The sequence below is a fragment of the Actinoplanes siamensis genome, assembly GCF_016862395.1.
Lineage (GTDB): Bacteria > Actinomycetota > Actinomycetes > Mycobacteriales > Micromonosporaceae > Actinoplanes > Actinoplanes siamensis.
The window spans coordinates 1-50,422 of record NZ_BOMW01000066.1; the positions used below are offsets into that span (position 1 = coordinate 1).

At 71.4% G+C, this 50,422-nt stretch carries 88 protein-coding genes and 1 pseudogene (1 of these 89 cut by a window edge); 5 read left to right on the top strand and 84 right to left on the bottom strand.

Annotated elements, in window-relative coordinates; all coding sequences use genetic code 11:
- Positions 1-19: 19 nt before the first annotated feature.
- Positions 20-331, bottom strand: coding sequence for a hypothetical protein (locus Asi03nite_RS30650; protein ID WP_203683984.1), 312 nt, complete (start codon positions 329-331; stop codon positions 20-22).
- A gap of 234 nt (positions 332-565) precedes the next feature.
- Positions 566-1,816, bottom strand: coding sequence for a helix-turn-helix domain-containing protein (locus Asi03nite_RS30655; RefSeq protein WP_203683985.1), 1,251 nt, complete (start codon positions 1,814-1,816; stop codon positions 566-568).
- A 160-nt stretch (positions 1,817-1,976) separates the two neighbouring features.
- Here Asi03nite_RS30655 and Asi03nite_RS30660 point away from each other — a divergent pair, with 160 nt between their 5' ends.
- Both Asi03nite_RS30660 and Asi03nite_RS30665 read left to right on the top strand, forming a co-directional pair.
- Positions 1,977-2,156, top strand: coding sequence for a hypothetical protein (locus Asi03nite_RS30660; protein WP_203683986.1), 180 nt, complete (start codon positions 1,977-1,979; stop codon positions 2,154-2,156).
- A gap of 53 nt (positions 2,157-2,209) precedes the next feature.
- Positions 2,210-2,452, top strand: coding sequence for a hypothetical protein (locus Asi03nite_RS30665; RefSeq protein WP_203683987.1), 243 nt, complete (start codon positions 2,210-2,212; stop codon positions 2,450-2,452).
- An 83-nt stretch (positions 2,453-2,535) separates the two neighbouring features.
- Here the strand turns inward: Asi03nite_RS30665 and Asi03nite_RS30670 are convergent, their stop codons facing one another.
- The gene (locus Asi03nite_RS30670; RefSeq protein ID WP_203683988.1) at positions 2,536-2,919 is read right to left on the bottom strand and encodes a hypothetical protein; all 384 of its coding nucleotides are present in this window, start codon (positions 2,917-2,919) and stop codon (positions 2,536-2,538) included.
- A gap of 8 nt (positions 2,920-2,927) precedes the next feature.
- Positions 2,928-3,191: a hypothetical protein gene (locus tag Asi03nite_RS30675; protein WP_203683989.1), complete on the bottom strand. Its 264-nt coding sequence runs from the start codon at positions 3,189-3,191 to the stop codon at positions 2,928-2,930.
- A 24-nt stretch (positions 3,192-3,215) separates the two neighbouring features.
- Here Asi03nite_RS30675 and Asi03nite_RS30680 point away from each other — a divergent pair, with 24 nt between their 5' ends.
- Positions 3,216-3,533 (top strand): hypothetical protein, encoded by a 318-nt coding sequence (locus Asi03nite_RS30680; protein ID WP_203683990.1) that lies wholly within the window; start codon positions 3,216-3,218, stop codon positions 3,531-3,533.
- Positions 3,534-3,647: 114 nt separating this feature from the next.
- Here Asi03nite_RS30680 and Asi03nite_RS30685 read toward each other — a convergent pair whose 3' ends face one another.
- From Asi03nite_RS30685 to Asi03nite_RS30695, 3 genes are read right to left on the bottom strand one after another with little or no spacing between them, the layout of a single operon-like run.
- A complete protein-coding gene (locus tag Asi03nite_RS30685; RefSeq protein ID WP_203683991.1) occupies positions 3,648-3,920 on the bottom strand; it encodes a hypothetical protein in 273 nt (90 codons plus the stop codon).
- Positions 3,908-4,339, bottom strand: a complete 432-nt coding sequence (locus tag Asi03nite_RS30690) for a hypothetical protein (RefSeq protein ID WP_203683992.1) — start codon at positions 4,337-4,339, stop codon at positions 3,908-3,910. The genes Asi03nite_RS30685 and Asi03nite_RS30690 overlap by 13 nt, the downstream gene beginning before the upstream one ends.
- On the bottom strand, positions 4,336-5,082 hold the full coding sequence (locus tag Asi03nite_RS30695) for a hypothetical protein (protein WP_203683993.1): 747 nt from the start codon (positions 5,080-5,082) through the stop codon (positions 4,336-4,338). Before Asi03nite_RS30695 ends, Asi03nite_RS30690 begins: the two co-directional genes overlap by 4 nt.
- Before the next feature lie 89 nt (positions 5,083-5,171).
- Here Asi03nite_RS30695 and Asi03nite_RS30700 point away from each other — a divergent pair, with 89 nt between their 5' ends.
- Entirely contained in the window at positions 5,172-5,756 is a 585-nt protein-coding gene (locus Asi03nite_RS30700) for a type II toxin-antitoxin system Phd/YefM family antitoxin (RefSeq protein ID WP_203683994.1), read from the top strand.
- Positions 5,757-5,759: 3 nt separating this feature from the next.
- Here Asi03nite_RS30700 and Asi03nite_RS30705 read toward each other — a convergent pair whose 3' ends face one another.
- The 13 genes from Asi03nite_RS30705 to Asi03nite_RS30765 form a co-directional block, all read right to left on the bottom strand.
- A complete protein-coding gene (locus tag Asi03nite_RS30705) occupies positions 5,760-6,884 on the bottom strand; it encodes a hypothetical protein (protein ID WP_203683995.1) in 1,125 nt (374 codons plus the stop codon).
- Complete coding sequence (locus tag Asi03nite_RS30710) at positions 6,881-7,540, bottom strand: hypothetical protein (protein WP_203683996.1); 660 nt, start codon at positions 7,538-7,540, stop codon at positions 6,881-6,883. Before Asi03nite_RS30710 ends, Asi03nite_RS30705 begins: the two co-directional genes overlap by 4 nt.
- Positions 7,541-7,548: 8 nt before the next feature.
- Complete coding sequence (locus tag Asi03nite_RS30715) at positions 7,549-7,824, bottom strand: hypothetical protein (RefSeq protein ID WP_203683997.1); 276 nt, start codon at positions 7,822-7,824, stop codon at positions 7,549-7,551.
- Positions 7,821-8,375, bottom strand: coding sequence for a 3'-5' exoribonuclease domain-containing protein (locus tag Asi03nite_RS30720; protein WP_203683998.1), 555 nt, complete (start codon positions 8,373-8,375; stop codon positions 7,821-7,823). Before Asi03nite_RS30720 ends, Asi03nite_RS30715 begins: the two co-directional genes overlap by 4 nt.
- Before the next feature lie 2 nt (positions 8,376-8,377).
- On the bottom strand, positions 8,378-9,472 hold the full coding sequence (locus Asi03nite_RS30725; protein ID WP_203683999.1) for a DUF5047 domain-containing protein: 1,095 nt from the start codon (positions 9,470-9,472) through the stop codon (positions 8,378-8,380).
- Between the two features lie 10 nt (positions 9,473-9,482).
- The gene (locus tag Asi03nite_RS30730; protein WP_203684000.1) at positions 9,483-10,262 is read right to left on the bottom strand and encodes a hypothetical protein; all 780 of its coding nucleotides are present in this window, start codon (positions 10,260-10,262) and stop codon (positions 9,483-9,485) included.
- A gap of 194 nt (positions 10,263-10,456) precedes the next feature.
- A complete protein-coding gene (locus tag Asi03nite_RS30735) occupies positions 10,457-14,641 on the bottom strand; it encodes a phage tail tape measure protein (protein WP_203684001.1) in 4,185 nt (1,394 codons plus the stop codon).
- A 9-nt stretch (positions 14,642-14,650) separates the two neighbouring features.
- Positions 14,651-14,908: a hypothetical protein gene (locus Asi03nite_RS30740; protein ID WP_203684002.1), complete on the bottom strand. Its 258-nt coding sequence runs from the start codon at positions 14,906-14,908 to the stop codon at positions 14,651-14,653.
- 104 nt (positions 14,909-15,012) lie between these two features.
- Positions 15,013-15,561, bottom strand: a complete 549-nt coding sequence (locus tag Asi03nite_RS30745; RefSeq protein WP_203684003.1) for a hypothetical protein — start codon at positions 15,559-15,561, stop codon at positions 15,013-15,015.
- Positions 15,558-15,836 (bottom strand): hypothetical protein, encoded by a 279-nt coding sequence (locus Asi03nite_RS30750; protein WP_203684004.1) that lies wholly within the window; start codon positions 15,834-15,836, stop codon positions 15,558-15,560. Before Asi03nite_RS30750 ends, Asi03nite_RS30745 begins: the two co-directional genes overlap by 4 nt.
- A 109-nt stretch (positions 15,837-15,945) precedes the next feature.
- On the bottom strand, positions 15,946-16,437 hold the full coding sequence (locus Asi03nite_RS30755) for a phage tail tube protein (RefSeq protein WP_203684005.1): 492 nt from the start codon (positions 16,435-16,437) through the stop codon (positions 15,946-15,948).
- Positions 16,427-16,795: a hypothetical protein gene (locus Asi03nite_RS30760; protein WP_203684006.1), complete on the bottom strand. Its 369-nt coding sequence runs from the start codon at positions 16,793-16,795 to the stop codon at positions 16,427-16,429. Before Asi03nite_RS30760 ends, Asi03nite_RS30755 begins: the two co-directional genes overlap by 11 nt.
- 2 nt (positions 16,796-16,797) lie before the next feature.
- Positions 16,798-17,130, bottom strand: a complete 333-nt coding sequence (locus Asi03nite_RS30765) for a hypothetical protein (protein ID WP_203684007.1) — start codon at positions 17,128-17,130, stop codon at positions 16,798-16,800.
- A gap of 84 nt (positions 17,131-17,214) precedes the next feature.
- Between Asi03nite_RS30765 and Asi03nite_RS30770 the strand changes: the two genes are divergently transcribed.
- Positions 17,215-17,520, top strand: a complete 306-nt coding sequence (locus tag Asi03nite_RS30770) for a hypothetical protein (RefSeq protein WP_203684008.1) — start codon at positions 17,215-17,217, stop codon at positions 17,518-17,520.
- On the opposite strand, the gene Asi03nite_RS30775 is transcribed toward Asi03nite_RS30770, so the two are convergent.
- The 64 genes and pseudogenes from Asi03nite_RS30775 to Asi03nite_RS31080 all read right to left on the bottom strand — a co-directional run.
- Positions 17,517-17,921, bottom strand: coding sequence for a hypothetical protein (locus Asi03nite_RS30775; RefSeq protein WP_203684009.1), 405 nt, complete (start codon positions 17,919-17,921; stop codon positions 17,517-17,519). The two genes, Asi03nite_RS30770 and Asi03nite_RS30775, sit on opposite strands and share 4 nt — an antisense overlap.
- Complete coding sequence (locus Asi03nite_RS30780; protein WP_203684010.1) at positions 17,918-18,337, bottom strand: hypothetical protein; 420 nt, start codon at positions 18,335-18,337, stop codon at positions 17,918-17,920. Before Asi03nite_RS30780 ends, Asi03nite_RS30775 begins: the two co-directional genes overlap by 4 nt.
- 10 nt (positions 18,338-18,347) lie before the next feature.
- Entirely contained in the window at positions 18,348-18,752 is a 405-nt protein-coding gene (locus Asi03nite_RS30785; protein WP_203684011.1) for a DUF6093 family protein, read from the bottom strand.
- Positions 18,737-21,592, bottom strand: a complete 2,856-nt coding sequence (locus tag Asi03nite_RS30790) for a fibronectin type III domain-containing protein (RefSeq protein ID WP_203684012.1) — start codon at positions 21,590-21,592, stop codon at positions 18,737-18,739. The genes Asi03nite_RS30785 and Asi03nite_RS30790 overlap by 16 nt, the downstream gene beginning before the upstream one ends.
- An 87-nt stretch (positions 21,593-21,679) precedes the next feature.
- A complete protein-coding gene (locus Asi03nite_RS30795) occupies positions 21,680-22,126 on the bottom strand; it encodes a hypothetical protein (RefSeq protein ID WP_203684013.1) in 447 nt (148 codons plus the stop codon).
- 2 nt (positions 22,127-22,128) lie between these two features.
- Entirely contained in the window at positions 22,129-23,181 is a 1,053-nt protein-coding gene (locus Asi03nite_RS30800; protein WP_203684014.1) for a major capsid protein, read from the bottom strand.
- 11 nt (positions 23,182-23,192) lie between these two features.
- Positions 23,193-23,915 (bottom strand): hypothetical protein, encoded by a 723-nt coding sequence (locus Asi03nite_RS30805; protein ID WP_203684015.1) that lies wholly within the window; start codon positions 23,913-23,915, stop codon positions 23,193-23,195.
- A 52-nt stretch (positions 23,916-23,967) separates the two neighbouring features.
- The gene (locus Asi03nite_RS30810) at positions 23,968-24,714 is read right to left on the bottom strand and encodes a hypothetical protein (protein WP_203684016.1); all 747 of its coding nucleotides are present in this window, start codon (positions 24,712-24,714) and stop codon (positions 23,968-23,970) included.
- A gap of 49 nt (positions 24,715-24,763) precedes the next feature.
- Positions 24,764-24,967, bottom strand: coding sequence for a hypothetical protein (locus Asi03nite_RS30815; protein ID WP_203684017.1), 204 nt, complete (start codon positions 24,965-24,967; stop codon positions 24,764-24,766).
- Between the two features lie 98 nt (positions 24,968-25,065).
- Positions 25,066-25,842, bottom strand: a complete 777-nt coding sequence (locus Asi03nite_RS30820; RefSeq protein ID WP_203684018.1) for a hypothetical protein — start codon at positions 25,840-25,842, stop codon at positions 25,066-25,068.
- Positions 25,826-27,250 (bottom strand): phage portal protein, encoded by a 1,425-nt coding sequence (locus Asi03nite_RS30825; RefSeq protein WP_203684019.1) that lies wholly within the window; start codon positions 27,248-27,250, stop codon positions 25,826-25,828. The genes Asi03nite_RS30820 and Asi03nite_RS30825 overlap by 17 nt, the downstream gene beginning before the upstream one ends.
- 12 nt (positions 27,251-27,262) lie before the next feature.
- Positions 27,263-28,924 carry a hypothetical protein gene (locus Asi03nite_RS30830; RefSeq protein ID WP_203684020.1) on the bottom strand — a complete coding sequence of 554 codons (1,662 nt, stop codon included), beginning with the start codon at positions 28,922-28,924 and terminating at the stop codon, positions 27,263-27,265.
- Positions 28,914-29,399: a hypothetical protein gene (locus Asi03nite_RS30835; protein WP_203684021.1), complete on the bottom strand. Its 486-nt coding sequence runs from the start codon at positions 29,397-29,399 to the stop codon at positions 28,914-28,916. The genes Asi03nite_RS30830 and Asi03nite_RS30835 overlap by 11 nt, the downstream gene beginning before the upstream one ends.
- Entirely contained in the window at positions 29,399-29,590 is a 192-nt protein-coding gene (locus Asi03nite_RS30840) for a hypothetical protein (protein ID WP_203684022.1), read from the bottom strand. Before Asi03nite_RS30840 ends, Asi03nite_RS30835 begins: the two co-directional genes overlap by 1 nt.
- 152 nt (positions 29,591-29,742) lie before the next feature.
- Positions 29,743-30,072 (bottom strand): HIT family protein, encoded by a 330-nt coding sequence (locus Asi03nite_RS30845; RefSeq protein WP_203684023.1) that lies wholly within the window; start codon positions 30,070-30,072, stop codon positions 29,743-29,745.
- 3 nt (positions 30,073-30,075) lie between these two features.
- A complete protein-coding gene (locus Asi03nite_RS30850) occupies positions 30,076-30,312 on the bottom strand; it encodes a hypothetical protein (protein ID WP_203684024.1) in 237 nt (78 codons plus the stop codon).
- 518 nt (positions 30,313-30,830) lie between these two features.
- Positions 30,831-31,016: a DUF6221 family protein gene (locus tag Asi03nite_RS39010; protein ID WP_373872188.1), complete on the bottom strand. Its 186-nt coding sequence runs from the start codon at positions 31,014-31,016 to the stop codon at positions 30,831-30,833.
- Positions 31,017-31,070: 54 nt separating this feature from the next.
- Positions 31,071-31,298 (bottom strand): hypothetical protein, encoded by a 228-nt coding sequence (locus Asi03nite_RS30855; protein WP_203684025.1) that lies wholly within the window; start codon positions 31,296-31,298, stop codon positions 31,071-31,073.
- A gap of 5 nt (positions 31,299-31,303) precedes the next feature.
- On the bottom strand, positions 31,304-31,465 hold the full coding sequence (locus Asi03nite_RS30860) for a hypothetical protein (protein ID WP_203684026.1): 162 nt from the start codon (positions 31,463-31,465) through the stop codon (positions 31,304-31,306).
- Between the two features lie 27 nt (positions 31,466-31,492).
- On the bottom strand, positions 31,493-31,780 hold the full coding sequence (locus Asi03nite_RS30865; protein ID WP_203684027.1) for a hypothetical protein: 288 nt from the start codon (positions 31,778-31,780) through the stop codon (positions 31,493-31,495).
- 4 nt (positions 31,781-31,784) lie between these two features.
- The gene (locus tag Asi03nite_RS30870) at positions 31,785-32,885 is read right to left on the bottom strand and encodes a hypothetical protein (protein ID WP_203684028.1); all 1,101 of its coding nucleotides are present in this window, start codon (positions 32,883-32,885) and stop codon (positions 31,785-31,787) included.
- The gene (locus Asi03nite_RS30875) at positions 32,882-33,238 is read right to left on the bottom strand and encodes a helix-turn-helix domain-containing protein (protein WP_203684029.1); all 357 of its coding nucleotides are present in this window, start codon (positions 33,236-33,238) and stop codon (positions 32,882-32,884) included. The genes Asi03nite_RS30870 and Asi03nite_RS30875 overlap by 4 nt, the downstream gene beginning before the upstream one ends.
- Positions 33,235-34,152, bottom strand: a complete 918-nt coding sequence (locus tag Asi03nite_RS30880; RefSeq protein ID WP_203684030.1) for a winged helix-turn-helix domain-containing protein — start codon at positions 34,150-34,152, stop codon at positions 33,235-33,237. Before Asi03nite_RS30880 ends, Asi03nite_RS30875 begins: the two co-directional genes overlap by 4 nt.
- A 50-nt stretch (positions 34,153-34,202) precedes the next feature.
- Positions 34,203-34,685 (bottom strand): hypothetical protein, encoded by a 483-nt coding sequence (locus Asi03nite_RS30885; RefSeq protein ID WP_203684031.1) that lies wholly within the window; start codon positions 34,683-34,685, stop codon positions 34,203-34,205.
- Between the two features lie 5 nt (positions 34,686-34,690).
- Positions 34,691-34,987 (bottom strand): hypothetical protein, encoded by a 297-nt coding sequence (locus Asi03nite_RS30890; RefSeq protein WP_203684032.1) that lies wholly within the window; start codon positions 34,985-34,987, stop codon positions 34,691-34,693.
- Positions 34,984-35,253 (bottom strand): hypothetical protein, encoded by a 270-nt coding sequence (locus Asi03nite_RS30895; protein WP_203684033.1) that lies wholly within the window; start codon positions 35,251-35,253, stop codon positions 34,984-34,986. Before Asi03nite_RS30895 ends, Asi03nite_RS30890 begins: the two co-directional genes overlap by 4 nt.
- An 8-nt stretch (positions 35,254-35,261) precedes the next feature.
- Entirely contained in the window at positions 35,262-35,558 is a 297-nt protein-coding gene (locus tag Asi03nite_RS30900) for a hypothetical protein (RefSeq protein WP_203684034.1), read from the bottom strand.
- Positions 35,555-35,710, bottom strand: a complete 156-nt coding sequence (locus Asi03nite_RS30905) for a hypothetical protein (protein WP_203684035.1) — start codon at positions 35,708-35,710, stop codon at positions 35,555-35,557. Before Asi03nite_RS30905 ends, Asi03nite_RS30900 begins: the two co-directional genes overlap by 4 nt.
- 101 nt (positions 35,711-35,811) lie before the next feature.
- Positions 35,812-36,096 (bottom strand): hypothetical protein, encoded by a 285-nt coding sequence (locus Asi03nite_RS30910; protein WP_203684036.1) that lies wholly within the window; start codon positions 36,094-36,096, stop codon positions 35,812-35,814.
- Positions 36,093-36,359 (bottom strand): hypothetical protein, encoded by a 267-nt coding sequence (locus Asi03nite_RS30915; protein WP_203684037.1) that lies wholly within the window; start codon positions 36,357-36,359, stop codon positions 36,093-36,095. The genes Asi03nite_RS30910 and Asi03nite_RS30915 overlap by 4 nt, the downstream gene beginning before the upstream one ends.
- Positions 36,356-36,544: a hypothetical protein gene (locus Asi03nite_RS30920; RefSeq protein WP_203684038.1), complete on the bottom strand. Its 189-nt coding sequence runs from the start codon at positions 36,542-36,544 to the stop codon at positions 36,356-36,358. The genes Asi03nite_RS30915 and Asi03nite_RS30920 overlap by 4 nt, the downstream gene beginning before the upstream one ends.
- Complete coding sequence (locus Asi03nite_RS30925; RefSeq protein WP_203684039.1) at positions 36,541-36,765, bottom strand: hypothetical protein; 225 nt, start codon at positions 36,763-36,765, stop codon at positions 36,541-36,543. The genes Asi03nite_RS30920 and Asi03nite_RS30925 overlap by 4 nt, the downstream gene beginning before the upstream one ends.
- Positions 36,758-37,045, bottom strand: a complete 288-nt coding sequence (locus tag Asi03nite_RS30930; RefSeq protein WP_203684040.1) for a hypothetical protein — start codon at positions 37,043-37,045, stop codon at positions 36,758-36,760. Before Asi03nite_RS30930 ends, Asi03nite_RS30925 begins: the two co-directional genes overlap by 8 nt.
- Complete coding sequence (locus Asi03nite_RS30935) at positions 37,038-37,478, bottom strand: hypothetical protein (RefSeq protein WP_203684041.1); 441 nt, start codon at positions 37,476-37,478, stop codon at positions 37,038-37,040. The genes Asi03nite_RS30930 and Asi03nite_RS30935 overlap by 8 nt, the downstream gene beginning before the upstream one ends.
- On the bottom strand, positions 37,471-37,746 hold the full coding sequence (locus Asi03nite_RS30940; protein ID WP_203684042.1) for a hypothetical protein: 276 nt from the start codon (positions 37,744-37,746) through the stop codon (positions 37,471-37,473). The genes Asi03nite_RS30935 and Asi03nite_RS30940 overlap by 8 nt, the downstream gene beginning before the upstream one ends.
- On the bottom strand, positions 37,739-38,005 hold the full coding sequence (locus Asi03nite_RS30945) for a hypothetical protein (protein ID WP_203684043.1): 267 nt from the start codon (positions 38,003-38,005) through the stop codon (positions 37,739-37,741). Before Asi03nite_RS30945 ends, Asi03nite_RS30940 begins: the two co-directional genes overlap by 8 nt.
- Complete coding sequence (locus Asi03nite_RS30950) at positions 38,002-38,343, bottom strand: hypothetical protein (protein ID WP_203684044.1); 342 nt, start codon at positions 38,341-38,343, stop codon at positions 38,002-38,004. The genes Asi03nite_RS30945 and Asi03nite_RS30950 overlap by 4 nt, the downstream gene beginning before the upstream one ends.
- Positions 38,327-38,608 carry a DUF7352 domain-containing protein gene (locus Asi03nite_RS30955; RefSeq protein WP_203684045.1) on the bottom strand — a complete coding sequence of 94 codons (282 nt, stop codon included), beginning with the start codon at positions 38,606-38,608 and terminating at the stop codon, positions 38,327-38,329. Before Asi03nite_RS30955 ends, Asi03nite_RS30950 begins: the two co-directional genes overlap by 17 nt.
- On the bottom strand, positions 38,601-38,753 hold the full coding sequence (locus Asi03nite_RS30960; RefSeq protein WP_203684046.1) for a hypothetical protein: 153 nt from the start codon (positions 38,751-38,753) through the stop codon (positions 38,601-38,603). Before Asi03nite_RS30960 ends, Asi03nite_RS30955 begins: the two co-directional genes overlap by 8 nt.
- Positions 38,747-39,022 carry a hypothetical protein gene (locus tag Asi03nite_RS30965; RefSeq protein WP_203684047.1) on the bottom strand — a complete coding sequence of 92 codons (276 nt, stop codon included), beginning with the start codon at positions 39,020-39,022 and terminating at the stop codon, positions 38,747-38,749. Before Asi03nite_RS30965 ends, Asi03nite_RS30960 begins: the two co-directional genes overlap by 7 nt.
- A gap of 184 nt (positions 39,023-39,206) precedes the next feature.
- Positions 39,207-39,677 (bottom strand): hypothetical protein, encoded by a 471-nt coding sequence (locus Asi03nite_RS30970; protein ID WP_203684048.1) that lies wholly within the window; start codon positions 39,675-39,677, stop codon positions 39,207-39,209.
- Positions 39,674-39,949 (bottom strand): hypothetical protein, encoded by a 276-nt coding sequence (locus tag Asi03nite_RS30975; protein ID WP_203684049.1) that lies wholly within the window; start codon positions 39,947-39,949, stop codon positions 39,674-39,676. Before Asi03nite_RS30975 ends, Asi03nite_RS30970 begins: the two co-directional genes overlap by 4 nt.
- Positions 39,946-40,497 carry a hypothetical protein gene (locus tag Asi03nite_RS30980; RefSeq protein ID WP_203684050.1) on the bottom strand — a complete coding sequence of 184 codons (552 nt, stop codon included), beginning with the start codon at positions 40,495-40,497 and terminating at the stop codon, positions 39,946-39,948. The genes Asi03nite_RS30975 and Asi03nite_RS30980 overlap by 4 nt, the downstream gene beginning before the upstream one ends.
- 7 nt (positions 40,498-40,504) lie before the next feature.
- Positions 40,505-41,215 carry a hypothetical protein gene (locus tag Asi03nite_RS30985; RefSeq protein ID WP_203684051.1) on the bottom strand — a complete coding sequence of 237 codons (711 nt, stop codon included), beginning with the start codon at positions 41,213-41,215 and terminating at the stop codon, positions 40,505-40,507.
- An 82-nt stretch (positions 41,216-41,297) separates the two neighbouring features.
- Entirely contained in the window at positions 41,298-41,561 is a 264-nt protein-coding gene (locus Asi03nite_RS30990) for a hypothetical protein (protein WP_203684052.1), read from the bottom strand.
- Complete coding sequence (locus tag Asi03nite_RS30995) at positions 41,561-42,127, bottom strand: crossover junction endodeoxyribonuclease RuvC (protein ID WP_203684053.1); 567 nt, start codon at positions 42,125-42,127, stop codon at positions 41,561-41,563. The genes Asi03nite_RS30990 and Asi03nite_RS30995 overlap by 1 nt, the downstream gene beginning before the upstream one ends.
- Positions 42,124-42,444, bottom strand: coding sequence for an ArsR/SmtB family transcription factor (locus Asi03nite_RS38150; RefSeq protein WP_239103048.1), 321 nt, complete (start codon positions 42,442-42,444; stop codon positions 42,124-42,126). The genes Asi03nite_RS30995 and Asi03nite_RS38150 overlap by 4 nt, the downstream gene beginning before the upstream one ends.
- Positions 42,441-42,614, bottom strand: coding sequence for a hypothetical protein (locus tag Asi03nite_RS38155; protein ID WP_239103049.1), 174 nt, complete (start codon positions 42,612-42,614; stop codon positions 42,441-42,443). Before Asi03nite_RS38155 ends, Asi03nite_RS38150 begins: the two co-directional genes overlap by 4 nt.
- Entirely contained in the window at positions 42,611-43,375 is a 765-nt protein-coding gene (locus Asi03nite_RS31005) for an ERF family protein (RefSeq protein ID WP_203684055.1), read from the bottom strand. The genes Asi03nite_RS38155 and Asi03nite_RS31005 overlap by 4 nt, the downstream gene beginning before the upstream one ends.
- Entirely contained in the window at positions 43,372-44,403 is a 1,032-nt protein-coding gene (locus tag Asi03nite_RS31010; RefSeq protein WP_203684056.1) for a YqaJ viral recombinase family nuclease, read from the bottom strand. Before Asi03nite_RS31010 ends, Asi03nite_RS31005 begins: the two co-directional genes overlap by 4 nt.
- Entirely contained in the window at positions 44,400-44,714 is a 315-nt protein-coding gene (locus Asi03nite_RS31015; RefSeq protein ID WP_203684057.1) for a hypothetical protein, read from the bottom strand. The genes Asi03nite_RS31010 and Asi03nite_RS31015 overlap by 4 nt, the downstream gene beginning before the upstream one ends.
- Complete coding sequence (locus tag Asi03nite_RS31020; protein WP_203684058.1) at positions 44,711-45,433, bottom strand: hypothetical protein; 723 nt, start codon at positions 45,431-45,433, stop codon at positions 44,711-44,713. The genes Asi03nite_RS31015 and Asi03nite_RS31020 overlap by 4 nt, the downstream gene beginning before the upstream one ends.
- Complete coding sequence (locus tag Asi03nite_RS31025) at positions 45,430-45,669, bottom strand: hypothetical protein (protein WP_203684059.1); 240 nt, start codon at positions 45,667-45,669, stop codon at positions 45,430-45,432. Before Asi03nite_RS31025 ends, Asi03nite_RS31020 begins: the two co-directional genes overlap by 4 nt.
- Positions 45,653-45,979, bottom strand: a complete 327-nt coding sequence (locus Asi03nite_RS31030; RefSeq protein ID WP_203684060.1) for a hypothetical protein — start codon at positions 45,977-45,979, stop codon at positions 45,653-45,655. The genes Asi03nite_RS31025 and Asi03nite_RS31030 overlap by 17 nt, the downstream gene beginning before the upstream one ends.
- The gene (locus Asi03nite_RS31035) at positions 45,972-46,340 is read right to left on the bottom strand and encodes a hypothetical protein (RefSeq protein ID WP_203684061.1); all 369 of its coding nucleotides are present in this window, start codon (positions 46,338-46,340) and stop codon (positions 45,972-45,974) included. Before Asi03nite_RS31035 ends, Asi03nite_RS31030 begins: the two co-directional genes overlap by 8 nt.
- Positions 46,340-46,750 carry a hypothetical protein gene (locus Asi03nite_RS31040; RefSeq protein ID WP_203684062.1) on the bottom strand — a complete coding sequence of 137 codons (411 nt, stop codon included), beginning with the start codon at positions 46,748-46,750 and terminating at the stop codon, positions 46,340-46,342. The genes Asi03nite_RS31035 and Asi03nite_RS31040 overlap by 1 nt, the downstream gene beginning before the upstream one ends.
- Positions 46,747-47,139: a hypothetical protein gene (locus Asi03nite_RS31045; protein ID WP_203684063.1), complete on the bottom strand. Its 393-nt coding sequence runs from the start codon at positions 47,137-47,139 to the stop codon at positions 46,747-46,749. The genes Asi03nite_RS31040 and Asi03nite_RS31045 overlap by 4 nt, the downstream gene beginning before the upstream one ends.
- The gene (locus Asi03nite_RS31050) at positions 47,136-47,663 is read right to left on the bottom strand and encodes a hypothetical protein (RefSeq protein ID WP_203684064.1); all 528 of its coding nucleotides are present in this window, start codon (positions 47,661-47,663) and stop codon (positions 47,136-47,138) included. The genes Asi03nite_RS31045 and Asi03nite_RS31050 overlap by 4 nt, the downstream gene beginning before the upstream one ends.
- Positions 47,664-47,671: 8 nt before the next feature.
- Positions 47,672-47,836: pseudogene (locus tag Asi03nite_RS31055) on the bottom strand (BldC family transcriptional regulator); the annotation flags it as partial.
- Between the two features lie 8 nt (positions 47,837-47,844).
- Positions 47,845-48,123: a hypothetical protein gene (locus Asi03nite_RS31060; protein ID WP_203684065.1), complete on the bottom strand. Its 279-nt coding sequence runs from the start codon at positions 48,121-48,123 to the stop codon at positions 47,845-47,847.
- Positions 48,120-48,443 (bottom strand): hypothetical protein, encoded by a 324-nt coding sequence (locus tag Asi03nite_RS31065; protein ID WP_203684066.1) that lies wholly within the window; start codon positions 48,441-48,443, stop codon positions 48,120-48,122. Before Asi03nite_RS31065 ends, Asi03nite_RS31060 begins: the two co-directional genes overlap by 4 nt.
- On the bottom strand, positions 48,440-49,003 hold the full coding sequence (locus Asi03nite_RS31070) for a hypothetical protein (protein ID WP_203684067.1): 564 nt from the start codon (positions 49,001-49,003) through the stop codon (positions 48,440-48,442). Before Asi03nite_RS31070 ends, Asi03nite_RS31065 begins: the two co-directional genes overlap by 4 nt.
- A 105-nt stretch (positions 49,004-49,108) precedes the next feature.
- Positions 49,109-49,366: a hypothetical protein gene (locus Asi03nite_RS31075; RefSeq protein ID WP_203684068.1), complete on the bottom strand. Its 258-nt coding sequence runs from the start codon at positions 49,364-49,366 to the stop codon at positions 49,109-49,111.
- Positions 49,366-50,422: the 3' portion of a hypothetical protein gene (locus Asi03nite_RS31080; RefSeq protein WP_203684069.1), read on the bottom strand. It continues 155 nt past the right edge of the window; 1,057 of the gene's 1,212 nt are visible here — the last part of the coding sequence; the start codon falls outside the window, past its right edge — the gene reads right to left on this strand; the stop codon is at positions 49,366-49,368. The genes Asi03nite_RS31075 and Asi03nite_RS31080 overlap by 1 nt, the downstream gene beginning before the upstream one ends.

Sequence of the window (50,422 nt, forward strand, 5' to 3'; positions counted from 1 at the left end):
AAAATGAAGTCGCCCACGGTCACGCCGCCTCGCGGCGCCGGCCGGAGCCGCGGCCCTCATCCAGCCACTGCTGCACCGCGTCGAGCGGTCGGGAGATGACCAGGTCTCGCAGGTGCAGCACGCCAAGGCTCGGGTACAGCCGCGCGGCCTCTTCGAACTGGTCCCAGAGGTGCGCGGCTAGCACCCAGCCGGTGCCGTACTGCTGCACCAGCAGCTCGATCGCCGACGCGCACGGCCACACCGTCGGCGCCGCATGATCCGAGCAGACGCCGGTGGGCAGGATCTGCCTGTGGGTGGCGCTTGCCGCTGTGCCGAGTTCCTGAGTGAGCATGCCCGCTCCTCCGCCGCGTCCAAGGGCTCAGCGCGGCGGGTCCGGGCATTTTCCATGGTTGATCTAGACCGACCGGCCCGCCGCGCTGGGCGACGACGGGCCGGTCGGAAATCTCTCAATCCCGGCTGCCCGCCGTCGCTGCGATCAAGAGTGACGGATGGCACACCAGGAGTGAAGGTAGGCGACGTACCAGCAGAAACCCGCGCCAGGAGGAACTGGTACGCCTGATACCAGTTACCGTTCGGTACCTACCAGCTCGGCCAGCGCGGCCAATTCGGTGCCCAACGCCCGCTTCTTCTCGGCGATGATCGACGAGACCAGATCAGTCGCCAACCGCTGATGCCGGAGCCATGCCGGCGCCGTCTCCTTCAAGGTCAGCAGCACACCCTGGGCATCGTCTGGCTGGCCGACCTGCAAGTGCGCAGCAGCCACATCAAGCTGATGCCGATTCCGGTTGTTGGACGTTGGGCGCTCCGAAACCGGAGCGGTTCTCGCAAGCTCCAGCGCCCGGTCCGGATGCCCAGCGATCAGCTCCGACTCAACTCGCTTCCACGCCACGGTGGTTGGGCAGAAAGCACCGATGGTGGCCGGCCCGGGCGAGAGGAGAGCGGTTGGCACCCGGTCACCGATTCGGACCGCGGCGGCCGCTGCGGCGTTGAGCATCCCGTCGGCGTCGTCGTCCCGGTTGTTCCGCACCGCGGCGGCGCCCGCACGCAGCAACAGCCAGCCCCATACGGCGAGTTGCGCCGGGTTCGGCCGAGCGAAGCTGGGGTTGATCGCGTCCGCAGTTACAACGGCAAGCTGCTCGACCTCGTCGAAGCGGGCCTGGCGGAGCATCAGCCAGCACATTGTTGTGATGACCGATCCGCCGATGACATCGTTGCCGGCCCGGCCCGCAGCGTCCAGGGCATCGTTGAGCGCCTGGTGCGCGAGGTCGAACGCGTGCAGCTGGATCAGCGTTGTACCGGCCAGCTGGTAGGTCTGGGCCATCAGCTCAAGAGCTTGTGCGCGGTCATCGGTCGAGGCCTCGCTGACGGCTGATCGGGCTTCGGTGATCAGCAGGGGCAACCCGGAGAGGGTGGTGGCATAGTCGTCCCGGTGGTAGGCCACGTCGAGGGCCCGAATGGCGTTGCTGACTTCGACGAGGCTTGGTGCATCTACCTCGGGCCCGTTGATCAGCACGCCGCGGAGGCCTCGTGGCGGCTGCAGAGCTTGCCGGAGTTGGATCAGCCCGAGCTGGTCAATGTCGGATACAGCTGCCGCGGTCTCCCTGGAGGCATCGCCAAGCAGTCTTGTGGCCGGGACGCCTAGCGCCCGTGCAAGACGGTTGAGCGTCGACATCCGCGGGTTCCCGCCGGATTTTCCCTGTTCAAGCTTCCGGATCGTCTCGACGCTAACGCCGGCCGCTTCTGCCAGGTCTTCCTGGGTCATCGGACGTGCGCGGCGGAAACGTGCGATGTTCTCACCGATAGTCGGCTGGGCCACTGCTGACTCCCTGGTAGAGGACAGGGTGTGGCGGCCGGCCTCTACCCCGGCCGCCACTGTCGACGGTAGCGCGACAGAGCCTGGAAACGACGAAAGCGCCCCGCCCGTGGGTTATCCACAGGCGGGGCGCGATGTCGGTGGGCCGGTCTACGGTGTCGGCATGGATGAGCTGGCGGCGCGGATCGAGGCCGAGCTGGTGCGGGTGCTGGCCCAGGAACGGGCCGCCGGCCGGGAGGTCGGGGAGGGCCAGGTGGCACTCACCGACGACGACGGGACGCCGGTGCTGCGGTTGGCCAGCGTGGCGGGAATCGCGGCGAGGGTGGCCCGGTCCTGGCTTTAGCTCACCCGATCGAGGGATGCGTCCGCATGGCGGCCGGCTGGGAGGATCGGCCGATGGCTGACCTACCTCATGCACTGCCCGCGGGCGTCCTCGACGCCTTGCGCATCCACCGAGAGCAGAGGACGGCCGCCGTCCGGCGGGTCATCGAGCAGACGACGCCGGAGGACGATCCGGAGCAGGCGCGCAAGGCGCTCTCCGTCGACCTGCGGGCCGCGGTCATCCGCGGCGAGGTCGATGCGGGCGGGCTGGCCGATGTGCTGGCCGAGTACGTGGCCCGCGATCGGGACGGTGCCTGACCCTGGACACGGAGAAGCACCCCACCTCCGCGAAACGGGGGTGGGTGTTCAGTTTCGGGTGCAGGAGTCAGCGTTCCAATCCGTCACGCCGCGAGGTCGTACTGGTCCGGCCCCCAGCCGACCGAGACGCCGGTGGTCGACGCGGCCGGCGCGGCCCACACCCCGAGCGCCGACGCGACCGCGCCCAGGATCAGGAGCAGCTCGTCCGACGTGATCCCTCCGGGCACCACCGCGGTCGCCACGCCCAGCCCGGCCGTCGCCGCAAACAGCAGCGTCTTAAGCCACGGCGCGGACGGCACCAACGGCACCAGGTAGGTGACGAGCACCGCCACCAATGCGGCCGCGAGAGTGATCCCCTCGGCCAGGTCGAGCCGGTGGTTACCGAACAGCTGCGGCCACGCCGCGACGACGAGCGCGACCAGAAGGGCGACGATCGCCTTACCGTTCTTGAGCATGGTGGTCTCCATTTCGGGGATTAGGCGCGGGGCGGCCAGGCCCAGTGGCCCGGGCCCTCGCCCTCGGTGCGAGAGGTGGCCCAGTAGGTGTCCGGGCCGTCGAGCAGGACTTGCAGGTTGGCGGCGTCGCCGCCGAACGTGCGCACCACCACGGCCGGGAGGGTCTGGCCCTCGCCGGTCATGTTGGCGGTGGTGACCGCTTCGGCCCGCCGAGCCTGGATGGCGTCGGCGTCGTGCTGGGTGAGGGTGTAGTGGACGATCCGGCCGACGGTGGGCAGCGGCATGATGACCTCCTGGAGGTGATCGAGATGGTGAAAGAACGTCCACCCGTCGACGGGCTGGACGGGCGTCAGCGGATGGAGCTGGCCGCGGTGAGTGGCCACGCCGAGCGGATGCTGCTCGCGCTCGGCCGGCCAGCCGACGACCAGGCGGTCGCCGAGCTGCGCACGCTCAGCACGGACCCGGTCGTCTACGGGGTCGCGCTGGGCAACGAGCTCGGCGCGATCGATCACGATCCGGATCTGTGGGGCCACCGGCGGCCGATGGCCGACCTGTACCGGGCGTGCGGCGCCGACCTCGATGTAGCCGAGCGCCAGCGGGCATGGCGGGCCGCGCAACGCTGGTGACCCTCGCGCTCAGGCCGGGGGCCGGATGGCCGAACATGGAGAGGCGAGACGCCCGGCCGGCGGAAGCAATGGGTCACTGACGGTCATCACCCACCTGCCAGGCCGGGCGCCTGCTCAGGTGATCAGCCCCTCGGGCCACGCAGGGGGCGGCGGCGGGTTCCCGTCAGCGATGTGTCGACGCAGCTGGCCGATGTAGTCGCCCTGGATCCGCTGCGTGCGGCGCAGGTCGGAGACCTCCTTGCGCAGCGTGGCGATGTCCTCCTGGTGCTGATCGATCATCTGCTGGCCGGCGTCCTGTCGCAGCTTCCGGTCACTGCCCCGCTTGGTCAGCACGGCAGAGAAGACGACCCCGATCAGCGTGAGAAGCGCACCGATCACAGGGTCCATGCGCGCCACCCTCCAGTGCCTCGGCGCACCCCCGGGGGGATGCCGCCGGCAATCAGATGCACGAACGCGGCGAACGCCAGCCAGATCACCGCGCTGACGTAGCCGAGCGGGACGGCGCCGGTCAGCCAGCCGAACGCCGCGTTGATCCCCCACGCGACCTTCAACGCGACCGCCGCCATGAACGCCGGTGTGTCGTACGCCCGGAACGCGTACCACAGGCAGATCGCGCCGACCGCACCCCAGCACGCCGCCCATGCCGGAAGCGGGACCAGTGTGTCCATCCAGGTGTACAGCGGCGACAGTGGCCGGGGGCTGGTGAGCAGGCTCAGGCAGTACACGAAGTCGAGCAGGGTGAAGAAGAGCAGCGCGGCGCCGCGGCGGCCGAGCCGGGTGGCGAGCCGGCTGGCGGCCGCGGTCACGACGCCAGCCGGTCGCGCAGCTCGTTCGCCACGTCCTCGGCCAGCTCGCGCGGCACGGCCTGAGCGACGGCCGCCGCGATCTTCTCCGGCGCCAGGCCGGCCAGGATCGCCGCCACGATACCGGCCTCGTCGATCGGGGAGTCCGGCTGTTCGAACACCTTGGCCAGCACCGCGCGCAGGTTGTTGCGGATCTCGATCAGCGTGGTCCCGGCAGTGGTCTGGCTCTCGCCCCGGCCGAATGTATCGTCCCAGGCGGACGAGGCCTGCTCGAGCTGCGGCTTGAGCTTCGCGGCGGTGGCGGTCGCGATCTTCTCGATGTCCTCGGGCGTCACGTCGTCCTCCTGGATCAGGCCCCATGGGGCGGTCGAGGTGTTGCCGGTGTGGTCGTGCCGTGCGCTGAGGTGCGCGTGGCCGGTGTGCGGGTCGCTGGACCCGGTGTAAGTCCGCCAGGTCCAGCCGCGGCTACGTGAGGCGATCCGGCGGTTCCAGATGATGTACTCCAGCCGGGGGTCGCCTCGCAGGCGCTCAACCAGGGCGCCGAACGGGACCGGCCACGGCCCATCCGAGTCGATGTCAATCGCAAGCACCCGGCCGGCGCCGTCCGGGTTGTGGTCCGAGGTGCGCGAGGCGTGCGCGGTGTCGCCGATCCAGCCGTCGGAACTCTTGTCGCGCCGGGGCGACAGGCGGTTGAACTCGGCTCGCAGGGTCACCAGGCAGGTGACCAGGTAGGGAGTAGCGGCCATGGGGGCTCCTCACTCTTACGTGCAGATGGGGCGGAAGCCCGTCGATTTCCTCTTGTGATCATGCTCGGCAAAAGGTTAACCTTTGGCCTGTGAACAGGAAGTACATCGGAATCAAGGAGGCGCGGCCGCTGCTGGGCGACCTCGTCACCGCCGTCCAGCAGGGCGCCGACATCGTCCTCACCCGCAACGGCAAGCCCGCCGCCCGACTCGTCCGCTACCAGGAGGCACCAATGCCCACCGTCGACACCCTCAAGGCTGCCGCGCACGACCTCGCCCGCCAGATCGACGACGAGGCAGCAGCGATGGCCCGGCGAGAGCGCTACGAGGTGCAGAAGTCGGAGACCAACCGCAGGTGGGTCAGCGGCCAGGCCGTGGCCGAGGCCATGCGGCGCCTGAGCAACGAGCTGCGCACCGTCGACCCGACGGTCCGGTTGAGCGAAGACACTGAGCGCGCCCTCCACAACGAGGATCTGCCCGTGTACGCCGACACCGACCGGACCTGGTTCGACCGGTGGCGCATCTACGCCACCCCGCTCGGTGATCGGCTGCGGCACGCCGCGTGGCACTGGGTAGAGGGCTACTGGCAGGTGCGCGACGGGCGGGACGCCGGGGAGTATCTGGCCACCGCCTCCGCCGCGCTCGCCGCGACAGATGGCGAGTGGGCGGCCCGCTGACCGTCAGGAGCGGCCAGCGCTCCCCGCGGTTGTCGGGTCCGGCCACGGGCTCGGCGGCGTGGTCGGGTCGGATGCCGGCCTGGTCGTCGGAGGAGTGGTGGTCGGCGGCGCCCCGGGGCCGCCGGGTTCGGCGCAGGCGGCCGCGTTGCGGGCGGCGCCCTGGGCGATCGCGGCCAGATCGGTCGCCGATGTCCACGTCTGCGCGGCGTTTTGCGCCTCCGCGATGTACCGGTCCCCCGCCGCGCACCAGGACCCGCCGAAGACCGGCGGGCCGGGCGGGGATGCGGCGATGCGCAGGTGTCCCAGCACGGTGTCGACATCGGTACCCTGCCGACCCACGACGGCGGTCATCGCCTCCCGGCCGATCGGGTACGCCAGGTCCAGCATGAGGAGCGCCGAGTACGAACCATGGTCGAGTTCCTGGGCGACGGTCCGGCCGTCGGCGTACGGCCAGCCGGCCCACGAGACGTTGTAGGCGGAGATCTCGCGGCGGGTCAGCGACGTCACCTGGGCGGCCAGGCCACCCCGGTCGAACCCCGCCGCCTTGGAGCGCAGCAGATAGTGCGCCACGGACGCGTTGACGTTGTGGATGCACGGCCGGTCCGCGCTAGGCACGTCGGCAGCCGCCCGCGAGTAGGCGAAGCAGTCACCGGCCGAGGTGGTCGACTTGGCCGTGGTCATCAGCAGCTTGACCACAGTCTGCAAAGGCTCCGGGTCGGTGAACACGCCCGCCTGGTAGGCGCGCAGCAGGGCCGGTCCGACGTGGCCGGACAGCGTGACCGTGTACGTGGTCGACGCCGGATTCTTCGTGCCGTCCTGCCAGGCGTCCAGCGCGGCGCTGACACCCCAGCCGCCGTCCGGGTTCCGGGCGTCCATGAGCCGATCGATCAGCACCGGGATGTGCGGATCCGACCAGCCGCGCAGGTCCGCGTACGCGAGCATCGCGGCCGACCACACCATCGGCTTGAACGACGTCGGCGGCGTCGCGGCCTCGTACCGGGCGATGGCCGTCTCGCCGATCGCGCGCCACTGTTCCGACCGGGTCAGCGCGGCCGCCGGAGCGGTCGGCAGGCACAAAAAAGCCGCCGTGAGGACGGCGGCAACGAGGACAGCGAGGATGCGTCTCACAGGGCAGGCTCCACGATCAGGGTGCGGTGGATGACGGCCCCGTTGCTGGCGCCGGTCACCCAGTGCATCGTTCGGACGTTGTAGACGGTCCCGGGGGTGAGGTCGACCGGGTAGCGCAGGCTGGCGTTGAGCACCGCGGGCTGAGATGTATTGACGGCGGTCCCGACCGTCAGCGCCCGGGTGAAGTCGGGGCCGAGCGTGACAGTGCCCGAGCCGATGGCGTTGCCCGCGCGGATCTCGAAGCCGAGCCGGGTCTCGTTGCCGCCGCTGCTGCTTTCGATCCGGCCGCCCACGGTGACGTAGACCGCCCCGGACGGTGGCGCGGTGAAGGAAAGTCCACAGACGGGGGTCCCCGCGGTAGGGCTGGTCGAGGAGATGCCGGTGATGTCCGTGGGCTCGTTGACCCGGCCGCTGGTGGACTCGTTGACCATCGAGAGGCGCAGCCAGTTGGTGCCGTCGTAGAGCCGGAACGTCCGGGTGTCGGTCTCGTAGATGACCGCGCCGTGCCGGCCGGTGGGCCGGGTCGCCGAGGTGCAGAGAATGACACCGCCGACCTTGGCGTCCAGGGCGGCGGCCAAATTCTGGATGTCCTGCGGAACGTTCGGCGCGCTAGACAGCGACGGGTACGGCAGCGACAGGTTCGCGGTGTTGGGCACGGTGCTCCTTAGCTGGGCGGGGTGCCGACGATGCGGCCGAGGATCAGCAGCGACCCGCCGGCCTGGTAGAGCACCGCGACGGTGTGCCCGACGGCCGGGGTGTACGGGGACAGGTAGGCGGCCTGGACGATCGTGGCGCGCCAGGAGACCTCCACCAGCGCAGCACCGTCGGCCGCGGCGCCGGGGGTGACGGTGGCGACGACGGCCGGCTCCACCCAGGACGACGGGGCTCCCTGAGGTGGGCGGCTGCGGGTGATCTCCGCGGCCAGCTTGGTGGTGTTCAACGGGGAGATCCCTGCAGGGCCTGGAAGCATGCCCTGAGGTGGCGCGCGTCCTCCAGTGCGTTATGCGTACCGCTCGCCTGCTGGGGCATCGACGGGTTCCCGGCCGCGCGCAGTGCCTGCTGCAGGTCGTGCGTGAACATCGGCATGCCGTCCGGCAGGTCGATCATCCGGCCGAAGAGCTGGCACAGCGCGACGTGGTCGTAGGCCCCGTAGTCAGCCCACAGCTCCAGGTCGGCGTACGTCTCCAGGTCGTTGCCCAGCAGGAACGTCGCCACCCGGTCGGCGATAGCTTCCCGGCTGCGCACGTACGGGCTGTTCAGGTCGATCAGCCACCGCTTCGGCATGTGGTTGCGCCAGTCTCCGTGCGGCTGCGGCAGCTGCGGCACGACGTTGGCCATCAGCCAGCCGTTCTTCTTGATCTTCCCCCAGGGGGCGTCGCGGTTGACCAGGTACAGCTCGCGGCCGTCCTCGGCGACGATGCCGATGGAGATCAGCTCGATGGGGTGCTCCGGCCCGGACTCCAGGAACTCGGTGTCGTAGAAGTAGCGCATGCTCACTCTCCTGCTGGGACGTCGCCCTCGGGCCGGCTGGACCGGGCGGTGATCTGCTGGGTGCCGCCCACCTCCAGCGGGATGGTCAGCGAGTCGATCAGGTGCAGCTCGCTGGTCCCGTCCGGAGTGAGCGCGGTGATCACGTCCCCGCGGTCCAGGGCCGGGTTGACGACCGCGGTCACGTTGAGCTGCGCGTTGATCGCCTTGAGGCGGTTGAGCAGGGGTCTCGCGGCCTGCTGGGCCTGCGCCTGCGTGGTCATCGCAGGCGAGGTGTACCGGTAGGGGACCCGCCCGAACGGCCCGCCGACGTAGGTGCGGCTGAGCGGGTCGGTGTCGGCGACGATCACCGGCGCGTACGGCGCCGAGCCTGTCAGCGAGCTCGGGTAGGCCACCACCACGTTGTACGTGCGGCTGCGGTCCCGGATCCGTTCGCCAGACAGCAACACTCCCGAGGCTGACGCGTCGACCGTCCACACCGGGGTCTGCGACAGCAGCGGCGCATCCCGGATCACCAGGTTGCCAGCCTGGTCGAAGTACACCTCGGCGCCGATCGACGTGGCCAGGTCAACGGCGGCCTGGGCGCGGTCCTGCTCCCACACCAGCGGCCCGGCCTTGGCCGTGCTGGTCGCCGTGCTCACCACCGTGACGCCCGGGACCGCGCCGGTGACGAGGCGCTGGATCTCGCTGGCGATCGTCGCCGTCGGGATCGCCGGGGTCGGCTGCTCGAACTGCGCGCGCTGCACTCGGGCCCACCGGTCCGGCGCGGAGCGCACCTGGATCCCGCCGCCCGGCTCGACCGCGATGGACTGCTGGTCTAGCGAGAATACGCCGAGCGGCACCAGCTCCACGTCACCACTCGGGTAGCGGATGCCGCGGTACGGGCGCAGCTCCACCCCGATCACGTCGAGCGTGCCCCACAGGCTCCGGTCGGCGATCGTCAGGTCCAGGGTGCGGCGCACCCCGGTGCCGCCGGCGACGCTGACCGACCCGCCGGAGATCGGCATGTCCCCGGCAATCAGCGTGCCGCCCAGGTAGGCGTCCACCCGAACCACCACGGCGTGCGACTCGCGCAGCGCCTGCCCGAACACCGGGCTCACCGGATACACGTCAGGCCCCCGTGAGCATGCTGGTGTAGCTGCCGTACCGGGTGAGCACCGCCTGGTAGGTGGCGTGCGCGGCCAGCACGTCGGCGTAGGTGCGCTGAGCCTGTATCCCACCGGCGGGCCGGCCGACCACGATGTACGGCGCCATCCAGATCCGCCACGGGTGCGGGTAGTAGTCCGGCCGCAGCCGGTTCTGTGTCAGGTCGCCGATCGCCAGGTACTGGTGCGTCAAGTCCGCCCCGAACGCCTTGCTGGGCGGCACGTCGAGCAGCAGCGGCGTGACGTCGTCAACCAGGGCGAGCAGCGCATCATGCTCCGCGTCGCTCTTGGTGCGGATGGTGATGTCGCCCCGCTTGGACTTGCGCTGCCCGTCGGAGACGACGATCGGGGTGCGCCGGCCGAGCGGCTCCAGCACGGCCTGCACGACCGCACGCACCGGCGTGCCCTCGCCCTGGAAATCGATGCGTTGGCTGAGCGACGGGACGCCGGGGTGACGCAGCCACACGTCCGACACCGACAGCGTCACCGCCGAGCTGGTGATGCTGCCGGCGCCGGTCGACGCCGTGTACGTGGTGGCCGATTCGAACCAGCTCTCGTAGTCGTAGCCCACCCAGACGCCGGACCCGTCCAGGGCGGCCGGCTCGGCGAGCCGGACCGGGGTCTGGCTGCCGTCCGGGTCGTTGCGCACGATGGTCGCCGAGCTCTGCCCGGTGTACTCCAGCTGCAGCAGCACCCGCGGCGGGTTGTTGGCCGGCTCCGGGGTGGCGGTCAGCGTCGTCGGCACGGCAGCCCCCTGCGATATCGTTGGGCCTCACGGCCCTGCACTTGGTGGTGATGCCGGTTCAGCTCCGGCCAGGGCCACGGTCTCGACCCCGGCCTGCTGCCCTCCCGCTGTGCGGTGCACCCGGCAACGTCGACGAGATGCCGTATCCGTGAGGACGGTGGCGCCGGGCGGTTCCTCGAGGCTCCCGCCCGGCGTCAGGCGGTCTCGTAGACGACGGCGTCGACGACCCGGCCGACTGCGGCGTCGACCTCGATGCGGACCTGCCGGGTGATGACCTCCGACCCGAGCGTGATCGGGATGGTGGCCTGCACGGTGATCGGCCCGGACCGGGCCGCGCCGCCGGCCGCCCCCGGCCGCCACACCGGCTGGTGCAGCCACCGCTCGCCGACGTGCTGCCAGATCGCCAGCGACCTGGACTTGTCGCCGAGGCGCGGGATGAACGCCTCGCCCCCGGTGCTCTGCTCCGCCCAGGCGTACTGCGTCGGGCCGCCGTCGGCGATCTGCGCCTCCCGCAGGCCTCCGCTGGCCCGCTCGTACATGCCGCCCCACCGGTTCGCCGACAGGGTGATCCGGCCGTACTGCTGGAGCAGGCGGTCGATTGCCGACCTGCCCATCCCCGACCGGCTGAGGAGCGACCGCAGCTGAGCAACGTACGAGTTGTACAGAGCCGCCGCCGACTTACTGTTGCCGGTCTCCGCGAACAGGCTCTGCGCCGCCGACTCCGCCGCGCTCAAGAACGCAAACAGTTGCTTGAGCTCACTCCGGCCGGTGTCGGTCTTCGGGTCGAACCCCGGCCGCGTCCAGGCGAACGCAGCGCGGATGTCGCCCAGCGCCTCATCGGCGGACATCTGGTCCGTCACGGTCTTGACCCGGGCGGACGAATTCGAGGCCGCCCCCGCCGAGCCCAGGTCGTACTTCGGCTGCTCCGAGTAGGCCTTGATCAGCTCGCGCCTGGCCTTGGCGTTGACACCCATCCGCTTCATCGCCGCGTCGAGCTGGCGGATGTAGTCGGCGTAGACCCGGTTCGCCTGCCGCACCGAGCCGGTCTCTGCGAACTTCGCCTCGGCGGCCTGCTGCGCCGCCCGGACGCCGGCGATCAGCGACTGCCTGTTGTCCCGGCCCCGCGCCGAGTTGCTCGACCAGACCCGGCCGTTCTCCTTCAACGCGGCGGTGAGCGACTCCACCGCGTCCCGGGCCGCCAGCACCGACTCCAGGTAGCCCAGCCGGCCGCCCGAACCCGCACCCGACGAGCTTCGCGGCGCCACGCTGACCAGCCCACCGCTCGCGTACCCGCGCAGCGGGGTCACGCCCTCTGGCCCGTTCTCCCCGAACTCGTACGTGGCGCCACTGCGGCCGACCCCGATGACGTGCTCGTTGATCACGCCGCCGTCCTTCATGGCGATGTGCACGTGGTTGCGGTGCGCCTCCATCAACGCGGAATTGAAGCTGCCTTTGTTGACGCCGCGGGTGTACGCGTAGTCCCGGTGCTTCGTCCGGTGGATCAGCTCCAGCGGCCTCTTGCTGGCGAGGAAGGAAGCCAGAGCGTCCTGCTCGTAGCCCATCCAGTCGACCGCGCGCCCGGAGCCGTGCCACTTCGGGTCGCCCGGACGGTACGCGTTGCCGAACTCGCCGGACAACGGGCCGGTGCTCTTGATCAGCGCGACGACCGAGCGCCACACCCCGGAGTCACCGCGCTGGGCGCTCGGGCTCGACGGCCAGTCCCGGTCGAACACCGGGCCGGCTGCACGCGCGACCTCCGCACGCGACGGCACCCGGGTACCCGACACGCTCGTCCGGAACGGCAGCACCGCGCCGCCGCCGGCGTACCCGCGGACCTGGCCGGTCGCGTTCATCTCGTCCAGCAGGCCGGGGTTCTCTCGCTCGATCTTCTGCCGGCTCTCCTTGCGGATCACGAACTCGTCAGCGTGCACGATGCCCGCCGGCTCGTACTTTTCGCCCGGCCCGGTCCAGCCGCCCGAGTGGTACGCGTTCTTGTTGAACGCGGACTGAGCGGCCGAGATCGGGATGCCCTTCTTCAGGGCCTGCTGGTAGACGAGCAGCTTGTCGAGGTCGCCCTTGACCCGGCCGTAGCCGGACAGCGAGATCTCCGCCTGGTAGCTCTTGGAGAACTTGTCGCCATCCTTCTTCGCGTCGCGGAACTGCTTGGCCAGGTCCTTAATCTGCCCCTTGGTCAGCCCTGCCGCTTCCAACGTCGACTTCAGCTCCGGGGTCAGCTCCCCATTGAAGGCAGAGCCGAGCGCGCCGGCCTTGCCCTCCAGGTCGATCGCCGCCAGGGCCAGGTTGCGCGTGGCCTCCTTCGCCTCAGCCGAGTTCTTGCCGTGCTCCTTGATCGCGTCCGCGCTGGCCTTCTGCGCCTCGGCCAGCTTCTGCTCCGCATCCAACAACCCGAATACCGGGTCCGTCTCGGCCTTCAGCTGGTCGGACAGCTGCTCCAGGGCGGAGCGCTCGCCCCGCACCGCGGCCGCGGACGCATCAGCCGCCGACGCGTACTCCTTCTGCGCGCCGACGCCCTCACCCAGCGCCCCGGCGAGCTCGCCGGTCTTCGCGGTCGCGTCGGAGGTGGTCGTGTTGGCGACCTGCATCGCCGCCGCGTACTGCGGGAACTGCTTCTTGAACTCGTCCATCGACACGCCGTTGACGGCGAGCTGCCCTGCCAGCCCGGCGAACGCCTTCTTCGCCTGGTCGGTCTGGCCGCCCTGCACCATCTGCGCAAGCGCCTGGTCCAGCGCGGTGACCCGCTCCCTGGTCCTGGCGAGGCTGCCGTCCGTGCCGTCCAGGCCCGGGATCAGGGACTCCAGGCCGGACTGTAGGCCGCGCGCCCAGGTCGCCTTGCCGGCCGAGTCGGCGAGGATCTGGAACTGCCCGTCGAGCTTCGACAGGTCACCGCCGAGCAGCCGGGACATCTCGCCGGCGGTCTGGCCCGAGGTGGCAAACGTGCCCAGGCTGTTCGCGAGCGCCTCGGCCTGCGGGTTCAGCTTCGACTGGAACTCGCCGACCACCATGCTGGCCACCTGCAGCGCGGTGAACGCCGCGGCCGCCTTACCTGCCGCGCCGGTCACCTTCTGCAGGCCGGTCGCCGCCCGGGTGCCGGCCGGGCCGGTGCCGCGCAACTCCTCGAGGAACGTGGCCGTCCCGCGGCGGGCCTTGACCCAGCCGGCCGCGAGCAGCGCCGCACCGCCGGCCAGGCCGGCCAGGACCGTGACGCTCCCGCCGACCACCGGCGGCAGATCGGCGAACTGGTCCACGAGTGCGTTCGCGGTCTTCGCCAGCACGCGCAGGCCACCGTTCGCTCCGCCGCCGGACTCGATCGCCAGGGTCTCCAGGCTGCCCTTAAGCCGTTCCAGGTCGCCGATCAGGTTGTCCGTCTGGCGCCGCGCGGTGTCAGCCGCGTAGCCGCTGTCGTCAACCGCGTTGATCCACTTCTGGACGCCTGACGAGCCCTCGCGGTACAGCACCGTGGCCGCCCGGATGCCGTCGGACCCGAAGATTTGCGCCATCGCCTGATCGCGGGTGGCCTGCGTCAACCCGGTCAGCTTGTCCTTCATCTGCTGCGATAGGTTCGTGAGGCCGACGAACTTGCCCTGTGCGTCGTAGACCTGGATTCCCAGGTCCTGCATCAGGTTCCGCGATTCCTTGGTCGGGTTTTGCAGGGACTGGATCATCGACTTCAGCGACGTGCCGGCGTCCGAGCCGATCAAGCCGGCGTTCGCCAGTGCCGCCAGGGCGCCGGTGGTGTCCTCTACCGACAGGCCGAACTGGCCCGCCACTAGGCCGGACTGCTTGAGCGCCTCGCCCATGTCGGCGACGCTGCCCTGGGCTTTGCCAGCACCAGCGGCGAGCAGGTCGGCGATGTGCGGGATGTCCCTGCCCTTGAGCTGGAACATCGTCATCGCGTTCGCCGCGACTTCCGCCGCCTCGGCGACGTCCATCTGCCCGGCGGCCGCCAGCGACAGGGCACCCGTGAGCCCGCCGCCGAGGATGTTCGACGTCGAGACGGATGCCTTGCTGAGCTCCGTGATCGCGTCGGCCGCCTGCGTCGCGGAGTACGAGGTTTCCTTGCCCGCCCGCAGAGCCGCTTGGCGCAGCAGATCCATCTCGCGGCCGGACGCGTGCGTGGCCGCGTTGACGCCGGACATGCTCTTCTCAAACCGCGCCGCGGCCATCACCACGCCGCCGAACGCGGCCACGCCGACCGCGCCCACCCGGGCCATGCCGTCGGCCACCTCGTCCAGGTGACCGGCCTTGGCGGCCTTGCCCAACTCGTCGCGGAACTGGCGCACGGACTGGCCAGCCTCGCGCAGCTTTGCCCGGAAGTCGCTGGTGTCCGCACCGATCTTGACGGTCACGGTGCGGGCCACGTCGACCTCCTACATTCGGGCCTGGGCCGCCCAGGCCCAGAGCAGCGCCTCGGGATTGGGGAGCGTGTTCGCTTCCTGCTCGGTGATCAGCGCATCCGTGCGGCGGCACCGGATCTTGCTCACCTGGAAGGTCGGACCGGTGTCGGCGTGGGAGGTGCACTCCTCGAGGAGTCCGCCGCACTTCGGGCACAGCCAGGACCGATAGACGGCGAGCGCCAACATCCAGTCGCGGTCCTCGTCGGTCCACCGCGGGTCCCGTGTGGTCACCGACCGGACCAGACGACCGTCAGCGTCGTACTGGTACTCGGTGACCTCGGCCGGCTCGCGGCCATCGAACTGCGACGGCGGGATGCCGAGCCGTTCAGCCGCCTCTACTCGCTGGAGTTCCTCTGGACTATCTCGGAGGCGACGGGCGAAAAAGGGACGGTCAGCCGGCCCTCGTTGACGAGGATCGCGGCGTTGACCAGTGCGTCCCACTGCCCGTCGGTGAGCTCCTCCATGGTCTCGGCCCACAGCTCGTCGTTGAACTGAGGCTCGGCCAGGCAGGCGCGGATCAGGGGCTCGGCGAACTCGTCGATGTTGACGTTGAGCACCTTGTCCTGGTCGATGACCTGGCCGTCGTCGCCCTCGCGGGGCGGGTGCTGCGCCTTGAGGGTCCGGTACTTCGTGCCGGAGATCGCCTGCAGGACGAACGGCTCGGTGAGTTCCTGGATCTGCGGGCGCAGCGCCTCCATCTGCTCCGCGATCGTGACGACCTCTCCGGAGTCCTCCAGCGAGGTTGAGGCGGTCTGTCGCGCCTGTGCCTCCTGGAGCTGCTTGGCGAGCTTTTCGAACTCGTCGACGAGATCGCCGGCGAGGCAGATGTCGACGGTGCGCCGCGCCCGCCGGGCGCGCTTCAACTTCTCTGCGTACGTGGTCACGCCTGCACCTCGCCCCGGGCCGTGTCGTCGTGCAGAGCCTCGGTCGCCTCGGCCATCGCGACGCAGGACTTCGCAAGAGCGACGGATGCATACGCCTGCGCCACTGCTGCCTGCGCTTGCGACAGGGAAACGACCTCCAGGTTCGGCACGCCGCCGTGCTGCCGCTTGTGTGAGTTGAGCGAATCGAGGCAGGTCGCGAGGTTTCGTTCGGCGTCGCCCAGCCTGGTCTCAGCGGCGGAAATAAGATCCCGCACCGGCATTCCCTGAATAGCCATTTCTCTCCACTCCCGGATCCCGGATGAGGCGCCCGACCGGCTCCGGGAGGACCGGCCGGGCACGAAAAAACCGCCCCGGTCGGAGGCGGCGAAGGCGGATGCGCTCAGGTCAGACGACGGTGGCCAGCACGTTCTGCGTGCCGGCCGGGAACAGCGGCACCTGCCACCGCTCGGGCATGTTCTGCTCGTAATCCATGTCGACCTGCTCACCGAACGCGACGTAGAAGCCGCGCATCTTCTGGCCGGCCGAGACGGGGGTGGTCGCCAGGATCGACTTGCGGCGGTACACGAAGCCCCGCGTGTCGTAGGTGAGCGTGGCCCTGGCGACGTCCGTGCCCTGCTGGGCGCGGAACCGGAACATCATGTTGGAGAACGTCACCCGGCCCGGGATGCTCGTGTCGGTCCGGTCCTCGATGCCCGACGTCGCTGCCGCCGCGGTCTCCGGCGCAAAACCCGTCGCCCCGTCGATGGTCATCCACTGCGAGATGCGGATACCGGAGGTGATCTCCAAGACCGTCGGCGCGGCGATGTTGGCGACGCCGCCAGCGGGGACGTAGAACCACGCCTCCTTGCCGTCGCCGATGATGTCGTTAGCGCCCACTCTTCTGCTCCTTTGCGCTGGGCTTCTCGTCCGCCGGCGACGTCGCCACGGCGGGGGTCTCGGTGGCGGCCGCCGGGGGCGACTGCTCGCCGGGCTCGGGCAGCACCACCAGGTAGCCCTGCTCGGTCTTCGTCGTCGGCGGGGCCACGTGCTGCCAGCCCTTGGCCTGCCACGGCTCCAGCGCGGCGGCCGGGAGCAGCGAGATCGCGCCGGTCACGTCGTGCTGCATCCAGACCCGGTCCGACCCGGACGGCTCGTCGGTCGCGGTCCAGCCGTGCGACGCCAGCTCGTCGCGCCGCGCGGCGCCTTCGACCTGGGCGTAGGTGTTGTCGGGGCCGATCAGCCAGTAGGTGTTCACGCTCACCACCGGTCCAGCTCGTAGGTGACACCGGTGGTCGCGCTGAAGTTCAGCGTGGCGACCTGGGTGTTCGGGTTGATCGCCGCCCGGGGGATGTAGAACTTCCGGGTGGCGCCGGACGGGATCGTGACCGGGGTGACCGTGCCGGTGTTGCCGAGGCCTGTCGTCGTCGGGTCCGACACCGAGAAATTCGTCGGCGTGCTGGTGGTGGTGATGCGCACGACCACGCCGGTCGGCCCGAACGAGCCCTCGGCGACGGTGTCCGACGCGGCCGGGGTCAGCGGCGCCGGCGTGATGCCGCCCGCGCTGACCGTCTGGGATACCTGCAGCGTCATCCGACGCGCTCCCTTCGGTGGATGTGGAAGGTCCGCCGGACGACGGACGGTGATCTTGTGCAGCCGGGCCGTACAGTGACGGCCGTGACAGATCGAGATGCGCGCATGGCCAGCGAGTACGCCGCCGGCCGGGAGATCCCGGAAATCGCAGCCCGGTACGACGTGCGCGAGGAGTACGTGCAGCGCGTCATCGAGGACGCCACCGCCCCGCAGCCGGTCACGTCCCGGTGGAGCCTGAGCAACCAGGGGAACCGGATCCTGATCGCGGTGCTCCTCGGCTGGATCGCCTGGCTCATCAGCGGCCGGCTGACGATCTGGACGCTCGTCGTCGTCGCGATCGCCGCGTACGTGGTGACCACGCTGGTCGTGAGCGTGCGGCGCCGGCCTTAGCCCGGCAGGGTCTCGTACTCGAAGACGTCGACCTGCCACACCAGGAGCCGGCCGGTGGATCGGTCCCAGTCCGGCGGCTGCCCGTCGACGCGCCGTATCCGGGAGCAGTCCCGGCCAGGGATCACGGGCCGCAGGCCGAGCAGCGCGGCCAGCACCCGGTCGGCGACGCGGCGGACCGCGTCGGAGTTGCCGGCCACCGAGTGCACGGCGATCGTGCACGTCACCTTGTCGTACGCCTCCTCGAAGCTCACCGCATCCGGCACGTCGATGCTGATGTACGGCACCACGTACGGCAGGTCCGGCGGGTTCTGCGGGTCGGCCGGGCCGTCCGAGACGGTCAGCGCTGGGTTCGCGATCCCGCGCAGCGCCGCCAGCACCGGCGCGGCGTGCTCGGTGATCACAGGCCCAGCGCCTTGAGCATCACGGCCTCCAGCGCCTTCTCGAACTTCGGCGCCTCTGCCTCCAGTGCGGGGCCGAGGTGCGGTTTCGGCGCCGACCAGGGCGTGCCGTACTCGTACTCCAGCAGGGTGCCGAGGTTGCCCGGGGTGCGATGCTTGCCGCCGCCGACCTGCTTCTCCTTGTCCGGGCCGATCTCGGCCCACGCGCCGGTACGGGTCTCCTCCGACTCGTAGCCGATGGTGGCCGCGTACTGGCCGGCATGACCGCCGTAGCCGATCCGCTTCTTCGCGTCCTGCTTGATGTTCAACGCGCCCTTCTGGACCACCGGCCGGATCTCTCGGGGAAGGATCGTGACGGCCTGGTCGATCTGGGCCGCGAGCTTGCCGACGTCGCTGGTATCGATGCGCAGCTCGTCCACGATGGCCTCCTCAGCTGGTGCGCTCGACAACGCCGATCCGGCGGGCGGTCTTCTCGGTGCCGTGGGCGAGGTCGCGGATGGTGAAGACCCGGCCCGGCAGGTCCGGATCCGATCGGGACGCGGTGATCAGCACCTCGTCCTCCGGCTCCAGGCCGACCACGCTCATCGGCAGGTGGACCTCCAGGCGCACCATCAGCAGCCGCGCCTCGCCGGCGATCTCCTCCTGCGCCTGGACGTCGCGGTGCTGCACCCGGCACTTCCCGGAGTACAGCTGCGTCCAGGTCTCCGCTACGGCGCCCCACTCGTCGGAGGCCTCGCCGGTTCGGCGCCGGATCACGCAGGTGTCCAGCATCCCGGCCTCGGCGGCGACCCGGCCGGCAGCGAGCACGTCGTCCCGGTTCACCAGCGCCGCCACGGTCCGCGGTCCGGTCGGCCGGTGGGGCGGATGGTGAACGCGCCGCTCGGCCGGTCATCGCCGAGCGCCCGATCGATCGCGGCGCGGTCGTCGTCGGTCAGCTCGGCCGCCTGCAGGGTCTCCGTGGCCCACGTGTCGGTCTGGGTGTAGTCGTCGATCTGGCGGCTGGTGGACCGCAGGCCGGCGGCATTGCGGACCATCCGTCGCGCCAGGTCCAGCGCGACTCGCTTCAGCGGCGCCAGCGACGGCAGTGCGTCGAACCGGGCCGGGCCGACGTAGCCGCGGATCTCCGTGGTCACTAGCTCCAGCACCAGTTGGCCGGTGGCCGCCGGGACCGCGGTCTGCACCCAGGCGTCCAGCTCCGGCAGCGTGAACAGCACCGGAACACCGGTCACCGTCGATGCGGTGACCGTGGCCAGCGCCGACTGGTTACCGGCCGCGTCCCGGGCCCGGACGCCGAGCACGTACGAGGCGCCCGCGACCAAGCCGCTGAACGTGTGGCTGAGCGCGTTGATCCCGCCCTGGACCAGCACGCCGTCGCGGTACACGTCGTACCCCGTGACGCCGGTGTCGTCGGTCGCCGCCGACCAGGTCAGCGCGATCTGGGTCTGCCCGGCGGTGGCCTGGAGGCCGGACGGCGCCGCCGGGGCGGAGACGTCCGGGAAGCCGTACGCGGCCAGTGTGACCGGGGTCGGCATCTCCAGCCCGGCCGGGAACGGGTACGCGGGCGGCACGGCGCCCAGGTCGGCGAGCAGGTTAGTCAGGGCCTGCTGGAGCGTCGGGCTCTCCGCGGTGCCGGCCCGGTCGTGGACCGCGTCCAGGCCCCAGGAGTACTGCACGGTGCCGGTCGCGAACACCGCGGCGCCGGACGGCGCACGGTAGGCGGTCATCGCGTGCACGTAGGTGCCGCTGCCGTTGTACGAGTCGCCGTTGTCGTCGGCCAGTTGGCCGGTCACCGTGGCAGTCGCCTGCGACAACCGGATCAGGCCGGCCGGACGCTCGGTGCTCGACGTGTCCGCAGGCTCGTCGGCCTCGAAGCCCACGACCCCCACCGGCGAGGTCCAGGTCTGCGAGCCGGTCAGCGCGGCCACCGGCGTCGAGCGCCACAGCGGCAGGGCGGCTTGCGCCGCGGTCGCGACCAGCGACCGAGCGGCGATGCCGTTGAGGCGGAACCGCTGGCCGGTCAGGAACGAGGCCGGGCGCCGGTCGTTGTTGAAGCTGCGGGTGTCCTGCCAGGTTCCGCTGTAGAGGCCGGTCGGGTTCAGGGCCGCGTCGTGGGTGTCCTTCCAGCAGCTGAACGAGCGCCGGTCGGCGGCGAAGCGGATCCGCCAGAACGCCTCATTGGCGCTGAGGAAGAGCAGGTTGGACTGGTTACCGGCCGCGTCCCGGGCGCCGACGAACGCGTCGCGCATCCCCGCTGACCAGTACTCGTCGTGGCCGGAGCTGATGACCGCCTGCCGACCGAGCAGCAGCGTCGGGTCCGCGTCCACCATCGCGCAGGTCAGGTAGTCGACGTCGTAGCCGAGCCGCTCCAGCCAGCGGAGCAGCGGATACTCCGAGTTCATGAAGTGCGTCTGCGGGTAGTACAGCCGGGTCAGCAGCGGTCGGTCGTAGCTGACCGCCTTCGCGCGCAGACTCTTATCCGCGGTGAACCCGGAGCTGCCGCCCTGCCCGTAGAGGCTCTTGCCGTTGTGGATGTCGGCCGGGTTGGCGCCGGCGTGGTTGTACGCCTGCCAGGTCGAGTCCGACAGCTTGACCGCGATCTTCGCCTTGCGCGTCGGGTCGGTGACCACGAACGGCCCGATGTGCGCGCGGGCGCTCGGCAGGTCGGCCCGAGCGATCGTGATGATGTAGACGCCGGGGGTGGCGTCGGCCGGCACGCTCCAGCTGCCGTTGACCGTCCAGTTCCCGCAGGACGCCATGCCCGTCGTCGGGTCGACGGTGCCCGCCGGCTGCGTGGTCTGCGGGCCGCCCAGGGTGCCGACCTGGCGCGCGCCGCGGGAGCCGTACCAGCCGAGCCGGTACACGACGCCAGTCCACGCCGAGTTCGGCGAGTGGATCTTCAGGTCGATGCCTGTACCGCGGGCGACGCTCATCGAGGTGGCGTATCCGAAGATCGTCGGGTCGATGCCGCTGACGTCCCAGGTGGCCTTGTCGACGCCGGTCTGCCGGTTCTCCGCCTCGACCGCGGTCTCGGCGGCCGGCGCGGGCGTAAGGTTCGCCGGCTCCAGCGCAAAGACGGCGACCATGGCCGGGTTGATCGGCACGCCGGTGATGCTGACCGTGGTGGTGCCGGCGGGGACCACCGCGGTGGCGATGGCGAGGCGCACCGGCTCGGCACCGTTCGCCGGTCCCTGCACGACGTCCTCGACGGTGAATCCGGGGATCGTCGGCGTCCAGGCCGAACCGTCGTTGCTGGTTGCCACCGCCACGTAGACCCGGCAGTTCGGCACCGTGGTGACGATCGGCGCCAGGTCGATCGAGCTGACGCCGGACGGGTTGCCGTATACCGCCAGCGTCCCGGCGTGCACCGCGCCCAGGTCGTCGCGGCTCTCCACCCAGCCGGCCAGGGTCCGCGGCGCTGTACTGGCCGACGGCTCCCGAACCCAGGTGATCGAGGTCTCGCCGCCGGTCGCGGTCAGAGTGGCGACCGAGAGGTCACCCAGCGCCGGATCGCTGGCCTCAGCGATCTCCGTCCACGCGCCGGACGGATCGACGCTGGCCGGGGCGACGCCGAACGCGACGAGCTTGCGCCCGGCGGTCGCTGCGGAGGGGAAGGTCGCGGTGTGCGTGGCCGAGCTGGCCGATGCCGCGTAGGTGGTCTTCCAGTCGCGCGACACCGCAACCCCCTTCGTGATGCTGGATCCGGGCCGGCCGGAGTGACGAGACGCAGGAGGAATCCCAGGCGGCCCGGCCGGCCCGGACGGTTACTTGGTGGGCTTGCCCGCGGCGTCGAGCGCGGCGATCACGTCCTCGCGGGACGCGCCGTCGGCGACCTCGACGTCCACGGAGCGGGCGTAGGCGCGCCACTCCGGAGCGCCGGAACCCGGTCCGGAACGCGGCGGCAGCTTCGGCCCGCCCTGCTGGGTCGCGTCGAGCTCCGTCGGGCTGCTGGAGTTGCCCTGCTGCGCCGCCTCCAGTTCCGCAATCCGGGCACGGAGCGCATCCACCTCGGTGGTATCCGAGGCCGACTTGCGCGCCGTCCCCGGCCCGCGGCCGACGGCCTCCCCGAGCCCGGCCGAGGACGGCTCGTCGAGCAGGTGGTCACCCACCAGGCCAGCGGCCCAGTCGGGAAGAGGTCCCCCCTCGGCGAGCAGGACCGGCGAGCCGGTGTCCGGGTGCACGACGAGGGTGTTCGCGGTCAGCTTCGCCATGATCAGAGCACCTTCACGCTCATGATGAGGTCCGGGTCGGTGACCACGGGCATCGCGATGCCGGAAACGAGGGTGCCGGTGTGGACCGGGTTCTCCGACTCCATGGCGACCGCGACCAGCCCCGGCGCGTTCTCCTCGCCGAGGGCCTGGGCGCGGACGAGCTTCTTCGCCTCCTCGGTGGTGCCCCACTGGGTCTGCCCGACGGCCTGGCCGCCCTGACTGGGCATCTCCGGCAGGATCACGATCCGGTCGTCCGGGATCTGCCGGGTCATCACGCCGTTGTGGTTCGGCACCGCAGTGTCGTCCACGATCAGGCGCGGCAGCTCCCGGTCGGCGAACAGCTGCCGCAGCTGCGCCGTGCCGATCGACGGCGGAGCGCCGAGCAGCGAGCCGAGCAGGTTCCGGAAGTCCGGATCCTTGAGCAGCACGTTCTTGATCCGCGTGCTCATGATGACCACGCCCGGCATGACCTCGGAGCCCGTCGTGGTCTTGTAGGTCGTCGTCAGCGCGTCCAGCTGGCCGAAGACGTCCGGCGTGGAGGCGTTCCACAGCGTGGAGGCCGTGATGAAGTTCTGCGCCGGCAGACCGAAGTCCACGGAGCCCAGCTGCAGCCGGTTCTCCGGCGCCGACTGCGTACCGACGGTCACCTTGCCCGACCAGATCGCCTCACCCTGCGCCAGCATGATGCGCTGCAGCGCGCCGCGAGTCAGGGTGAGCAGGTCCTGGTCGAAGACCTGCGCGATGGCGTCCTCGTCGCCGGCGGCGCGGGCCGCGTCGAGCAGCTGCGACTCCTCCTCCAGCAGCCACAGAATGCCGGACAGCGGCAGCATCCGGCCGGACACCTCGTTCACCTCACCGCGGTCCAGCGGCACCGCCGGGGTGTTCCACGGCCGGAACGGGATCGCTCGGCGCAGCGACCGGGCGGACCGGCGGAACAGGTACCGGTGGTCGCGACGGGTCACGGCCGGGAGCCAGTTCTGCAGGATGCCGGCCGGGAACGGGATCTGGCGGGCGGCGACCGTCAGTTCCTCGGGATCGGTCAGCTCAAGAGCCATGGTCGCCATGCTCAGGCACCCACCTTGTCGATGTAGATGTTCGGGGACAGCTCGGCGGCGGCCTGGGCGTCGAAGCCGCTGTTAGCCGGCAGCAGGTCGCTGTAGACGCGGCCGCGGTAGTAGAGGGCGGCGTCGACGTGCCGGCCGGCGCGGACCTGCTTGTCGTCGAGCAGGAAGCCCTTGGCGGTCTCGCTGCCGCCAGCGCCGAGGTCGGTGCCACCGCCGGTGGCGGTCGCGACGGTCACGGCCGGGGTGGTGCCGCCGGTCAGCGACGCGCCGGACGCCGTCATCTGGGCGACGTTCGTGTTCGCCAGAGTCCCCTGGAAGGTAACCGTGATCGGGGTACCCGGGTGCGGGCCTCCGCTGGTGGCCACGTTGCCGGCACCGATGGTCGACAGCGCCTCGAGGGCGGTGCGTACCTGTGCGGCGGTCGCGTTGTACGGGATGCCCGCGGTGGTCTGGCCGCCGAAGGTCAGGGTGTAGGTGCCGCCGGTCGGTCCGCCGGTGACGGTGACGGTCTGCACCTCCTCGGCGCTGCCGCCGTACGGCACGTGCCGACCCGTGGCCGTGTTCAGCGCCAGGCAGGCGCCGGACGGGATGTTCCCGTCGGGGTAGACCGCGAGGACGGCGTCCGCGTCGAGGGTGATGGGTGCGCAGTCGACCGGGAACTCGCCGGCCCACGTCGGGCCGCCGGCACGCCGGATCGTCTTGGTCACCCCGAGATCGCTGTACATCAGATGGATCCCCTTCTGGGTGTGTGCCCCGACGCGGTACGTACGGGGTGGTTCAGGAGCTCGGCTTCGTGATGCCGAGCCGTTCGAGCCGCTTGGCGGCCCTGTCGTTGGCGGAGGGTCGGGCGGTGCCGCGGTTGCCCTGCGACTTGTCCGGCTTGAGCTGACGCTGCCGGGTGTCGGCCGCCTTCGAGGCGAGGTAGGGCTTGCGCTCGAGCAGATCCTCGAGCGCCTCGGTGATCGCGTCCGCGTCCACCTTGGTGCCGTCGAGGAAGTCCTCGGGGTCGCCTTCGCGCAGCAGCAACGCCGCCGCGTCGGCGGGGTCGGCGAACCGGCCGGATGCCTTGGCCTCGATCTTGTCGAGCAGCCGATCCCGGGCGATCTCGCGCTCGGCCTCAGCACGCGCCTCGCGCCGGATCTGCTCCGGGTCGGGGACGTCGCCGCCGTCGCTCTTCTTGCCCTTCAGTAGGTTGCGGACCTCGTCCGGCGTCTTCGCGCCGAACTCCCGCGCGAGCGCTGTCCAGCCGCGCAGCCCCTTGCGGGCCGCGTTGCGTTCGGCCTTCATGCGGTCGATGGCCTGCTTGCCGGCGTCGCCCAGCTCGTCATCGGCCTCGTCCTGATCGGCGCCTCCGTTCTCGGAGTCGTCGGCTTGGCCGTCGTCCTCGCCGCCCTCGTCGTCATCCGGGGCGCCGCCCTTGATGGGCCAGATCGGGGCGCCGTTGCGGCGCAAGGCCAGAGCGGTGAGGCCGGTGTACGGGTGGACGGGCAGGTCCGGGCCATGGACGGGCAGGTGGATCTTCATGCTGTGACTCCGTTGCGGGGTCGGTCCTGACGCCTTGCGCGCCGGGAGGTCAGATGAGGTAGCCGAAGCGCCGGAGAAGTCGCACCGCTTCCTGCCGGTCATTCCCGGCGATCTGCAGGATCGTCTCCGGCATCAGCCGCGGCGCCCGGGCAGACCGATACCGCCGCCCCTTGCCGCGGACGCCGTCGGTCCGGGCGCCGAGCCGCACGCCGGCCAAGCCGCGAGTGGTGGTGCCCTCGCTGGTGACGTACACCTGCTGGCCGAACAGCTCGACGCTCTGCAGGCGGCCGCGGGCGAGGCCGCCGCGCAGCGTCCGCGCCTCCTCGGCGGTGATCCGGGCGCCCGCCGGCGTCAGGCCGACCGCGCCGCGGCGCGCGTTGACGACCTGGCCGATGTCAGCTCCGAGCCGGATCGCCTCAGCGCCGGACCGGGTAAATACGCGGTCCTGCTCCTGTCGCGACAGCGAGGCGAAGAAGACCTTCGGGTCGGTGCGCTCGTCGCCGACGGTGCTCTCACGTCCGGGAATGTGGATGCAGTCGCCCCGGGTCTACAACGCGGGTGTCTGTCGAAACCCGCGTTGGAGGCGTACCACCTCCCCGCCAGAATCGCGCACCGCGAGCAGGACCGGCCGACCAGCATCCGCACGTACCCGGTGGCACCCGGCCGGGCCGTCATGGCGACCTGGTCGGCGATCCGGCCCGCGTCGGAGATCTGCGTGCGCACGATCATGTCCAGCGCCGCCTGGCCGCCGGCGAGCGCCCGGTCCAGGGGGGCGCCGCGCTGCAGCCCGGTCAGCGCGGTCACGACCGGCCGGTAAAGCAGGCTGTCGAGCGGCCGCCCGTCCGAGGCGACGCCGCTCAGCGCCTGCGGGACCAGCTCGGCCGCGGGCTCCGGGTCCAGGCCCTGGGCGACGAGCGCGTCGGTCAGGTACTGGTCGGCGCGGCCAGCCACCGCGCGCTGGGCGCCGGTGACCAGCACCAGCAGCCGGGCCATCTGGGCAATCCACGATTCGGCGATCCGGGTCGGGTCGACCGCCCGCCACGCCCTGCGCGCCTCGTCCGCCACGGCGACCGCGAGGCGGCGGCGGGTGCGGGCGTGCTCGGCGGCCAGCTCAGCCGGCGACGACATCGTCGAGGGCCGGGTCCGTTCCGGCCGGATCCTGCTGCGGCGGGGCCAGGCCGGCGGCGATCTCGCGGACCGGGTCCTGCGCCAGCTCCGCCTCCCGCATGGCCCGCAGCTTCCGGCGGCGCACCGCCGAGTAGCCCATGTCCTCCCAGGCTGCCTCGACCGGCAGGATGCCCGCCTGGACGAGCTTGACCGCCGCGTCCGCCGCGGCCGCCTTCGTCGGGGTCGCCGGGTCGCGCCACAGTGTCTCCAGCTGGGCGAGGTCGGGGTTCCAGTCTCCGTCGATGATCCGGCGGACCAGGCGCATCACTCGCTCCCAGGAGCCGCCGGCGCCGCGCTGGAACCGCTCGCAGGTCTTGATCAGCCGGGACTCGTCGGCGCGGATCCCCTCGGCGCTCGGCGGGTTGGTGGTGCTCTGGCCGAGGTAGCGCATCGGAAGGCCGGTCACGCCGGCCACCAGCGAGGCGTAGTGGTCGACGATGGTCTTGAAGTTGCTCAGGTCCGCAGCGGTGAACTGTCCGGCCTTCGCGTCCTTGTTCGCCAGGGCCCAGATCGCCCCGAAGTAGGACTCCCAGGTCGTCAGCTGCTCCTTCGTGCGCGGGTCTTTGAAGTCGGTGGCGCTCGCCCCGACTACCCACCGCTGCGGGATCGCCATGACCTCCGTCGCGACCTGCGCATTGGTGAGCGCGCGGGCCGCCGCGTCGGTCAACGAGATGACCCGGTGCATCTGCGAGCGGCCCTCACGGCGGGACAGTCGCGGCCGGTTGACCAGCGGCACGACGGGCACCACGCCCAGGCTGTGCTCGTCGCGTTCCACCTCGACCCAGCGGGCCGACTGCCGCTCCAGCCACACCGTCGCGTGCGGCTGGTAGAGGGTGCCTCGCAGCGTCGGCCCGTCGCGGTACAGCTTCGCCGCGGCCGACACGCGCCGGGTACGCGGCGAACGCTCCACCGCCACCTCGTCCGAGGACTCCACTGTGATCAGCGGGATGGCCGGATCCCGGTCGGCGTCACCGCCGCCCGCCGCCGGGCTGTCCGGCGTCTCCTCGTCAGCGCCGCCGACGATTACGAACGCGTCGCGGCGGACCAGCGTCTCCAGGTGGCCGATCTGGGATTCCTCGTCCAGGTCGTTGGCCTGCCACACCTGCCACAGGTCCTCGTCGGCCTCGTCCGATCCGGGCAGCCGGAAGCCCTCGAGGTCGATGCGCTCCTCGATGGCGTCCACGTAGGTGCCCGGCCACGCCACGATCGTCAGGAACTGGCGCAGCTCCGGCGGGATGGCCAGGCCGAGCTGCTCGACGCGCTGCTCGCCGTCGTAGTAGGCGTCCAGGATCTTGTTCTGGCGAACCACCCGGGGCAGGTTCGCCGTGAGCCGGCCGAACAGTTCCCGCTCCTCGTCGGAGAGAGCCACGCAGTCCTCCCCTCAGCGGAATACGAGCACGGTGCTGTCGACAGGCTGGGCGGACTTCCAGAGATCGGCCGCGGTGACGTCACCGGCGGCCTCGTTGCACAGCGCGCTGCTCATCGCAGCGTCGATCTTCTGCTGCTGCGACGGCTTGCCGAGGATGTACCGCTGGCCGGACCGGGCCAGCTTCCGCGCGTTGCGGACGTGCGTGGCGACGACCTGGTCGCCGTCGTGGACGAACGTCGTGCCGTCCTTGACCACGTCGGTGTGCAGCCGCAGCAGCGCGGCGTGCATCTGCGTGGTCCGGTAGGTCTCCCACCGGATGAACACCTTCTCGCCGTACCGCTCGGCCAGCTCGTCGATCTCGGTCTTCCAGTCCGGCGGGTCCAGGTAGGCGCGCACCAGCTGGTAGGTCTCGACGATCTCGTCCCAGGCGGCCCGCACCTCCCGGCGCGGCACCTGGCCGCCGTGCTGCGCCGGATTCCAGATCGTCGGCCGGCGGTCCGGACCGTACCGGGGCGTGAACTGGAAGCCGTCCTCGGTCTGCAGCCGGATCGCGGACCAGTCGTCGGTGTCGGATCCGTCGAACCCGGCCACCACCGGCGTCCCGGCCGGGACGACGCGCAGCGGCTCACCCGGGTGCAGCTTCTGCCACGACCGGGCGTCCCAGCGGTCGCCGTCCAGCCACTGGCCCTGGCCGTAGACCATCCGGTTGCCGAAGAACCGCTCCGCCTGCTCCGGGTCCTTCTCCGCGAGCTCGGCCGCCTCGGCGTCGATGCTGTCGATGTTGTTGTGCGGGTAGGGCGCGTAGTTGTACGCGTGGATCTTCCGGCGCTCGCGCCGATTCCGGTACGACAAGTTCGCCGGCGGCGGCTCGTAAAACCGGAAGATGTCACGGGCCTCGGACTCGAACGTCCGCTGCGCCACGCTGTCCTGCGCCGGGTCGAACGGGTTCGTCGTCTCCAGCGACCGGCCGCCCATGCCGGCGGCCCCGCGGCGCTGCGTCTCGGCGACGTTGCGCAGCTTGTTGCTGTCGTTGTAGAGGCCGGTCTCGTCCTGCATGGCGAACGTGACCGGGTTGCCGAGCTTCGACAGCGCGCCGACGGTGACCGTGTCGATCTCGCCCTCGGCACCGATGCGGACCATGCCCTCGCCGGCCCGCATCAGGTCGCTGAGCGGGCCGAGCCGGATCATCGCCTTGACGTGCCGGAAGATGTTGTCGGTCTGCTTCTCCGACGTCGCGGTGATCTGGATCAGCGGGGTCGGCCAGCGCATGCCTCTCGGCTCGCCCGGCTCGTAGTGGTAGACCCAGCCGCAGCCGCAGTCGTTGTCCTCGCACCGGTAGACGTCGCCGGGCTCGGCCCAGCCGGCGAAGAGCACCGGCCCACCGCCCTCGGCGAGGCAAATCCCGGCACCCCAGGGCCCCTTCCCGATCTTCTGCGGCCCGATGATCTGCGAGCGCCGGTTGTGGAACGCCGGCGCCAGGATCGGCTCCTCCGGCACCCACAGGGCGTCCGGCTTGACCCGGTAGTGGTTGAGGGTCCACCACAGCTGCACGTCGTACAGCCGCATCGGGCCGCCGCGGCCGAACCGGTCCGGCTGCGGGCAGTGCCGCTCGATCCAGTCCGGGACGATCCACAGCGTTGGGAAGTCGACGACGTAGTGCCGGTCAGCTGCCATCGGACGGAACGGCTCTCAGGAGCCGGCCACGAGCCGAGCTGGCGGCCGGCGCCGAGCCGTCAGTGCCGGTCGGCACCTGCGGCTGCTTGACCGGCGCGGCCTGCTGTGAGCCGATCTGCCACCGGTTGCGCAGCAGGCCGGGAATCGTCAGGCCCAGGCCCTCGGCGAGCCGCAACACGTGGTTGCCGAGCGATGCGGTCGCGCCCGGCTGCTCGACCTCAACCAGGCGACGCACGTAGATCGCAACCTCCACCTGCTGGCCGAGGACCTCCCACTGGGTGGCCTGCGGCGTCTTCCACAGCCGAGTCCAGTGCCAGGACTCCCGGTTGCCCGCCGGGGTCAGCGGCCAGTCCGGCGCCGGCCCGGGACGTCCGGTGGCCGGCAGAACCTTCCAGCCGGCGACGTCGTTCCGCTCGTTGCGCAGTGCGTTCGGGTCCGGCGGCGGCCCCGAGTGTGCGTGGCCTCCGCGGCCCATCAGTCGGTGGTTCCGTCGAGCGGCTCGACCCAGATCACCAGCGGCCCGAGCTGGGCGCTGAAGACGCGGCCGGGCCGCAGGTTGCCCCATCGCAGCAGGAACCCGAGCGCTCGCCAGTCGAGCGAGGGGCGGACCTCGTACCCGCCGATCCGGCGAACCCGCAGGGCCGTGCGAACGATGCGGTCGAACATGGTGGATCACTCCCTCGGCCGCCTTGCGCGGCGTCGGCGGCCATCACCTTGCGTGACGGCCCAAGACTCTTTGACCTGGCAAACCGGACGGAGCCCTCTCCAGCGGTTCTGCAGGTCAGGCCCCTTGGGGGTGGCCCCCCACCCCTTGTCACTCAGCGTGTCGGCGACCAGGGCAGCGCCAGTCCGTCGCCTGCCGTCCGGGGCACGATGTGCAGGTGCAGGTGCGGGATGGTCTGCGTCGCTTCGGGTCCTGCGCTCGTGATGACGTTGCAGGGCGGCGCGGCCAGCTCTGCTGCGGCGCGCATGGCGATGGCCGAGACGTCCGGGTCTTCGGTCACGTCGGTCACGTGTTGGTTCGGGATGACGAGCACGTGCCCTTCGATCACTGGGTTGAGCGGCACGATGGCGATGGCGTCTGCCCAGCGGCGCACGATGGTGGCTGGCTCGCTGCCGGCCACGATGGCGCAGAAGACGCAGCCCATGCCTCAGTCCTCGTCGTCGTGCTGGTATCCGCCAGTACGGATGACGGCGTCGGCAGCGCTGACCAGTCCGAGCTGGTCGAGCCAACTCATGCCCTCGCTGTCCTCGATGACGAGGACCACCTGGCCGTCGGCCTTGACGACCTTGGCGAGCACGAGGGCTGAGACGACGAGGTCACGGTCCTCAAGATCGAGGGTGATGCCGAGCCCGTCGAGGATGGGACCTGCTGGCTGGTCAGGCATGCGCTCAACCTCCGTGTGCTGCTCGTCCGCCCTCGCTGGCGTTGCACGATGCGTGCCCTGGCCCGAGGTGCTGGCCGGTCTCACGGTCGTGGCACAGGTGCCATGCCTGGCCGGGCAGGATGCGGCGGATGGGCATCAGGCACACCACCTCGTGGCAGTCCACCTCGCCCCGTTCGACACGCGGTGCCCAGTCGGCCCGCAGCCTGCCGTGTGCTGCGTCGTACCCGCGCTGCTGCTTCGTGCCTCGTGCCCGCTCGCGCTGCGCCTGGTGGTCGTCGCAGCGCCTGGCCGCCTGGACCTCAGGGCATCCGGGTTCAGCGCACACGTGCTGCCTGGGCATGGCGTCCTCCGTGGTGTGGGGCGCGCTCTGCCACCCAGTGCGCGCCCCGTTCCCCCACCGATCCGGACGCAGCCGGAGTCTGGATACGACGAAGGCCCTGCTGTTGGGCGGGGCCTTGTGTCGAGCTTTGGGCGGACTGGATCCGCATGCAGATCATGGATGCAGACCGGCCGCGTTGTCAACTGTTGCTGACGGGAGACCATTCCTGGCGGTAGTCCGGGTGGCCGGCGTAGGGCAGGGCGAGCAGGCGCAGCAGCGGCTCGCGTGGGTCGGGGCCGATCGGGCGTGCTGGGTTCCAGGTGCCGGGTCGGTGGCCGTGAGGGGCTGAGATCTGCTGGCGCGTCGGCCGCTTCAGCGCGACTATGGCCGCGCCACCCGCTCGTCCTCGTCGAGCCGGGCGCGCAGGAAGGTGATCAGGTCATCCACGCTCGTCGCCTTCTTCTCCCGGAAGCAGGTTCCGCACGTCCGACCAGCGCGAGTACCGCTGGCCATGCTCGTCGGTCGGTGCGTCCCACGGCAGGCCGTCTGGCGCCAGACCCAGCAGCGCGGGGCCGCGCACGATGGCACCCCGAAGCGCGGCCCCAACTTCCCAGGCCCCCTCCAGCGCCTCATCGCTGGTGACGCCGAACCGCCTCAGGTCGTCCACGGCGCTCACCCCCGGTCCCAGATCGCCAGGCCGGTGAAGATCAGCGCGACCGCCCCAGCCCCGACTACGCCATTGATCGCGGTCGGGTTGCCACCGAGCATGGCAAGCGCGGCAGCGCCGCACAGCAGCCAGGCCAGCAGCGCGACCGGCACATCAAAGGCCCTCATCTGCTCATGCTCCCATCTCGACGTCGCTCATCGCCCGCACGTCGGGCACTTGGGCCGCAGCCACTCAGCGATGTCGGCGCTGGGCTGCACGACCAGCGGCACGGTCACGACCTCAGTCAGCGGCTCGAACGGTTCGGCCGGGTCCATCATGGGCGTGCCGGTCAGCTCCCTGAAGACCACGCGCCGGAACGTCAGCCGGCCGTCGGCGATGCTGGCCTGCGGGTCCTGCCGGAGCCGGCCCGGGTCGACCCCGTTGGCCCTGAACCAGTCGCACACCTCGCGCCGGAAGTCGTCATCGGTCTCGGGGTGCCGCATCTCGTCACGCTCCCATCTCGGCGGCCTGCGCCGCTTCTCGCCGGGCCCGCTTGGCCCGCTCGGTCTCCCGCCTCGCCGCGTCGGCCGCGGCCAAGTCCAGCACGTCGCCGACGTAGTGCAGCCGCGGCCCGCGCGCGGCCAGCTCGGCCCGGATCTCTGCCTCGCGTACGGCCCGCTGCTCGTCGTCCAGGCCGTCGCCGACGGTCGGTTCGGTCCAGGGCTCGATCGCGCCGTCGTCGGTGCGCCAGTAGCTGGCGAGCGCGGGCTGGCCGGTGTCGGGCCGGATGCGGGTCGCCCAGGATCGGATGGTCTTGACGTTGACGCCGTACGCCTCGGCGATGTGGGCGGGCCGGTAGGGGTGTTCGCGCACTTCGCCGTCGAGGTAGGCGCGCCGCTCGTCCTGGTTGACCTGGTGGCCGCACGCGCGGCAGGTACCGGTGGGTGCGCCGGGCCAGCCGTAGACGTTGCCGGGGCAGGGCTTGTGCTGGCCGCAGTCGTGGTCGCCGATTCCGCGCTCCGGGCAGTCTTCGGGGTCCACGATGGCGCCGCAGGGGCCGAGGTACTTCGGCTCGCCGCGGCCGTCCACGATCGACCGGATCTGGCGGGCGCAGCCGGCGATCTCCGCGTAGACGCCTGCCGCGTACGCCCCGCCTTGATCATCAAGGGCGTGGCGAACCCATCGCACTTGGCCGGACAGCCACGAACAGACGTGGGCTAGGGGGTCGGGAACTCCGCGCCCCCGTTCGTCGGCAGAGGCGATCTGAAGGCCCCGGGCGTCGGCGATCTCCCGGGCGAGGGTCGTGAGCCGGTTCTGGATCTCGTCGAGCGCGTCGGTGGCGCCGTCGTTGAGCGGCGGCCGCGAGCCGGGCTTGCCGGCCGGCGCGCCTCCGGTGCCGCGCCGGACGAGGCCGGCGGCGACGGCCCGGGCGTCGGGTGCCAGCTCGGCGATCAGCGCGAGCCGGTCGACGGTCCGGCCCTCGCACACGTCGCAGGTGTAGCCCTCGTGGGCGGTGCGGGGCAGGCAGCCGCGGCAGTGGTCCTGGTCGCAATCGGGCAGGTGCCGGTCGCGGATGCGGCAGCCGGCGATCAGGCAGAGTTGGGTCATGCCGGCCGCCCCATGGCCTTGGCGATCAGGTCGAAGAGCGTCGAGAACGGGGTCGGGATGATCACGCGGATCCGGTGGGCGCGGCGTTCGTCGATGATCGCGGCGACCCGGCGGCAGTGCTCGCAGCAGCTGCTGGCGCCGCCGCGCCGGGGCAGCAGGGCGAGGTCGTAGCCGGCGAAGTCGCCGATGGCGGCCAGGTCGTCGATGCCGAGGCCGACGCCGCGTTCGCGGTCGTAGACCCGCTCCGGGGTGATGTGGAGCTGCTCGGCGAGCTGGGCGGCGGTGACGCCGGCGTCGGCGCGGAAGCGGCGGTAGGCGTTCCGGGCGTCGTGTGTGTGGCGGATCAGGATCACGAGGCCCTCCGGGTGGGGAACGGGATGACGGTGGCGAGCTGTTCGCGTTCGGGTGCCGGGTCGGCCGCGGGGGCGCCGCGGCGGCAGAGCGCGCATTCGGGCGTGCCGTCGTCGCGGCGGCCGCCCCCGAGCCCGTGAACGCATCGATCTGGCCGAGTGGAGGAAACGGGGTTCGTCGCTTCGCCGTTCGCGCGCGAATGGGTGACGGCCGCTTCTAGGTCTCCATCGTCAGTTAGCGGGGAGGTGAGTTCTTCCGGGTAGGTGTTTAGGGAAGGTGGGCGCTCATCCATGGGTGAGCGCTGATCGTGCTCCAGATGAGCGCTGATCGACGTTTTCAGCGCTCGCCCTGGGTGAGCGCTGATCGTTTCGGCGTCCTCCGGATCAGCGCTCACCTTGGATGAGCGCTGATCCGAGTTATCCACAGGCTGTGTCACCTCATCAGCGCTCACTCTGGATGAGCGCTGATCGGGCTCACCAGCGCTCACCTTGGATGAGCGCTGATCGACGCGGGCGCGGGCCTCTCGGGCGCGAGCGCCGGCCCGATTCGCGTCCCGGATCTCGTCGCGGGCGGCGTCGTACGTGGCCGGGTCGACGACCTCCACGTGTTCGAGAATGTCCGGCCCGAGGATCAGCCGGTACTCGTCGGAGAGGCGCTTGCGGCGGTTGCCGGGACGCACCAGCTCGATGAGGCCGACGTCGCGCAGCCACTTCAGGTAGCGCCTCGCGGTGGACTGCGAGCCGCCGAGGTCGAGAGCCAGGCGGGCGACGCCGCAGTGGATGCCGGTGCCGTCCGCGTCGGCGTAGGAGCTGACGATGAGCGCGCTCAGCTTGTGCTTGTCGCTGATCCTGGCGCGGCGGACCAGCGCGTTCCAGGCCCCCACGGTCACGCCGAGGTCGTGGGCGTTCGTTGTCACGGGCTACCTCTGGTTCAGGGTTGAGCTGGGTGGGGTGAGGCAGGTCCGCGTCAGCCGTACGACGGGTAGACGAGCCATTTCGGGCCGTCCTGGGTGGGCGTGATGCCGAGTGCGGTCAGGGCGTCGCGCAGCTTGGCGTCCCAGCCTTCGGCGGCGGGCCGGCGCTGCATCTCGGCGGAGTCGAGCGCCATCACCTGGGACCACTCCACCGACTGCTCGGACCCCTTCGCGATCAGGACCCAGCCGCAGTGGTCGTAGTGGCCGCTGGTGTCCAGTTCGACACCGCAGCGCTTCTCGGCGTCGCGCTTGCGGTCGTAGTAGCCGGCCTTTGCGGCCGCCGGCGTCCACTCCTCAGCGAACCCGGCCGAGGCGAGCAGGATCTTCTCGGCCTCGCTGCCGAAGTCGTCGACCTCGCTGTCGTCGTCGGGGAACCACGGCAGCTTCGGTGAGCCGTACTCGTCGCGCTCGGCGGCCTTGAAGTCCTCGGCGCCGCCGAGGTCGTAGCCGTAGGCAAGGTGCGCGCGGGGGCTCATTCCCATTACTTCGCTCCGATCTGGTTGGTCCGCTTCTTCGCCAGCCGTGGGCCGTACGCGACGACCTCGTGCCGGCCGGGGCCCGCGCACACCGCCGGGTAGGCGTCGCGCGGGCCGACCTTGTAGGGCTCGCCGGGGTGCAGCGGCTGACCGCAGTGGCACCGGCCGACGTGCTGTTTCGTGTCGCGGTGGTGCGTCCAGGCCTTGGCGTCGACGGCGCCGTCCGCGGTCTTGAGCCGCGACCAGATGCCGGTGTGGCTGGCCGGGCGCGGCGGGCCCGGGATGAGCGGCTCCTGGGTCACGGCCGCCTCACCAACGTCGGGTCGCAGTGGAGGTCCGGCCGGCTGCAGCAGACCGTGAAGCCGCCGAGGCGCGGGTGCTCGACCTCGCCGGAGGTGGGGCAGAAGTACGGCAGCCAGCCCTTCGCCCGGAAGCGCGCCCGGATCCGCAGCGAGATCAGGGCCTTGTCCGGGGCGGTCCAGCCGTGCCAGCCGATGCCCACGATCCAGCGCTGGCCGTGGCCGCGTTGCGGGATACCGCACCAGGCGCAGGACTCCGCGGTGATCATGGCGGCCATCAGAACGGGGCCTCGTCGTCGAAACCGCCGACGGCCTCACGACCCGCGTTCAGCCGCGCCCACCGTCGCCTCCACCGCCGGTTCGTCCATGCGATCCGGCGCTCTCGCCGCCGTTCCTGTCGGGGCGTCGGGCGGCACTCGGGGCAGTTGACCTCGCGGCCGGACGCGCCGGTCACGATGCCGCTGTCCTCGCAGTCCCAGCAGCAGTAGTCCGGCTCCTCGCGGGCCGGGATGCCGTCCTCGTCGTCGTACCAGTCGTCCTCGATCCAGTCGTGCTCGGCGCAGCAGTAGCTCACAGGTCACCTCCGGGCAGCACCAGGTAGACGCAGTCGCCGGGGAACGCCGCCGCGCGCAGCCGTTCCGTGTACGGCGAGATCACCGGCACGGCGAGCCAGACGTACGGCGACCTGCAGCGACGGGCGAGGCGGTGGCGCAGACTCCTGGTCAAGGCGGATCGGCCAACCAGCACCCGGTCGGCTTCGGCCGCACAGCCGCCTGCCTGGAGGCAGCTGTCGCAGGGCTCAATGCCTCCGCACGGCAGGGGCTCGATCACCGCTCACCGCCGATCGGCAGGGCCTGCCGGACCGCAGCCGCGTCCCGGCGCCGCCGCAGGCAGGTCGGGCCGAGCCACACCGTGGCATCGCCGTCAGGCACCGCGGTGAGCTGCCGGGCGGACCGGCCGCAGTCCGCGCACCGGTGCGGGGCGGCCGCCGGTCGTCCGGCGAGCGCGGCGACCGCGGCCAGGCCGTCGAGATGCCGCGGCGGCATTGACCAGTTCGGCTCGCCGGTTGCCTCGACGTACGCCCGGATCATCTCGGAGGTCAGCTCGTTCACCGCCGCCTCCATCGGTCCGCGTCCGGGCAGGTCGTGAAGTGCGCCTCGCGCAGCGGCCCACCGAGCAGCGACGGCCCGGTCAGCACGGTGGCCACCGGCCCGACGAACAGGCCGGGCCGCTCGGCCAGCTCGACGTTGCCGTCCTCGGTCGGTTCGGCGTCGACGGGCATGGCCTTGCCGCCCCGGCTGGTGGCCCAGATGATCGGGGCGTTGCAGCTGCGGCAGGCGGTGATCTCGAAGCCCTCGGGCGTCCGGCCGGTCATCGCGCACCTGCCCGGTCGAGCCGTCGGGTGAGCCAGTGGACCAGCGCGCCAACGCAGATGACGCCCAACGGCACCCGCAGCCACCACGGGATCAGGTGCTGCTCCATGGCGATGCGCCAGTACCAGCCGAAGCTGGTGGCGACGGCGATGAAGAGGCAGGCGAAGTGGTAGTTGCTGAGCTTCATCGCGGACCACCTCGCTCGGCTGCCCGGCCCGCGCGGAGCTTCCCGCAGTAGCAGCGGCCGTTCAGGATCGCGCCCTTCACGCACCCGGGCTTGGTTGGCGACCAGGGCCAGCGGCTGCCGCCGGAGAGGTTGTCGCGCTGCGCCCACCACTTCAGGTCGGCCCGGCACTGGCCGGGGATCCGGTCGAGCAGCCGGGCGAGGCGACGGCGCCAGCTACGCATCGGCAGTCACCACCCCGGCCAGGTCGACCGTCAGCCACTCGGTGGTGACGCGGCCCTGTCCATCGACCCACGCCCGGCACTGGCCGCCGCACCCGTTCGGGTCCTCCGGGGCGCGGATGCCGCACTCCACCAGCTCGTATCGGTCCATCGACGGACCCCAGGCGATGACGCCCTGGCCCAGGTGCTTGCAGTCGTGCGCGCACGGGCCGACCACCGGCGCTGGGCCTTCGCCCTTGAACCAGTGGATCTCGCCGGGGTGGTCAAGGTGCGGCTCAGCCACGGCCGCCTCCCTTCCGCTTAGCCGCCCGCCGGGCGGCGCGGTTCGCCGGCTGGGCGAGCGCGGCCTGCATCGCTGCGAGGTCGCCACGTGGGCCGTCGAGCCGCAGTGGCGCGGCGTCGCAGCCGGGCTCCCACCGCTGGCCGACCAGCCGCCACCGGCAGCCCTCGGCCGCGTCGGACAGGGTTACCGGCCTGCGGCACCGGCACGTCGCGCCGCGCAGTAGGCGCTCCGCCAGCGCAAGCGCCGCCCCGGTCGGCGACCGGTGGTCCTCCGCGGTGATCCGCGCGCCCCTGTACTGGACGTGCGCGTACCAGCCGGCCTCGTCGGCGGGAACGTCGTCGTGCAGGTAGCCGATCTCGAAGCTGGTCGCCCCGGCTCGGCCAGCCAGATCGGCGCAGGCGATCACGATGTCGTCGTTGACGTAGTCAGCCACGGTCATCACCGCCCGGGATCTGGATCCGCCAGGCGCCGGCTCCCGCCTGGACCACCCGGCCGTTGAACCGCTCGACCTCGTCGGTGGCCAGCTCCCGGGTGGTGCCCTTCGGGAAGCGGACGTTGATGAAGCCGGCGCCCTCTACCCAGGAGCCGATGAAGTCGTCGTCGTCCTCGTCGGTGATGAGCGCCAGGTGGTGCTCGTCGCGGGAGATGTCGCCGGCGAGCTGGTGGAAGGCGTGGGTCGCCATCATGAACCGATCAGCCACGGTGCTCACCCCCGAGAAGCACGCCGATGAGCAGGAGCAGGAGCACGAGCGCCGCCACGCCGACGATGCCGGGCACCTTTGCGGACCGCACCGCCTTGTCGGCGTAGTGCCGCGCCTGGCGCGCGTGGTAGGTGCCGAGGCGTGCGTGGTAGCGAGCGGCCTGGACGTGCGTGAGGCCCCAGGCCTGAACGTCGCCGCGCGAGTCGTTCGGATAGATGAGGAACTGCTCGGTCATCAAGATGTCGGTCGGCTCAGTCACGACCCACCGCCCAGCCTGGCCAGCAGCTTGTGCAGCCGGGTGACGTCGCTGGCGCGGAACGTGCGCAGCTCGTCGTCGTGGTCGACGTCGCACGAGCAGTTCCCGGCGCACCCCTCCTCGCGCTGGCAGCCCGGGTCCGCCGGGACGAGCACCACGTGCCCCTCCTCGCACTTCACGGTCCAGAACCCGAAGTCCGCCTCCTCGGGCGCGATCGGCGCCGGCGCGGCCAGGTCGCCGAGGTACAGCGGGCGGCTGCAGGTCCACGCCAGGTGCAGCGGCGACAGGCAGTCGGGCATCGGGCACAGCAGCGACGCGAAGTCGTCAGCCACGGCGCTCACCGCCCAGCTCCATGAGGTGCCAGACGAGCCGGCCGCTCGGCGTCACCGCCGTGCCGACGTGCACACCCTCGACGTCCGGATGGCCAGTGCCGTAGACCCGGAACGTGCGCGCGTCGGCGGGCTCGCCCGGGTTGTGGATGTGCCACACCTCGACGTAGTCCTCACTGCGGGTGGCGACGTGCACGATCGGGCCGGTCAGGTCGAGCACGTGCTGCCCGTCGTCGACCGGGATGGCGGAGCGGTAGATGGTGCGAGTTTCACCCACGGTGGGTCTCCTTGCGGACGTTCTGGAGGCGGCGGCGCCGCTCCCGCCGGGTCATCGCGACCCAGGACGAGAGCGGCACCTTGCACATGGCGGCGTTGAGCTGGACCCGCTCGGCGAGCCGGCGCTCGGTCCGGGAACTCACCACTTGGTCACCGGCACGTTGGACGGATCGACCGGCCGGGACGCCCCGTCGGTCTCGGCGCACGCGGCCTCCCATGCCTCGGCGTCGGCAAGCCGCATCCCGGCGTCCTCGCCGCCCGGCACCTGCAGGGCGGTCGCGGCGGCCAGCGCGAGCGTGGCGTGCGTCTGCGCGGCTGCGGCGAAGTAGTCCCGGTCCACCGACTTTGAGGCGGGCAGGTCGTCGGCCATTTCCAGAAGCGACTCGGCTTCGAGGTAGTGCTCTGGTCCTGTCACAGCCCGTTCCCTCTGATCAGTCGGACGAGGTGCTTCGAGAACCCCTCAACCCGGCGGAAGTAACTCGGTGGCATCCGCATCGGGTGCAGCAGGCCAGCGGCGCGACGTTGGTGCGCGACCAGGGCGTCGTTGCGGCCGACGTACGCCCGCCATGCCCGAGCGCGACGCGTCTTGCGCGCCCGGCTCATGGCGCCTGCCCCCAGCGGCAGCCCCAGCCGTCGGCCGCCAGCGGCGAACCGAACTGGTGCTCCTTCGTGCACAGCAGCCGGAGCTGCTCGCCGGGCGTCACCGTGGCGCACCGGCTGTCGTCGCAGCGCACGATCAGCCCGGTGTCGTAGGTGACCACCACGTATTGCGAGGCGGCGAGGAACCGCGTGTCGACGCTCTGCACGGTGCCGGTGGCGGGCTGGAGGCGGTGGTAGTCGCCGCCCCAGGGCCAGTAGCCGGCGCCGGATCCGATGAGGAGCCCAAGCAGGGCGGCCGGGGCCAGCCAGGCGATGACCCAGTGCTCGTGGTCGCGATGGCCCCGGTAGTCCTTGATGACCGACGCCAGGATGGCGATCACGGTGATGGCCAGGCTGGCGAGGGTGAGCACGCCCAGGATGGGAAGCCCGATCGTCACGCTGGGCAGCCAGGCGCCGTCGTGGTCGATCACGCGGCACCACCCAGCCGAGCGCCGGAGGTCTCGCTCCGCGCGTCGCCCTCGTCGCGCAGGTAGGCCTCGAACTGCCTGGCCGTGGCCAGGATCTCCTCGCCGCGACTGGTGGCCGACGGCCCGTCGGAGCCGAAGCTCACCAGGTCGATGCTGGTGTACGCCTCGTGCGCCCTGACCGCCAGGTCCAAGGCGTTGAGGCGCGTCTGGGCAGCCGGGGTGTACCCCTGCCCGCCGGTGCCGAGGGGGAGCATCTGGCCTGGTCCGACGCTCACCGGTTGCCGCCCGAGAACTCCGCCGCTGGGACACCAGCTGCCGCGTCCTTGGCGGCCAGCGCGGCGGTTGCCTCCACCACCGAGGACTTCGCCACCTCGGCGCGTTCGGCCATCAGCTCCTCGGCGGAGGCCTCCGGCACCTGGTGCTCCCCGTCCGGGCCCATCCGGATCGGCAGCGCCTCCTGCCCGTCCAGCTCCGGGCCGCCGTCGCCGTCGAAGTCGTACGACTCGCGCGGCGCCGAGAACAGGGTGTCCTCCACCGACGCCAGGCCGTTGCGCTTACGCAGCTCGTCGAGCAGCTGCCGCAGCTGGCCGCCGATCCCGGTCGGGTCCGAGCCGTCCGCCTCAAACCCGGGCTCGACCGCGACGATCGACACCGCCATCTTCGTGCCTGTCTTCGTCTCCTGGTGCGAATGCCACTCGACCACGGCGACGACCGGGATCTGCGCGATCCGGTGGGTGTCCATGAACTGGGCGACCCGCTCCAGGCCGTTGTTGGGCCGCTGCTTCTCGCTGAACGTGCCGCTGATGTTGACCGTCATGCTCACGGTGGTGCTACTCCTTGATGAAGGTGATGCGGACGCGGACCGGCACGAGCGGCCCGCACGGGTGGTTGTGGAGCTCCCGGTACCGGCTGCCGCAGACGCGGCAGAGGTGCCGGACGTGTTCGTCGTAGAGCCGCTCGGCGGCGTTGATCCGGGCGAGGCGGCGGCGGAGCTTGGCGGTCTTGGCCTGTTCGAGCAGCAGCTTGTCCGCCCGGTCGGCGAGCTCTGCGCGAAGCTGGGCGGTGGCCTCGTCGATCGCCGCGGGCAGCTCCTCGTCCTGGATGTCGCGGCACCGAGCCTCGGCCTGGTCGAGCTGGACGCGCACGCTCTCCAGCTCGGCGCGTGCCTCGTCGCGCTCGCGCCGGAGCGCCGCGACCCGCTCCAGCGCGATGCCCTCCGCCTCGACAGCCTCGTTCACCTGCCGCCGGGCCGCGGTGAGCTCACCGCGCACCTTGTCCAGCTCCCGGCGGGCCGCATCGCACTCCTGGGCCGCGTTCGTCCAGTACGCCTTGACCCGGGCCTCGGCGGCCAGGGCCTCATCACGCTCCTTCTTGACGCGGTCCAGGTGCGGCGTCGGCCGGGGCTCGGACGGCGCGGCGCGGTCGCCCGGGTCGTACTTCGCGCACCCGCAGTCCGGGTCCTTGCATCCGCCGGTGCCGCGCTTGTGCTCGACGCGCGGGTCGCCGCACACGCAGTCCGGTGCTTCGTCGATCGCGCTCATGACCGGTTGCTCGATCCGCCGAGCAGCGCGCACACCAGGAGCAGCACGAGCATCGCGGCCAGCACCTTGCCCGGGTCGTCCATCAGGACCTCCCCGGCACGACCGGCGGCGCCGGCGGCCGCAGCCGCAGCACCCGCTGCAGGTCCCAGCACAGGTCCAGCAGCTGCAGGTCGCGGTCCCCCGCCTCCAGGCGCAGTTGCTCGGCCAGCGCCTCCGCGATCACCTGACCGGCCGCGTCGATCCGCTTGCCGAGGATCGACGCGATCCGCTCGTCAGCGGTCGGCTCGTGCGGCGGGGTGACCATGGTCAGCTCGACCTGCTCGCGGCGGCCTCCCAACTCCTGCATCACGCCACCCCCGCCAGGTCGGGCCAGCGGATCCCGTTCAGCGCCCGTCGATGCGAGTCCGGCACCTCGGCGAGCGGCTGCCCGTAGGCATCGAGCGTCATCGCCAGCAGCGACAGGGCGTCGGCCTCGTCGTCGGTGCCGATGTGAACCAGTCGCCCGTACGTGGCGATCATCGACGCGAGCACGGCGTCCTTCTTCGCGCCGCCGTTGCCGGTCGCGAACGTCTTCACCTTCGTCAGGTGCACATCGATGTACGGGATCGACCGGGCCCACAGCCAGTGCTTGACCGCCCCGTGCAGTTCGGTCAGACGCAGCGTCGTGTTGCCCTTATCGACCAGGATTGGTTCTTCGATGGCCACCACATCCGGCCGGCATCGGGCGGCGCCCATGACGAGGCTGACCGCTTCGTGCAGACGGTGGTGGTCGATCTTCGTCAGCGTCGGCCGGCGGGCCGGGGTGCGCGTCGAGCACCACAGCCGCGGCTCGCCCTGGCCGGTGTGCGTGGCGGCGATCCCTGTCCCGGTCAGCGATAGGTCGAGACCGATGACCTTCAGCGGGCGGATCATCGATCCTCCACCGTGGGATCGATGAGCACCGAAAGTGCCCGAGCGGCATCGAAGTCGATCTCACGGCCGTCGGTGACCGTGGCCGGCTCCTTGATGAGTCCGGCCTCGCGCAGGATCCGCAGGTGGTGCGAGATGGTCGGCTGCTTGAGGCCGAGCTCCGCGACCAGCTCGGCCGGCCGGAGCGGGCCGTGCCAGGTGAGCTGGTGCAGGATCCGCAGGCGCATCGGGTCGGCGATCGCCTTCAGGTGGCCAGCCAACGCCTCCGCCTGGTCGGCGGTGAAGGCGCCCGGCTCGTACGGCGAGTGCAGGTCGGTCACGGCTGCACCGCCTGGATGACGCAGAACCGGTCCTGGTCGTCGGCCCAGGAGAAGTCGTCCGCGGGGTAGTCGACCGCCGGGTCGCCGCCGGCCAGCAGGTACACCTGGTCGCCGCCGCGGCCACACAGCGCGTGTTTCAGCAGCTCCCAGAGCAGGGCGTAGGCGGTCACTGGCCGGCCTCGCTTCGCTGCTTGCCGACCCGCTCACACATCGCCAGCACCGGCTCGTCATCGCCGACCTCGTTGATCACGACGGCGCCGCCGATGTTGTGCTGGCGCAGCTCCGAGCGGATCTGCCGCAGCCGGCCCAGCGACGTCCGCGGGTCGGCGATCTCGTCGCGGTACTCGTTCGGCGTCGGGCCGGGCCGCTCGCCGCGCTCATGCCCACGGTCGACATCCGGATCCTGCGTCGGGATCTGCAGCGAGGTCAGGAGCAGCACCCGCTGGGCCACGCTGATCGCCTTCGCGGTGCCCTTGTCGCTGGTGTCGGTCGCCTGCCCGGCTGATTCGAGCGGCGGCAGCATGTCCCCGGCCGGGCCGACGACCGTCCACTGCACCTTGACCGTGACGTCCTGCATCACCTTGTTGTTGGTGGTCCGGGACTCGCGGTACTCCAGGTCCAGGATCCGAGTCGGCAGCATCAGCACGCCGTGCCGGCGCAGCGCCGGGCCGACCGCGTTGACGACCCGGTCCACGCCGCGGAAGGCGTACCGGCCGCCGGTGTCGTTGCGCTGGTCGCCCTTGCTGACCGACTGGACGTCGGCCATCACCCGGGCGAAGGCGACGTAGACCGGCACCTTCTCGGCGTCGGTGATCTCGCCGGTGTACTCGATGTTCTCCAGTGGTGCGGTGACGATGTTCGGCCGGGCCGGGCCGGCGGCCGGCTCGCTGTCGCCGGCCGCGGCCGCCTGAGCGCGCTCGCGCAGGCTCATTGGTTACCTCCGGGGGACTGCCGGAACGCCTGCGCGATCCGGATCTGGTCGTGGGTCTTCTCGGTCACGCACGCCGCGTACGCCTCCGGCCAGCGCAGCTTCAGCTGGTCCAGGTCGACGTCTCGCTTCGTCACCGGGCCGTACTCGTAGGCCAGCTCGCCCGCGAACGTGACCGTCCGGGCCCCGTTCGCGAGGCGGCGCAGGGTGGCACTGGACTCCTTGAGCGCCTTCGTCGCCGCGCTCTTGGCCGCGGACCGCTCGGCGTACTCGATGACCTCGCCGATCTCCGACAGGTCCAGCTCACCGACCCGGTCCGGATGCATCAGCGAGTCCATGTCGATCAGCGCCTGCGCCTTCGACAGGTCCCACTCCGGCTCGACACCGGCCAGCAGGTGCTCCTCACAGAACCGGCGCACCTCGCCGAGGACGTACGCCTCCATCTGCTCGTCGCGCTCGACGACGGCCATGCGCATCTCGTTGCCGCCGATCAGCACCGCCACGTGGATGTGGTCGTAGCCGGTCACCGCGAGCTGCCAGGTCACCTGCGCGAGCACGTCGTCCGGCACGTTCGCGTTGGCCCACCGCTTCGCCTTGAAGGCGCTGCGGCACTTCACCTCCAGCGCGCACCGGGTGCGCACCGACCGGTCCATCGGGCACTCCAGGACCTGCCGGTCCAGGGTCGCCATCCGCCACGGCTCGTCGACGTGCGCGACCAGGCCGACGCGCTGCACCACGGACCGCTGCCGGCGCGCCCATTCCCGGGCGACTGGCTCCTCGAGGAGATGGCCCCACAGCGCGGCCTCGCCGGCGTCGTCGACGAGCTGGCCGCGCTTGTCGCGGTAGACGTGGACCGCGGTGTTGCGGTCGGCGACGCCGAGGATCGCGGCGACGTCGCTGGACCCGATGCCGCGGCGCCGGGCCGTGAGCCAGGTGTCGCGGTCGGCGTCGGCCGGCAGGACCCGCACGGCGGTCGGGGTGACGCGCCGGCCGGTGACCTCGACCGGCGGCAGGGTGGGTTGTTCGGTCATCGGTGGCTCCCGTCGCCGAGGTAGCGGGCGTAGACGGCGACCCGGCCGGTTGCCGGAGAGCGCCGGGACACGGCCTCGAAGTCGCCGGTCGGGCGGAAGCACGCCACGTTGCCCATGCGGATCACCGAGGCGATGCTGCTGGCGTTGTTGGCCTCGCCTTCGTAGACGACGGCCCACCGGCCGCGCTCGTCGCGCAGCTGCTCGGCGACCTGGTCCCAGCGGCTGCCGGTGATCCCGTTGCCGGGCCGGGCAGGCGGCGGCGGGGTCTCCCAGCGCAGGATCTCGGCGGGGGTCTTGGCGGGGGCGGTCACCGTCCCACCTCCGGCAGGCAGAGGCCGGACCGCGCGTGCTCGGGTGTCCCGGCGCCGAGGAACGCGCACCGGCAGAGCTGCTCGCCGCCGGTGGCCGGGGCGGTGAGCGCCCGCGCCTCCGGCTTGCGCTCGTAGACGGTGACCCAGTCGCGCAGCCCCCACCAGCGGACCGGCTTGTGCTCGGCGGCCTCGGTCCAGCCGGACTCCAGCGCGGTCCACATGTCCTCGTCGCCGCAGCAGCCCCAGGCTTTCTCGCCGATGTAGACGATCCGGTCGCCCTGGTACGCCTGGATCAGGTGGGCGCCGATCGGCGTGTCGTACGGCGGCCAGGACAGCAGCAGGGTGCGGTCGCGGCCGGCGTCCCTGACCGCGGCCGCGCCTTCCTCCTCGACGACCGGCACGTGGACGCCGTGCCGGTGCCACTGGCTCTCGCCCGGCTGAAGGTCGGACGCGGCCACGTCGATGCCGTGCTGGCCGAGCAGGTACGCCCAGTAGCCGGACCCGGCGAGCGGGTCGACGACGCGCGGCCCGCAGTGCTGCGCGACGAACGCAACGGTGGCCGGGTCGGTGACCGTCCAGGCGTACTCGCTGACCAGGTCGTGGCGGCGCACCAGGTCGTAGGTGCCTCCGACGACGGTGGCCTTGTCCAGGGAGTCGAACCTGAGCTTGTCGCGGACGGCGTCCCAGTACGGGTTGGTGTAGGTGGTCGGCGCGGTCACCGGCGCACCCCCTGGATGGCGCGGGCCAGCTCCGCCCAGCCCCGGCCGACCTCGGCCCGGGCCGCGGCGTGCGCGACCTCCTCGGCCGGGGTGAGCAGATCGGCGCGCTCGTACGCGTCGATCAGATCGGTCTCGGCGGTCTCCAGGGCGCGCTGGGCGCGGGCGAGGCAGTCGAGGTCGCTGACGAGCTCGTGCATCTGGTAGGTCGGGTGCTGGTACTCAGGCACGGTCGTCACCGCCCTCCGCGACCAGCTCCGGCCATGCGCCGCCGTCGAATCGACGGATGAAGGAGGCGACGTGCTCCGGAGTCTGGATCTCCTGCTGCCGCCCCTGCTCCCACCTGTCGTCGTCGTCCCACACGGTGACCATCTCCGGGTCGACGTCGATGTCGGAGAACTCGCCGGTGCCGCGCAGGTAGTTGGCGATCGGGCAGCAGTCGGTGCGGCGTGGTTTTCCTCGGCACTCCTGCTCGATGAGGTAGGCGGCGATGCCGTCGGCGGTGTCGGGCAGCTCGGCGAGCGCCTGGTCCAGGGTCAGGTCAGCCACGGGTCTCACCGCCGTTCGAAACAGTGATCCCGGCTGCCTCCAGCGCGGCGCGCAGCTCGTACTCGGCGACGTAGCTGCCCTGGCCGAGGATGTGGCTCCGGACGGCCTCAAGCTGGTCGGTGGTGATCCCGGCCGCCGACACGACGGCGCCGGCCCGGATGACCACCGCGTCGGCGGTCGCGTCGTACGTCACCACCGGCTGGGCGCGCAGATCCGGATCGATCGTGGAGTCCTGGTCACGCAGCTCGACCAGGACCGTGGTGTACGCCTCGCCACCCGGGTTGTCGTCGAGGACGACCTGGATACGAACGTCGTTGTTGCGCCGGGCCAGCAGCTCCCGCGCCAGTTCGTGGCTGAGCATCAGGCCACCCCCGCCCAGCGCACCGGCTCGTCCGTGCGACCCAGGACCCGGGTCAAAGCCCGAACCTCCTCCTCGGTCGTCAGCTCCCGCCGGGGCGTCACCACCACCGCGGCGCCGCGCCGCCCGACCGTGACCGGGATGCCGGCCAGGTCCAGCGCGACGTTGATCCAGACGATCTCCTCGTCGCTCAGCCGGTGCAGCGGCTCATGGGTGTACGGCGCGCGCTGCTCGCACCGTGCCGCGGCCTGCGCCTGCTTCCGGATGGCGCCGCGCTGGGTGAGCGCGGTGCCGGAGGCGAGGGTCCGGCCGGCCATGCCGTCGGTGATCGACCACGACCAGCGGCCGGGACGCTCGGGCCAGGGCAGCGGCTCGTGGACGAAGTTCTCGAAGTAGATCGGCTCGGTCGTCACGAGGCACCGCCCGGCACCGGCTCGCCGTCGGTCACCAGACGCAGCGACCGAATGTCCTCCTCGCGCGCCGCCAGGATCAGCCGCCACTCGTCGTTGACCTCGGCGTAGATGCGGACGCGCGGCGGGCCAACCTCGCGGGCCGTGCCGAGAGTCGCTCGGGCGAACGCCAGGCCAGCCTCGGGGAACGAAACCTGGTGCGCCTTGATCCGCTCGACGTGGCCGGATATCCAGACGATCTCGTAGACGTCCGGACGGCCGTGCTTGTGGCCGTAGGTCCAGGTCCAGCCATCTGCATCGCGGTGCCGACCGCCGTGGTCAGCCTTGCGGAGGCAGGGCTCGCCGGGCGCATTGTCGGCTTCGGCGAGGCACGGGGTGATTGGTTCGGTCACGATGCGCTCCCTGCGTTCGGCGGGACGTCGTCGGTGGGCAGCTCCGGCACGGGCGGCACGGTGCCGCAGGTGGGGCAGGCCACCCCCGGTGACAGCTGCATCTGGAGCGGCCCGCAGTTGGCCATCGGGTGCGGGTCCGGGATCATCGCCGCCCAGCGGTTGGGGGGTCCCGGACGCGGGCCGAAGATCTGCTCGACCAGGCGGCCGAGGTCCTCGCGGGTGTTGCCGCCGTAGAACAGGGCGTCCGCCTGGTCCGGGTCGATGCCGAGCAGCTCCGTGGCGCGCGCCTCGATGTAGCGCCTCTTGCCGCCGCCGATGACCGCGTCCGTCTGATTCTGGTAGTCGTGCGTCCACAGCGGCTCGTCGCCGGCGAGCAGGCTGGTCCAGCCGGCGAAACAGGCGGCGGTGCCGCAGCCGCCGATCGTCCGATGGAACCAGGCGCTCTGGTTGTGCAGCTCCGGGCGCGCGTCAATCTGATCGAGCACGGCGTACGCCCGCCCGGCGTCCGGCTTCAGTCCGGTCATCGGGCACCGCCGTTGAGCAGGGCGTCGACGTCGGACCGGCGGAACCGCGCGTGCCCGCCCGGTGTCCGCACGACCGGGATCCGGCCGGCGTTCGCCCACCGGGTGACGGTCTTCCGACTGACCCGCACGATCTGGGCCACCTCGCCCGGCGTCAGCAGCGGGTCCTCGTTCAGGTCGGGGCTCACGACGGCACCTCGATCTCCGAGACGTGCACCAGGTGGCCGAGCCCGTCGCTGGTCTTGCCGTACAGCACGTCGTTGTCGGTCGGCAGGTCGGCGCAGGCCCAGCGCGCCGCGTACTGCAGGGCGGCCGGGTTGCCCGTGGCGTCCATCCAGGACCCGCCGGTGATGTTGGTCCACCAGTCCTCGACCCGGTACTCCTGGCCGCCGAGATGGGCGACGTCAGCGCGGATCGTCACGGTCTTGCCCGCGTGCTCGCTGGGCTGGCGCTGGGCGATCACCGGACACCGCCGTTCGGGTGCAGCCGCTCGATCAGGCGCGGCAGCAGGATGACCCGCGTGGCGGCCGGCTCGGTGGTCGGCTCCGGCTGGTCGGCCGGCTCGGGGGCAGGGGTGAGCGGCGGCACGCTGGCCGGCGCGCGGTGGCGGCCGACGTACGGCTTCCTGGGCGGGCGGGGGCTGACGGCCTCGGCGGCGGGCAGGCAGGGCGGCGGGACGATGCGGGTGGTGGTGATCTCCCGCGCGTCGAGCCGGGCGGTGACGGCCGGGTCAGCGATCGGGTGCTCGCCCGTGTCGGTGCTGTCGAACAGGTCGAGGGTCACCGTCCGACCCCCCGGCTCACCGCGTTGGCGATCAGGTCGGCGGCCTGCGCGCGGACCGCCGCGATGACCTTCTCCTTCTCCGCCTTGAACACCTTGTCGAGCTCGGTCACCAGCGCCGCGACGACGACCCGGTTGACGACCTCGTCGATGAGCGGCCGGGAGCTGGACGAGTACCGGTCGGTCTTGCCGTTGATGACCTTGCCGACCTCGGCGATCACCAGCTCCCGCATGGTCACGGTCCCGCCGGACGGCTCCCCGTACCCGTTGGTGCGCTGGATCTGCTCGGTGAGCGTCTTCTCGACGATCGGGGCGAGGTGCTCCCGGACGACCTTGATCCGCTCCTCCTGGACGGCGCGGCGGATGTCGATGCGGTCCTCGTGGGTCAGGTCGCCCCACAGCTTGTCGGCCAGCTTGTCGGCCACCAGGTCACCGAGCGTCCGGCTCGGGGTGACCTGCTCGTACTCCTCGGTGTCGTGGTTGTAGCGGCGGATGGGCTCGCCGTCGATGACGGTGTTCAGGTCGATGGCGTCGAGGCCGTCGACGCTGATGTTGATCTGCATCTGCTATCTCCTGCGAAGTCGGTGGGGTGGCCTGGGGCGCCGGGCGAGAGCGCCCCAGGCAAGGCGGCGCGGCGGTGAAGGCAGGGGCCGCCGCGCCCGGATGGATCAGGTGCGGGCGTAGTCGCGGACGAGGTGGCCGCCGAGCCGCTGCTGGACGACGAGCGAGTGCCACAGGCAGACCGGCTCGTCGACGTGCAGCCCGACCTTCACTCGGCGGGTGGCCCGCTCGAAGCACGGAAGGATCACCTGGTGCTGCCACAGCTTCAACGGGACGACCTCGACGAGCAGCTCCGGGAACCGGCAGCGGCCGACCGGCGGGACCACCGGCAGTGGAGGCTCCAGGGGCAGCGTGTTCCTGGCCATCAGCGGGACTCGCTGACCGATACCATCGCGCCGACGCAGGCCGGGCAGGTAGCCGACCCGGGCCGGGTGGTGTAGCCGTCCAACTCGTCGACGTTCACCCCGCACGCCACCCGGTCAGCGCTCTCGCCGTCCGACCCGCGGTCGAGGTAGTGCACCGGCTCATCGGCGTTCGCGGCGTCCAGCACGATGCGCTCGTGCTCGGTCCAGTGCGGGATCCACTCGTCGGCCTGGTCGGTGCCGGCGAGGTAGTCGGTGCCCCAGCCCCGGCCGTACCTGCTGGCGAACATGGCCTCCCGGCAGGCCTCGTGCGACGGGCCGACGATCGTCACGTACTTCCGGTGCAGGCTTTCGCCGGTGGTCGGGTCCGTGTGGTCAGGGCCGAACGAGAAGTGGACGGTGACCGCATTGGCCGGGACGGTTGCTGCGGGCGGCTGCGCCTCGGCCGGCGTCTCGTCGACCAGCTCGCCGCCGTCGGACTCGCGGACGCCGACGTGCAGCGGGACGCGGGGCGAGTGCGGGCGGATCACCTGCGGGTCGTCGTCCTCGCGGGAGTAGGTCAGCCCGGTCGGGTCCTCGTCGCCCTCGTCGTCCTCATAGGCCTCAGCCGCCGCCCGGGTCATCGGGTCGGTGCTGAACTTCGCCGCGTCGATGTCCGCCTGAGCCGGCGAGCCAACCGGCTCCGGCTGCTCCAGCGAACCGGAGTAGCAGTGCCAGTCGGCGTGCACCCCCGCCTCGTACGTCTTGTGGTCGCGGGGCCACGAGGTCGTCGCGCCCTCGCCGCGATTCCACGGGCCGATCTCCAGGCCGAGCGCCCTGGCGACGTGGCGCACCTGGTCGACCGTCTCGACGTTCAGGCTCACCGAGACGCTCATCCGCGGCAGCGGCAGCCTGTGCTGAACGATCAGGTCCGCGAGCTGGCGCAGCTGGGCAGCGACCTGCTGGCGGGCGATGAAGGCTCGCTGCTCGTCGATCTGCGCCTGCGTCAGCAGCTCGATCCGGTTGTTCGCGAACACCCGGGTCGTCTCCGGCACCTGCCGGTCGGAGTCGAGCAGGCTG

Coding starts and splice junctions, on each gene's coding strand:
- Asi03nite_RS30805 (WP_203684015.1), bottom strand. CDS start 23,915: ATGTACAGCGATCTCGGGGTGACCAAGACGATCCGGCGTGCCGGCGGC.
- Asi03nite_RS30750 (WP_203684004.1), bottom strand. CDS start 15,836: ATGGCTATTCAGGGAATGCCGGTGCGGGATCTTATTTCCGCCGCTGAG.
- Asi03nite_RS30870 (WP_203684028.1), bottom strand. CDS start 32,885: ATGACCCAACTCTGCCTGATCGCCGGCTGCCGCATCCGCGACCGGCAC.
- Asi03nite_RS30885 (WP_203684031.1), bottom strand. CDS start 34,685: ATGAGCCCCCGCGCGCACCTTGCCTACGGCTACGACCTCGGCGGCGCC.
- Asi03nite_RS30925 (WP_203684039.1), bottom strand. CDS start 36,765: ATGCGTAGCTGGCGCCGTCGCCTCGCCCGGCTGCTCGACCGGATCCCC.
- Asi03nite_RS30680 (WP_203683990.1), top strand. CDS start 3,216: ATGGTGAAAGAACGTCCACCCGTCGACGGGCTGGACGGGCGTCAGCGG.
- Asi03nite_RS30695 (WP_203683993.1), bottom strand. CDS start 5,082: ATGGCCGCTACTCCCTACCTGGTCACCTGCCTGGTGACCCTGCGAGCC.
- Asi03nite_RS30685 (WP_203683991.1), bottom strand. CDS start 3,920: ATGGACCCTGTGATCGGTGCGCTTCTCACGCTGATCGGGGTCGTCTTC.
- Asi03nite_RS30660 (WP_203683986.1), top strand. CDS start 1,977: ATGGATGAGCTGGCGGCGCGGATCGAGGCCGAGCTGGTGCGGGTGCTG.
- Asi03nite_RS30915 (WP_203684037.1), bottom strand. CDS start 36,359: ATGACCGGCCGGACGCCCGAGGGCTTCGAGATCACCGCCTGCCGCAGC.
- Asi03nite_RS30820 (WP_203684018.1), bottom strand. CDS start 25,842: ATGTCGTCGCCGGCTGAGCTGGCCGCCGAGCACGCCCGCACCCGCCGC.
- Asi03nite_RS30650 (WP_203683984.1), bottom strand. CDS start 331: ATGCTCACTCAGGAACTCGGCACAGCGGCAAGCGCCACCCACAGGCAG.
- Asi03nite_RS31010 (WP_203684056.1), bottom strand. CDS start 44,403: ATGACCGAACAACCCACCCTGCCGCCGGTCGAGGTCACCGGCCGGCGC.
- Asi03nite_RS30985 (WP_203684051.1), bottom strand. CDS start 41,215: ATGAGCGCGATCGACGAAGCACCGGACTGCGTGTGCGGCGACCCGCGC.
- Asi03nite_RS31070 (WP_203684067.1), bottom strand. CDS start 49,003: ATGCAGATCAACATCAGCGTCGACGGCCTCGACGCCATCGACCTGAAC.
- Asi03nite_RS30840 (WP_203684022.1), bottom strand. CDS start 29,590: ATGTTCGACCGCATCGTTCGCACGGCCCTGCGGGTTCGCCGGATCGGC.
- Asi03nite_RS31035 (WP_203684061.1), bottom strand. CDS start 46,340: ATGCTCAGCCACGAACTGGCGCGGGAGCTGCTGGCCCGGCGCAACAAC.
- Asi03nite_RS30675 (WP_203683989.1), bottom strand. CDS start 3,191: ATGCCGCTGCCCACCGTCGGCCGGATCGTCCACTACACCCTCACCCAG.
- Asi03nite_RS30895 (WP_203684033.1), bottom strand. CDS start 35,253: ATGATCACCGCGGAGTCCTGCGCCTGGTGCGGTATCCCGCAACGCGGC.
- Asi03nite_RS30995 (WP_203684053.1), bottom strand. CDS start 42,127: ATGATCCGCCCGCTGAAGGTCATCGGTCTCGACCTATCGCTGACCGGG.
- Asi03nite_RS30665 (WP_203683987.1), top strand. CDS start 2,210: ATGGCTGACCTACCTCATGCACTGCCCGCGGGCGTCCTCGACGCCTTG.
- Asi03nite_RS30720 (WP_203683998.1), bottom strand. CDS start 8,375: ATGCGCTACTTCTACGACACCGAGTTCCTGGAGTCCGGGCCGGAGCAC.
- Asi03nite_RS30795 (WP_203684013.1), bottom strand. CDS start 22,126: ATGGCGAAGCTGACCGCGAACACCCTCGTCGTGCACCCGGACACCGGC.
- Asi03nite_RS31050 (WP_203684064.1), bottom strand. CDS start 47,663: ATGACCGGACTGAAGCCGGACGCCGGGCGGGCGTACGCCGTGCTCGAT.
- Asi03nite_RS30830 (WP_203684020.1), bottom strand. CDS start 28,924: ATGGCAGCTGACCGGCACTACGTCGTCGACTTCCCAACGCTGTGGATC.
- Asi03nite_RS30765 (WP_203684007.1), bottom strand. CDS start 17,130: ATGACGCTGCAGGTATCCCAGACGGTCAGCGCGGGCGGCATCACGCCG.
- Asi03nite_RS30810 (WP_203684016.1), bottom strand. CDS start 24,714: ATGAAGATCCACCTGCCCGTCCATGGCCCGGACCTGCCCGTCCACCCG.
- Asi03nite_RS31005 (WP_203684055.1), bottom strand. CDS start 43,375: ATGAGCCTGCGCGAGCGCGCTCAGGCGGCCGCGGCCGGCGACAGCGAG.
- Asi03nite_RS30860 (WP_203684026.1), bottom strand. CDS start 31,465: ATGAGGGCCTTTGATGTGCCGGTCGCGCTGCTGGCCTGGCTGCTGTGC.
- Asi03nite_RS30845 (WP_203684023.1), bottom strand. CDS start 30,072: ATGGGCTGCGTCTTCTGCGCCATCGTGGCCGGCAGCGAGCCAGCCACC.
- Asi03nite_RS31075 (WP_203684068.1), bottom strand. CDS start 49,366: ATGGCCAGGAACACGCTGCCCCTGGAGCCTCCACTGCCGGTGGTCCCG.
- Asi03nite_RS30920 (WP_203684038.1), bottom strand. CDS start 36,544: ATGAAGCTCAGCAACTACCACTTCGCCTGCCTCTTCATCGCCGTCGCC.
- Asi03nite_RS30850 (WP_203684024.1), bottom strand. CDS start 30,312: ATGCCTGACCAGCCAGCAGGTCCCATCCTCGACGGGCTCGGCATCACC.
- Asi03nite_RS30670 (WP_203683988.1), bottom strand. CDS start 2,919: ATGGAGACCACCATGCTCAAGAACGGTAAGGCGATCGTCGCCCTTCTG.
- Asi03nite_RS30835 (WP_203684021.1), bottom strand. CDS start 29,399: ATGGGCCGCGGAGGCCACGCACACTCGGGGCCGCCGCCGGACCCGAAC.
- Asi03nite_RS30865 (WP_203684027.1), bottom strand. CDS start 31,780: ATGCGGCACCCCGAGACCGATGACGACTTCCGGCGCGAGGTGTGCGAC.
- Asi03nite_RS30800 (WP_203684014.1), bottom strand. CDS start 23,181: ATGGCTCTTGAGCTGACCGATCCCGAGGAACTGACGGTCGCCGCCCGC.
- Asi03nite_RS30990 (WP_203684052.1), bottom strand. CDS start 41,561: ATGCAGGAGTTGGGAGGCCGCCGCGAGCAGGTCGAGCTGACCATGGTC.